The organism is Paenibacillus polymyxa (genome assembly GCF_018614975.1).
GTDB lineage: Bacteria > Bacillota > Bacilli > Paenibacillales > Paenibacillaceae > Paenibacillus > Paenibacillus polymyxa_E.
The window spans coordinates 288,356-346,026 of sequence record NZ_JAGGNR010000012.1; the positions used below are offsets into that span (position 1 = coordinate 288,356).

At 47.2% G+C, this 57,671-nt stretch carries 43 protein-coding genes and 1 other annotated feature (2 of these 44 running past the window's edge); of the genes, 34 read left to right on the forward strand and 9 right to left on the reverse strand.

Annotated elements, in window-relative coordinates; all coding sequences use genetic code 11:
• The 15 genes from J7E78_RS12160 to J7E78_RS12225 form a co-directional block, all read left to right on the forward strand.
• Positions 1-11,521 carry the 3' portion of a non-ribosomal peptide synthetase/type I polyketide synthase gene (locus tag J7E78_RS12160; RefSeq protein ID WP_251035000.1) on the forward strand. Its footprint begins 5,258 nt before the window's first position, so the window shows 11,521 of its 16,779 coding nt (coding positions 5,259-16,779); its start codon lies beyond the left edge, outside the window; its stop codon occupies positions 11,519-11,521.
• Positions 11,511-15,710 carry a beta-ketoacyl synthase N-terminal-like domain-containing protein gene (locus J7E78_RS12165; protein WP_215076436.1) on the forward strand — a complete coding sequence of 1,400 codons (4,200 nt, stop codon included), beginning with the start codon at positions 11,511-11,513 and terminating at the stop codon, positions 15,708-15,710. The genes J7E78_RS12160 and J7E78_RS12165 overlap by 11 nt, the downstream gene beginning before the upstream one ends.
• Complete coding sequence (locus J7E78_RS12170) at positions 15,707-15,964, forward strand: acyl carrier protein (RefSeq protein ID WP_017687150.1); 258 nt, start codon at positions 15,707-15,709, stop codon at positions 15,962-15,964. The genes J7E78_RS12165 and J7E78_RS12170 overlap by 4 nt, the downstream gene beginning before the upstream one ends.
• Complete coding sequence (locus J7E78_RS12175; protein ID WP_215076437.1) at positions 15,961-17,112, forward strand: acyl-CoA dehydrogenase family protein; 1,152 nt, start codon at positions 15,961-15,963, stop codon at positions 17,110-17,112. Before J7E78_RS12170 ends, J7E78_RS12175 begins: the two co-directional genes overlap by 4 nt.
• Entirely contained in the window at positions 17,109-18,089 is a 981-nt protein-coding gene (locus tag J7E78_RS12180) for an ACP S-malonyltransferase (RefSeq protein ID WP_215076438.1), read from the forward strand. The genes J7E78_RS12175 and J7E78_RS12180 overlap by 4 nt, the downstream gene beginning before the upstream one ends.
• The gene (locus J7E78_RS12185; protein WP_215076439.1) at positions 18,086-19,405 is read left to right on the forward strand and encodes an aspartate aminotransferase family protein; all 1,320 of its coding nucleotides are present in this window, start codon (positions 18,086-18,088) and stop codon (positions 19,403-19,405) included. Before J7E78_RS12180 ends, J7E78_RS12185 begins: the two co-directional genes overlap by 4 nt.
• Before the next feature lie 28 nt (positions 19,406-19,433).
• Complete coding sequence (locus J7E78_RS12190) at positions 19,434-20,285, forward strand: 3-hydroxyacyl-CoA dehydrogenase family protein (protein WP_215076440.1); 852 nt, start codon at positions 19,434-19,436, stop codon at positions 20,283-20,285.
• A 19-nt stretch (positions 20,286-20,304) separates the two neighbouring features.
• Entirely contained in the window at positions 20,305-20,436 is a 132-nt protein-coding gene (locus tag J7E78_RS29685; RefSeq protein ID WP_285229406.1) for a hypothetical protein, read from the forward strand.
• Positions 20,437-20,627: 191 nt separating this feature from the next.
• Positions 20,628-20,891, forward strand: coding sequence for an acyl carrier protein (locus tag J7E78_RS12195; protein ID WP_017687156.1), 264 nt, complete (start codon positions 20,628-20,630; stop codon positions 20,889-20,891).
• The gene (locus J7E78_RS12200; RefSeq protein ID WP_215076441.1) at positions 20,888-21,772 is read left to right on the forward strand and encodes a hypothetical protein; all 885 of its coding nucleotides are present in this window, start codon (positions 20,888-20,890) and stop codon (positions 21,770-21,772) included. Before J7E78_RS12195 ends, J7E78_RS12200 begins: the two co-directional genes overlap by 4 nt.
• A gap of 25 nt (positions 21,773-21,797) precedes the next feature.
• Complete coding sequence (locus tag J7E78_RS12205; protein WP_215076442.1) at positions 21,798-22,538, forward strand: thioesterase II family protein; 741 nt, start codon at positions 21,798-21,800, stop codon at positions 22,536-22,538.
• 35 nt (positions 22,539-22,573) lie between these two features.
• Positions 22,574-24,907, forward strand: coding sequence for an ABC transporter permease (locus J7E78_RS12210; protein WP_215076443.1), 2,334 nt, complete (start codon positions 22,574-22,576; stop codon positions 24,905-24,907).
• Between the two features lie 12 nt (positions 24,908-24,919).
• Positions 24,920-25,687 carry an ABC transporter ATP-binding protein gene (locus J7E78_RS12215; RefSeq protein ID WP_215076444.1) on the forward strand — a complete coding sequence of 256 codons (768 nt, stop codon included), beginning with the start codon at positions 24,920-24,922 and terminating at the stop codon, positions 25,685-25,687.
• A gap of 60 nt (positions 25,688-25,747) precedes the next feature.
• Positions 25,748-26,383: a TetR/AcrR family transcriptional regulator gene (locus J7E78_RS12220; protein WP_215076445.1), complete on the forward strand. Its 636-nt coding sequence runs from the start codon at positions 25,748-25,750 to the stop codon at positions 26,381-26,383.
• Positions 26,384-26,403: 20 nt separating this feature from the next.
• Entirely contained in the window at positions 26,404-27,732 is a 1,329-nt protein-coding gene (locus J7E78_RS12225) for an MFS transporter (RefSeq protein ID WP_215076446.1), read from the forward strand.
• Between the two features lie 162 nt (positions 27,733-27,894).
• On the opposite strand, the gene J7E78_RS12230 is transcribed toward J7E78_RS12225, so the two are convergent.
• From J7E78_RS12230 to J7E78_RS12240, 3 genes are all read right to left on the reverse strand, one after another.
• On the reverse strand, positions 27,895-28,719 hold the full coding sequence (locus J7E78_RS12230; RefSeq protein ID WP_036668529.1) for a carbohydrate ABC transporter permease: 825 nt from the start codon (positions 28,717-28,719) through the stop codon (positions 27,895-27,897).
• 1 nt (position 28,720) lies between these two features.
• A complete protein-coding gene (locus tag J7E78_RS12235; RefSeq protein ID WP_017687164.1) occupies positions 28,721-29,593 on the reverse strand; it encodes a carbohydrate ABC transporter permease in 873 nt (290 codons plus the stop codon).
• Positions 29,594-29,693: 100 nt separating this feature from the next.
• Complete coding sequence (locus J7E78_RS12240; RefSeq protein WP_251034983.1) at positions 29,694-30,998, reverse strand: ABC transporter substrate-binding protein; 1,305 nt, start codon at positions 30,996-30,998, stop codon at positions 29,694-29,696.
• Between the two features lie 177 nt (positions 30,999-31,175).
• Here J7E78_RS12240 and J7E78_RS12245 point away from each other — a divergent pair, with 177 nt between their 5' ends.
• Together J7E78_RS12245 and J7E78_RS12250 are read left to right on the forward strand one after the other, a co-directional pair.
• A complete protein-coding gene (locus J7E78_RS12245) occupies positions 31,176-33,053 on the forward strand; it encodes a cache domain-containing sensor histidine kinase (protein ID WP_215076447.1) in 1,878 nt (625 codons plus the stop codon).
• A 4-nt stretch (positions 33,054-33,057) separates the two neighbouring features.
• Positions 33,058-33,867: a response regulator transcription factor gene (locus tag J7E78_RS12250; RefSeq protein WP_215076448.1), complete on the forward strand. Its 810-nt coding sequence runs from the start codon at positions 33,058-33,060 to the stop codon at positions 33,865-33,867.
• Here J7E78_RS12250 and J7E78_RS12255 read toward each other — a convergent pair whose 3' ends face one another.
• The 4 genes from J7E78_RS12255 to nirB form a co-directional block, all read right to left on the reverse strand.
• Positions 33,868-34,497, reverse strand: coding sequence for a YfbR-like 5'-deoxynucleotidase (locus J7E78_RS12255; protein WP_215076449.1), 630 nt, complete (start codon positions 34,495-34,497; stop codon positions 33,868-33,870). It abuts the gene before it with no gap.
• Between the two features lie 274 nt (positions 34,498-34,771).
• The gene (locus J7E78_RS12260; RefSeq protein WP_215076450.1) at positions 34,772-35,554 is read right to left on the reverse strand and encodes a formate/nitrite transporter family protein; all 783 of its coding nucleotides are present in this window, start codon (positions 35,552-35,554) and stop codon (positions 34,772-34,774) included.
• Between the two features lie 49 nt (positions 35,555-35,603).
• Positions 35,604-35,930: a nitrite reductase small subunit NirD gene (gene nirD, locus J7E78_RS12265; RefSeq protein ID WP_215076451.1), complete on the reverse strand. Its 327-nt coding sequence runs from the start codon at positions 35,928-35,930 to the stop codon at positions 35,604-35,606.
• A gap of 58 nt (positions 35,931-35,988) precedes the next feature.
• The gene (gene nirB / locus J7E78_RS12270) at positions 35,989-38,418 is read right to left on the reverse strand and encodes a nitrite reductase large subunit NirB (protein ID WP_215076452.1); all 2,430 of its coding nucleotides are present in this window, start codon (positions 38,416-38,418) and stop codon (positions 35,989-35,991) included.
• 275 nt (positions 38,419-38,693) lie between these two features.
• On the opposite strand from nirB, the gene J7E78_RS12275 reads away from it, so the two are divergent.
• Complete coding sequence (locus tag J7E78_RS12275) at positions 38,694-39,401, forward strand: metal-dependent hydrolase (RefSeq protein WP_215076453.1); 708 nt, start codon at positions 38,694-38,696, stop codon at positions 39,399-39,401.
• A gap of 231 nt (positions 39,402-39,632) precedes the next feature.
• Here J7E78_RS12275 and J7E78_RS12280 read toward each other — a convergent pair whose 3' ends face one another.
• Both J7E78_RS12280 and J7E78_RS12285 read right to left on the reverse strand, forming a co-directional pair.
• Positions 39,633-39,953: a hypothetical protein gene (locus J7E78_RS12280; RefSeq protein WP_215076454.1), complete on the reverse strand. Its 321-nt coding sequence runs from the start codon at positions 39,951-39,953 to the stop codon at positions 39,633-39,635.
• A 352-nt stretch (positions 39,954-40,305) separates the two neighbouring features.
• Positions 40,306-41,379: a M42 family metallopeptidase gene (locus J7E78_RS12285; protein WP_215076455.1), complete on the reverse strand. Its 1,074-nt coding sequence runs from the start codon at positions 41,377-41,379 to the stop codon at positions 40,306-40,308.
• A 649-nt stretch (positions 41,380-42,028) separates the two neighbouring features.
• On the opposite strand from J7E78_RS12285, the gene spoVAC reads away from it, so the two are divergent.
• From spoVAC to leuS, 16 genes are all read left to right on the forward strand, one after another.
• Entirely contained in the window at positions 42,029-42,532 is a 504-nt protein-coding gene (gene spoVAC, locus J7E78_RS12290) for a stage V sporulation protein AC (protein ID WP_036615164.1), read from the forward strand.
• The gene (gene spoVAD / locus J7E78_RS12295) at positions 42,529-43,545 is read left to right on the forward strand and encodes a stage V sporulation protein AD (RefSeq protein WP_215076456.1); all 1,017 of its coding nucleotides are present in this window, start codon (positions 42,529-42,531) and stop codon (positions 43,543-43,545) included. The genes spoVAC and spoVAD overlap by 4 nt, the downstream gene beginning before the upstream one ends.
• Before the next feature lie 5 nt (positions 43,546-43,550).
• Complete coding sequence (gene spoVAE / locus J7E78_RS12300) at positions 43,551-43,901, forward strand: stage V sporulation protein AE (protein WP_215076457.1); 351 nt, start codon at positions 43,551-43,553, stop codon at positions 43,899-43,901.
• A gap of 207 nt (positions 43,902-44,108) precedes the next feature.
• Entirely contained in the window at positions 44,109-45,065 is a 957-nt protein-coding gene (locus tag J7E78_RS12305; protein ID WP_036615157.1) for an AAA family ATPase, read from the forward strand.
• Positions 45,066-45,068: 3 nt separating this feature from the next.
• Entirely contained in the window at positions 45,069-46,316 is a 1,248-nt protein-coding gene (locus J7E78_RS12310) for a DUF58 domain-containing protein (protein WP_215076458.1), read from the forward strand.
• On the forward strand, positions 46,313-48,526 hold the full coding sequence (locus J7E78_RS12315; protein WP_215076459.1) for a DUF4129 domain-containing transglutaminase family protein: 2,214 nt from the start codon (positions 46,313-46,315) through the stop codon (positions 48,524-48,526). Before J7E78_RS12310 ends, J7E78_RS12315 begins: the two co-directional genes overlap by 4 nt.
• A gap of 110 nt (positions 48,527-48,636) precedes the next feature.
• Positions 48,637-49,164, forward strand: coding sequence for a YqeG family HAD IIIA-type phosphatase (locus tag J7E78_RS12320; RefSeq protein ID WP_215076460.1), 528 nt, complete (start codon positions 48,637-48,639; stop codon positions 49,162-49,164).
• Positions 49,161-50,288 (forward strand): ribosome biogenesis GTPase YqeH, encoded by a 1,128-nt coding sequence (yqeH, locus tag J7E78_RS12325; protein ID WP_215076461.1) that lies wholly within the window; start codon positions 49,161-49,163, stop codon positions 50,286-50,288. The genes J7E78_RS12320 and yqeH overlap by 4 nt, the downstream gene beginning before the upstream one ends.
• A 44-nt stretch (positions 50,289-50,332) precedes the next feature.
• Positions 50,333-51,202 (forward strand): shikimate dehydrogenase, encoded by an 870-nt coding sequence (gene aroE / locus J7E78_RS12330; protein ID WP_215076462.1) that lies wholly within the window; start codon positions 50,333-50,335, stop codon positions 51,200-51,202.
• Positions 51,203-51,284: 82 nt separating this feature from the next.
• Positions 51,285-51,578, forward strand: a complete 294-nt coding sequence (gene yhbY, locus J7E78_RS12335) for a ribosome assembly RNA-binding protein YhbY (RefSeq protein ID WP_215076463.1) — start codon at positions 51,285-51,287, stop codon at positions 51,576-51,578.
• 15 nt (positions 51,579-51,593) lie between these two features.
• Positions 51,594-52,184 (forward strand): nicotinate-nucleotide adenylyltransferase, encoded by a 591-nt coding sequence (locus J7E78_RS12340; RefSeq protein ID WP_076328126.1) that lies wholly within the window; start codon positions 51,594-51,596, stop codon positions 52,182-52,184.
• A complete protein-coding gene (gene yqeK / locus J7E78_RS12345; RefSeq protein ID WP_215076464.1) occupies positions 52,168-52,734 on the forward strand; it encodes a bis(5'-nucleosyl)-tetraphosphatase (symmetrical) YqeK in 567 nt (188 codons plus the stop codon). The genes J7E78_RS12340 and yqeK overlap by 17 nt, the downstream gene beginning before the upstream one ends.
• Before the next feature lie 76 nt (positions 52,735-52,810).
• Positions 52,811-53,158 (forward strand): ribosome silencing factor, encoded by a 348-nt coding sequence (gene rsfS, locus J7E78_RS12350; RefSeq protein WP_036615136.1) that lies wholly within the window; start codon positions 52,811-52,813, stop codon positions 53,156-53,158.
• A complete protein-coding gene (locus J7E78_RS12355) occupies positions 53,155-54,060 on the forward strand; it encodes a CvfB family protein (protein WP_105599769.1) in 906 nt (301 codons plus the stop codon). Before rsfS ends, J7E78_RS12355 begins: the two co-directional genes overlap by 4 nt.
• 130 nt (positions 54,061-54,190) lie before the next feature.
• On the forward strand, positions 54,191-54,961 hold the full coding sequence (locus J7E78_RS12360; protein ID WP_215076465.1) for a class I SAM-dependent DNA methyltransferase: 771 nt from the start codon (positions 54,191-54,193) through the stop codon (positions 54,959-54,961).
• A 305-nt stretch (positions 54,962-55,266) separates the two neighbouring features.
• Positions 55,267-55,536 (forward strand) — a binding site (T-box leader).
• 78 nt (positions 55,537-55,614) lie between these two features.
• A protein-coding gene (gene leuS / locus J7E78_RS12365) for a leucine--tRNA ligase (protein WP_215076466.1) crosses the window boundary here: on the forward strand, positions 55,615-57,671 show its 5' portion. 388 nt of this gene lie beyond the right edge of the window; only the first 2,057 of its 2,445 coding nucleotides appear in the window; its start codon is at positions 55,615-55,617; its stop codon lies off the right edge, out of view.

The following is a 57,671-nucleotide window of genomic DNA, read 5'->3' on the forward strand; positions in this document are numbered from 1 at the left end:
TGGGACAGCTGAAGCCATTTCCCGGATGGAAGCCAAGGCTGAAGGACTGGGCTGGAAGTGCATTCGTGTGAAGACTTCCCATGCGTTCCATACGCCAATGATGAATCAGGCCGCCGAGGAATTTAGACGTTATTTAACAGAACATTCACTTCATACGCCACAGATCCCTTTACTGTCCAACACCAGTGGAACATGGGCGCTTGGAGATGAAATCACACAACCTGACTATTGGTCCCGTCATATTTTACAGCCGGTGTTGTTTGAATCAAACCTAGCTGAAGTGTTAAAGGATGAGCGGGCTGTATTGATTGAAGTAGGTGCAGGACGAACGCTAAGCTCCTTTGCCAGACAGCACAGTCAATCAAGAGATTCCCAGACGGTACTGAATATGCTGCGTCATGCAAGGGAAACGGAGCAGGATAGTATCTATGTGAACCGCAGACTTGCGGAGTTATGGTGCGAAGGCATTGAACCTGACTGGAAGGTGCTCAAAGGGCAGACGGTACGACGCAAATGCTCTCTGCCTACTTATGTTTTCAACAAACAATCCTATCCTGTCAGTGTTTCTCTTTCTGGCTCATCAGCAGCGGAAGGAATGGGTACCGGGGATGATACGGGGCATGCAGAGCAGGGTAAGGGAAGTGGCTCTACTCTAGTAAAAGGGACAGTTTATACAGGTGGTTCCGACCAACTGAAACAGATTGTCCTGGACGCATATCGAACAATTTTTGGCATCGATGATCTGGATGAAGAGGTTAATTTCTTTACGGTCGGAGGAGATTCTCTCAAAGCAGTCAGCTTGTCGGCATGGATCCGGTCTCATTTAGGAATTCAGCCTGAGGTAGCAGATATTTTCAATCATTCAACGCCTATTCAACTGGCGGAGCATCTCTATGTCATGGCCAAACCAAAAGTGGACCAGCAGACGATTCAATCTGCACCCCCTATGGATGCGTATCCAATCTCTTCTGCACAGATGCGTATGTTCACACAAGCGATGCTTGATCCAGGCAATACGGCATATAACCTGCCGTCTGCAACCATTATTGAAGGTGAATTGGACCGTATAAGAGTTGAGACTGCTTTGCAGAAGTTGATGCAGCATCATGAGACGCTCAGAACATCGTTTGAGATACGGGGCGGGCAGATCGTTCAGATCATCCAACCTTCGGTTCGCTTAAGTATGGGCTATGCAGAGCAGCATGTGGCAGATGACCAAGAGTTGCCTGCGATGATCGAGACATTGATTCGTCCTTTTGATCTGGGGAGTGCTCCGCTTATGCGGGTTGAACTGATTAAGATAGGCGAGCGCAAGCACCTGCTATTCTTTGATATTCACCATATTATCGCAGATGGTACATCTGTCGAAATCATCACCCGTGACTTCAATGATTTATATTTTGGCAAAGAGCATGCAGTTCGATTGCAGTACAAAGATTACGCGGTATGGCAGCAGCAGCGTCTCGCTTCACAGGAATACAATTCACATCAGACGTACTGGCTGGACCATCTTGGCCCTTCTTTACCTGTGCTGCAGCTTCCACTTGACCATGAGCGTCCATCACAGCGATCCATGCAAGGGGGCCGGCTCCATTTCACGTTGAGTCGTTCGTTGACACAACACTTGCACGAGCTGGCTTCCTCATCGGAAGCATCCATGTATATGGTAATGCTAAGTGTGTGGAATCTTCTTCTCGCACACCGCTCAGGTCAGCAGGACATTGTGGTGGGAACGCCTGTTGCAGGAAGGATGCAAGAGGAGTGGAAAGAGACGGTAGGCATGTTTGTCAATATGATTGCGATGCGGAATTTTCCAACGTTTGATCGTACGTACACTGATTTTTTACGCGAACTCAAACAACATACACTGGATGCTTTTGCGTATCAGGAGTATCCGTTTAATGAGCTTGTGGCACAACTGGGCGTGACACGTGAGTTGAACCGAAATCCGGTATTTGATGTTTGTTTCGATTATCAGAACATGGATTTGCATGGACTTGAACTTCATGGTTTGCAATTCAGTTCTTTTCCGGTGGAGACGGGTACGTCTACTTATGATCTGTTAATGACCTGTCAAGAAAACAGGGAGAAGCAGGTCATTGAAGGATATATCGAATACTCGCTGGATCTGTTCCGCCCGGACACAGTTGAAGGTATGATGCAGGAGTTTATCGGACTCTGCCAAGAGGTTGTACAACAGCCCAATCTGTCTCTGAGCGAACTGTTTGAGAGAAACGAATGTTCTCATGAGCACTCAGTCCATCATCTTGCTGGTCCACGTCTGGATTACAATCCTGCGGTGGGTCTGCATCGGTTGTTCGAGCTGCAGGCAGAGCATACGCCAGACAAGAAAGCCCTTCTTGTATCATCCGGAGCCGCTTTTACCTACAGGGAGCTTAATGAAAAAGCTAATACGCTGGCTTGGAAGCTGATTGATCAAGGTGTACGCCGGGATGAACCTGTGGGCATATTATCCAGACGAGATGAATCGTTGATCATTATGCTATTGGCAGTGCTGAAAGCTGGGGCGGCTTATGTACCTCTGGACCCTGCTTTTCCGCCGCAGCGTATCCTGAATATGATCGAAGACAGCCGAATGAACGTATTGCTGTGTACGCCTGATGAAGAAGGCACAGTGACTTTTAGCGGAGAGCGATTCGTGTATGATCCAACTGCCCAGGATGTGCGCTCATCCGTTAACCCGGACGTAAGCTTGCTGTCTTCGGACCTGTCCTGTGTGATTTTTACATCAGGATCGACGGGTCGTCCCAAAGGGGTCATGATTACTCATGAGGCGATGGTCAATTTTGTTGAGGACATCAGGCACCGACATATTTTTGCACATGAGACAGATCGCATCATCAGTGTAACGACTATATCTTTTGATATTTTCGGATTTGAAGTGTGGACACCATTATGCACCGGATATTCGCTGTATCTGGCCAATGAGCAGGAGCAGCTTGACCCGGCTCTTGCTTCACGTCGAATACGTGAACATGGTATTACACACATTCTTAGCACGGTCTCACGCATTAAGGCATTTGTCGAAAATCCAGAATTCGCTCAGGCACTGGGCAATCTGCGGTGTGTGCTTACCGGAGGGGAAAATGTCCCTGTGGGACTCCTCACCGATCTGAAGCGGCTTACGCCTGCTCGAGTCTTTAATATGTATGGACCAACGGAAACTACAATCTGGTCAACGACCAAAGAATTGAATGACACAGCCGCGATTACCATTGGCAAGCCTATTACCAATACAGAGATTTATATTCTGAATGATGAAGGTGAAATACTGCCACCTGGCAGTTATGGAGAGCTGTGCATTGCAGGAAAAGGATTATCCCGCGGTTATCTGCACAATGCAGCTGAGACGGATGCCCGATTCATTGCAAACTCCAATGTTTTGGGAGGCCGTTTATACCGAACTGGCGATCTGGCATGTATACTGCCGGATGGGGATGTTGAGTTAATGGGACGGTTAGATCAGCAGGTGAAGATTCGTGGCTACCGGATTGAACTGAACGAGATTGAGCAGGCAGCGATGAATTATGAACGTGTAAGGGAGGCTGTCGTTAAGGTAGAAGGGGCCGAGCCACACTCACTGCAATTAATCCTTTTCTACAGTCTGAAGCCTGGGATTGGACCGTCCGTTATGGAAGATGAAGACGTACAGCTTCGGACCTGGTTAAAGCAGCGGCTTCCACAGTACATGATGCCTTCTCGCATGATTCGTCTGGAAAATCTGCCTGTGCTGCCTAATGGCAAACTGAATCGCAATGCCCTTTGTCTGGCTGATTTTGAAACGGGAGAGCGGGATAATCCGGCTCTGGTTTATGGCTCATCGATTCAAGGAATCGAGCGGGCAAAAGTTGATCTGGAGCAGATGCTCATTGCAACGTGGAAGGAAATATTGAATCTGGATACGGTTAATATCCATGATCACTTTTTTGACATCGGAGGCAACTCGCTGGGGCTTATCTTGATCAATAATCGGCTGAATGCCTATCTGGATAAAAGCGTTCCGCTGGTGCAATTGTTTGAGCATTCCTCTATTGCATCACTGGTCAATCATCTGGTGGCTGAGCAGATGCTGCCAACAGTTACACAACAGGTGCAAGAGGAAAGCGGGCATATCACTTCGGCCGGATATCCTGTTACGAACTCGGACCCGACAACAGCTCCCAAAGAGTATGTGATGAGCACAGTTGAACACAGCAAAGTGGAACAGAGCAGACCGGAACAGAGTATCCCGTTTGCTTCAGAACATAGTAGCAGAATTTCTTCTTCGACGGATATCGCAGTCATTGGCATGGCAGGGCATTTTCCCGGCTCAAGAAATATTGAGGAGTTCTGGGATAACCTAATGGCAGGTAAGGACGGTATCACCCGTCTGAATGAGGAGGATCTAACCGCTGCGGGTGTACGACCGGAAGACTTCAAACATCCTGATTATGTACGGGCCAAAGGTGTACTGCATGATACTGAGTACTTTGACTCCGGATTTTTCGAATATCCACATCAGGAATCCAACATGATGGATCCGCAAATACGGCTGCTGCATCAGTGCTCATGGGAGGCACTTGAGCATGCCGGGTGTGATCCTTACAGTTATGAGGGATCTATAGGATTGTTTGCCGGAAGTGGACTGAGCTTACCATGGATGGTGCAATTTCTTGGTCGTTCTGGTAATTTGCTACAGTCTTTTGAAGCCATGACTTTAAATGAAAAGGACTATATAACAACCCGAGTATCTCACAAATTAAATCTGAGAGGGCCGAGTATGGCCGTACAGACCGCATGTTCGACTTCTTTGGTCGCTATCCATCAAGCTGCTGAATCGCTGATCCGGGGAGAGTGTGATGTGGCACTTGCGGGAGGTGTCTCTATCTCCTATCCGCTCAAAGAAGGTTATCACTGGCATGAAGGCATGATTTATTCAAAAGATGGTCATTGCAGACCGTTTGATGAGCAGGCATCTGGTACTGTGTCTGGTAATGGATGCGGAATGGTTGTGCTCAAGTCACTCCGCGACGCACAGCGAGATGGAGATCATATCTATGCAGTCATTAAAGGTTCAGCGATTAATAATGATGGCATGGACAAGATTGGATATACGGCACCGAGTGTGGCCGGGCAGGTCAAGGTTATTCAATCAGCCCTTCATCGTTCGGGCGTGTCTCCAAAAGAGATCTCCTATCTGGAGGCGCATGGAACAGGAACCAAACTGGGGGACCCGATTGAAATCGAAGCGCTCAGGCAGTCATGGGGAACAGATCGTAGAAATTATTGTGCTCTAGGTTCTGTGAAAGCCAATATTGGGCATCTTGATGCGGCAGCAGGTGTCGCCGGTTTTATTAAAACCGTACTGACGCTTTACCACCGGGTGGTTCCGCCACAGATTCACATGAATCGGACGAATCCGATGTTGGAGCTGGAGCATAGTCCCTTCTATATCAACAAGGAGCCACAGCCATTAGAAGACGCGAAGCGTATCCTGCGGGCAGGTGTCAGTTCGTTTGGGATCGGGGGTACCAATGCTCACGTCATTCTGGAGCAACCGCCCGTCCAAGAGAGCCAAGCCAATTATGAATCATTGCTTCTGCTGCCCTTCTCGGCCAAAAGTGAATCTGCGCTGGAACGCACGTACGATTCGGTTCTACAGGCGATTCATGCATTGCCAGAGCAGTTGCCCAATGCTGCGTGGACGCTACAGAAGGGAAGAAGCAGATTCATTCATCGTAAAGCGCTAATCGTTGTAGACGGTTATATTCCGCCAAGCGAGCAGTCTGTAGAGTTTGAGACACAGGCAAGTGTGATGAATGGGAAGCCTAAGGTTATGTTTTATCTCAGCGGAAATGCAAATTGGGAAGCGCGCAAGATACGGGAACTATATGCTTCTGTATATCGCAGTCAGGTCTCAGAGATATTCAAACAGCACTTTGAAGAGATACTGAACCTCTTTGAGTCCAAGGAACAGTATGCCATTCGTCAGGGCATGGGGCGATCGTTAACCAATTCAAGGCTTGAGCGCATGCAGTGCTTTGTTATGCAATATGCTCTTTATAAAACCGTGATGCAGCTTGGTATCAAGCCAGATGCTGTCTGTGGACAAGGCGTTGGCGAACTCGTGGGGTTGGTCATTAGTGATGCACTTGATCCAGTACATGCCGTGGGGCTTTTATACAATCTGGAGCATTGGTCACTAGAAGAAGGAGCATTGTCAGATGCTTTGACAGGAAGGGCGACAGATGCAACTGTAACGGACCATGCATCGAGTATTGCACCACTTTTGTCTCCAAATTTCCTGTTTACGCTGCTAAATCGCAAGAATCTTTCTGAATCTGCTGAGCATACGCTGTGGATCGTTTCGAATCAGCAGCAGGATACAGACCAAATAGCCCCGGATTCATGTTCAGAGCCAAACATCATTGCTCTTACTGGAGATCGTCAGAGCTTGCTTGAGGCAGATGTGTATTTAATGAAAGTACTTGCTTTTTGCTGGTGCTCTGGCATGGAGTTGGATTGGGAACAGTTAAACGGAACGGGGCGTAGGCAAAAAATCTCCCTGCCGACGTATTCCTTTGATCCCATTGTTCATCAACATGATGTTGCGTTGTATCAGCTTGCAGGTATGTCGCAGGTTGTAGCGGGTTCTATCGCAGCATCAGACCAATCTCCATCTGGGAAAGTCAGGGTTCAACGGAATGTTGATGAGATAAGGCATGTATTGTCGCAATTGTGGCAGGAGTTGCTTGGCAATGGGGAAGTCAGCCTTGAAGATGATTTCTTTGAGCTTGGGGGTCATTCATTAAAAGCGATTTCCCTGGCGTCGAGGATTAAAGAAATGTTTGGATTAAATTTGGGGCTGGAAGAGGTTTTTGATCATTCTGTGTTTGAACACATGGTTCAATGGATTGCTGAACATCAGGCTACAAGTGACTCTGATTCTGTGAACCCAATCTTGCCTGTACCTAAGAAAGAGAAATACAAGACCACTTCTGCACAGCGAAGAATGTATGTGGTGCATGAGTGGATGAAAGGTGAGAGTACGGCGTACAATCTCGCCAGCTCCTATATGGTAAGGGGAAAACTTGACCCTGCCCAATTCAGAGTAATCATGGATGCACTGGTTGAGAGACATGAAGCATTCCGTACCAGGTTTGAAATGATTGACGGTGAGCTTTTCCAGGTTGTGGAGGATCAGGTTCCAAGCGTTGTGGAGTTGCTGGAATTGGAAACCGCAGGGTTAGAGCAGGTTATGGAATGGATACAGCCCTTTGATCTGACCAGCGCACCATTGGTTCGTGTTAAGCTTATCCACCTTTCACAAGAGGAACACATCTTATTCATCGACATGCACCATATCATTTCGGATCAGAGTTCCATTGCGATCCTGATGCAGGATTTTGCACGCATGTACAGAGGAGAAACATTGCAATCTCTTGACATTCAGTATAAGGATTATGCGGAATGGCGTGATGAAGCTGCCCCACATGGACGATCTGTTGAAGACGCCGAGTTTTGGATACAGGAATTCGAGGACATGCCTGCACCGGTTGAATGGCTTACAGACTTCCCAAGACATGGCGCGTCATCCTACAGAGGAGACAGACTTTCCATTGAACTTGGTGAGTCGTTAAGCACACAGGTCAATGATTTCTGTACTCAACAAGGGCTTACACCCTACATGTTGTTCATGGCAACTTTGAATCTATTAATCTGGAAGTATACGGGTCAAGACGACTTGGTCGTTGGTACAGCGGTTGCGGGACGTGAAAAGCCAGAACTTGATAACGTTATGGGTATGTTTGTGAACATGCTCGCCATTCGTACAACTATGGACCGCGAATGGTCGGTTGAGGCGTATTTGAATGCGATACGTAGCAAGCTTCTATCCTGTTATCAGCATCAGCATTATCCTTATGAAGCACTGGTGGAACAACTTGGTCTATTCGGTGATTTAAGCCGCAACCCCCTATTTGATGTGGTGTTAAATTACATTAATATGGGAACCGATGATCCTGAAGCCGGGGAACTGATACTTGAACCATGGGTGGAAGGTAAGGTGGATGCCAAATTTGATCTGACTTGGACACTGGTCGAGCATAAACAATGTTACACGGTTGAACTTGACTATCGCTCAGATTTGTTTAAAGCGGAGTCCATGGAACTGATGCTGGATAAATTCCGGTATATCCTGTCTCAGATCACAACAGGAGATAATGAACGAATTGCTCAGATTAAGCTCACTACACCGGAGGAAGAGGAATGGCTGCTGTATGGAGTCAACGATAATGCCGCTCAGTATCCGCGAGATGCGACCATTTCCCAATTATTCGAGGAACAAGTTCATGTGCATGCACAGAAGACAGCATTGGTCTGGGAAGATGGTGAATGGAGCTATGCGGATCTGTATGAACGTGTTCAGTGGCTGGCGTTCAGGTTACTTGGACAAGGGGTAAAATCAGGCTCCAGTATTGCTCTCATTCTGGACCGTGGACCGATCCAGATGATCAGTATTCTTGCTACACTCAAAGTGGGGTGCAGTTATGTCCCGATCGACCCGGCTTCGCCGCCATCGAGAATTGAATTTATTTTGCAAGATTGCGATGCGGCTGTGTTATTGACTGAAACGGCGTATGCCTCTACATGGCAATCTGTAGTTCCTTGTATCGTACCGGCAGATGAACTGGCAGCATTTGATTCAGGAGACATGCCGGAGCCCGTTGAACATATGAACAAGACTGCTCTTGACCCGGCTTATATCATTTATACATCAGGGTCAACAGGAACCCCGAAAGGGACTGCGATGAGTCATCGCAATGTGACCAAAGTCATGAAAAATAGTAATTTTGTCACCGTCGTGCCAGAGGATCGTATCCTGCAAATTTCTAACTATGCGTTTGACGGTTCCATTTTCGATATTTTTGCTTCATTAATGAATGGAGCTACTCTTGTATTAACCTCAAAAGAGACCATTTTGGATATGGCTCGTTTGGCTGATGTCATCCGACAGCAACGGATTTCAGTATTTTATATTCCGACATCCTTGTTTAATATGCTGGTGGATTGGGATGCTGAATGTTTGAAGAATGTGCGTAGAGTGATGTTTGGTGGTGAAGCTGCATCGGTGAGTCATGCCAACAAAGCGCTTGCATGCGTGGGGCCGGGCAGGTTGTTAAATGGATATGGGCCAACGGAAGCAACCTTTTTTGCCTCCTACCACTTATTACAGCAAACAGAGCCTTATACTGGCTCACTGCCTATAGGTTATCCCCTGTCCAACACAGCCTTGTATGTTCTGGATAATGAGCTGAAACCTGTGCCACCCAACGTTCCAGGTGAACTGTATATCAGTGGGGATGCGGTGGGTATTGGATATCTTAACCGTGAGGATCTTACCCGAAAACACTTTCTTGATGATCCCTTCCGCAAGGGAGAACGAATGTATCGGACAGGTGACATCGTCAAACGTCTGATTGACGGCAGTCTGATTTTTATTGAACGTTCGGATTTCCAGGTCAAGATCAGAGGTTTTCGCATTGAGTTATCAGAGATAGGCAATTGCATGGAGCATCTTTCGGGAGTTCGTGATGCCTTTGTCATGACAGCTACAGAACCATCAGGAAGTCTATACATTGCCGCTTTTTATACAAGCGACACTGGGGCAGATGCTGAGTATATTCGAAGAGAACTTCACCAGCAGCTGCCAGAGTACATGGTGCCTGCACGAATTATTCGAATGGATCATCTTCCGATTAATGCCAACGGCAAAGTGGACCGAAGAGCATTGTCAGAGAATTTGGTTGAAGAGCAGCAGAGGTCTCTGGAAGGGAGTTCACCTCAGACAAAAACGGAGCGTGTCATTCTTGCCGCCATGCGACAGATACTCGGTAATCCAAGCATTGGTGTGGAAGATCACTTCTTTCAAAATGGGGGGCATTCGCTTAAAGCAATTGCATTCACTCAAATTTTGTCAAAAGAAGGAATTGCCATCAGTGTGAACGAATTATTCCAATATCCGACAGTTAGAGGACTTGCCAAATTGGTAGACATTAATCCTCCTGCGTCAGTTTGGTCAGAAGATAGCCTGCATATTCAGTCCCCGATAGTCATACCACAGGACATAACACTTCATGAGAAACAACTGGACAGCCTGGTCCTGCATGTCTTAAATAGCTGCAATCAGGTTTCATCCTTCATGGCGGGCATGAGCCCTATGGGTCAATTCCCACTATCTCCAATTCAACAAGCACATGCTTCTACGACTTCACGAGCAAGCGGATTTACAACAACGCTGGAAGGCGAATTGAATGAACAAGCTGTAAAAAACCTGATTCTTGGGGTTATATCCCGGCATCAGTTGCTGCACAGCATGATATATGAGGAAGAACAATTGTATTGGCATTCATGTGATATGTCCTTAGCGGCGGACATGCTGCAACAGCTTATCCCATATCTTGATATTCGTCATTATGCTTCGGCTACAATGGAGCAGCTGGAGTACAAACTGGTTCAGTCTCTGTTACACAAAACGTATAAGCTGAAGGAACTACCATGGCGTCTGTGTATTTTGCGTACAGGAGCCACAGAGCATAAGCTGATTTGGAGTTTTGATCACCTTGCGTTTGATGGTATGAGTGCCCAAATCATCAAACAGCAACTTGAGTCGAAGGCATTATATAGACCACAAGGTGTAGAGATCGAGAGTGATCTTCTGTACCAAGTACGAAATTATGAGGATTATGTAAATTTTCTGTCTCAAGGCCCCATTGGGGTATCTGAAGATGAAATGAAGAAACAATACTCGCTTCAGGCATGGCATAGATGTAACACCATCGTCATGAACAAGTTGAAAGAAATAGAAACATTGTCGCCTTCAGCGATGACTGTCGAGTTGTCCCTTGCAGGGAAGGAGCCTGCAGATGTTTGGTGGACATGCTTTGAAACTTTTGCCAACATCATTGCGGATTATCTGAATATAAGCCAACTGCCAATAGCCCTGGTTCATTATGGAAGGGAGTATGGCGAAGAATCCTACTACGATTATGTGGGAGAATTCCTTGACCTGATTCCAGTACTTGTAGACAGTGAATTCATAGAGGAAGATCTGTTGAAACGTCTGGAATTTACGAAGCGACACAGCATTAACTTTATGGCACTTACCCATGATTCTTCCCTCTCGGCAAAATATGATGGCATACAGGAACAATTGGGAACTGCCTACAGGCAAGCAGAACAGGAGCCGCGTCAGATGATTCTGTTTAATTATCAAGGCTTCATCTCCAGCAGCGAGGCGATCCCAATTTCGTCTCACTCGTCGGATGACCAAGATTCGAATTCGGGACTCGCCCAATTCGAATGGGTTATTCGCTACGACGAAGAGTGTCTGTACGTACATCTGGCCTGTCAGGCTGGTCTGGATATCAAACGTATGAAACAGCTGATTGATGACAAGCTTGGTAGCGATGTGAAAGTGGTAGTTCACAATGAGGCAATGGAGGTGCAACATGTCCAGTAAATCCATACAGCGAGGACCCGAGCTGATTGTGCCAGAGCATTATTCAACAGTGGCTGAGATGTTAATCTACATTGCAGATACTCATCCAGAAAAGGGAATGACCTATATCAGCTCTTCAGGTGACGAACAGTTTGAATCATATCCTGAACTACTGATGCAGGCGCGCAAGTACCTGCAGTCTCTTCAGGAGCAAGGCATTCAACAAGGACAGGTCGTTATTTTGGAAATTGACCAGTCACAGGAATTTTACCGTACCTTTTGGGCTTGTATGCTGGGGGGCATTATTGTCGCCCCGGTTAGTCCTCCGGCTGCCTGGGAACCAGGCTCAGCCGGTCTGGAGAAATTCACGAAAGTGTGGGAGGTACTCGGGCGTCCGGTAGTGATCGTCGAGGAAGCCTACATGCGCAAGTATAAGCAGCTTGCGGAAAGTCCGGTATTCAAAGGTCTTATGTTGATTAGCGTGAACCAGCTTCAAGCAGGCCAACAGATGGCTGATCTATGCCCAACCTCTCCTGATGACATTGTGTTTCTGCAATTCTCATCAGGAAGCACGGGAATTCCCAAAGGTGTGCAGTTAACAAATCACAATATTATCGCCAACAGTATTGCATGCAAGACATTTCTTGGAGCCGAAGAAGGAGATAATGTGTTTACCTGGTTGCCGCATACGCATGATATGGGGATATTTGGACAGCACCTGACACCCGTCCTGAGTGGAGCCAACATCATGGTGATGTCACCTTATACCTTCGTACGGTCGCCTTATCTGTTCTTGCGCAAGATTACGGAGCATCAGGGAAAATGGTTTTGCTGTACCAATTTCGGTTTCGAATGGATGGTTCAGAAGATCCCGGATTCCAAGCTCTCAACGCTTGATCTGTCTTCACTGCGTATGACCTTGAATGGTGCAGAGCCTATATCAACGTCTGTTATCGAGCGATTTGTCAAAAAATTCAGCTCTTGTGGCTATCGTCCCAATATGATGTTTCCTGCGTATGGCATGGCCGAAGCGACAGTAGGTGTATGTACCTCCAGACTGGGGGAAGAGCCGCGAATTGAACGTATTTCGCGTTCACGGCTGGTGCAGGAAGGACTGGCTGTGCCAGTCCAGCTATCTGGCAGTGATAGTCATACTTCGGATGTGATCGAATTTGTCCATGAAGGATATCCCATGACAGGGATTCAAATCCGGATTGCGGATGAACAGGGTGAAGTGCTGGATGAGCGGGTCGTTGGCGAAATCCAGATCCGTGGGGAATCGGTAACCTCCGGATATTACAGTCTCCCGGAGATCAATCGTGAAATGTATGTGGATGGGTGGCTTCGCACTGGAGATTTGGGTTATATGGCTGATGGCTCCCTGGTTGTAAGCGGACGAATCAAGGACATTGTGTTTATTCGGGGACAGAACCATTATGCGCATGATCTTGAAGAAATTTTGTACCAGAATAGCAGCATTCCGAGAGGGAATCTGACGGTAGTCGGGCACTTTAACAGCCTCAAACAAGTAGAGGAGCTGCTTGTATTTGTTAAATACAAATCGGGCACTCCACAGTTTCTGGATGTACGACAGGATCTGATCCAACGTATGAGGGCTGGATTGGGTATTGAGATCACCCATGTTCTCCCAATCAAGGTTATTCCCAAAACCACGAGTGGCAAGGTACAGCGCTTCATGCTGAGAAACGAATATGAGTGTGGAGTATTTAACAAAGACATCGAGGCCATTGAAGAGCTGATTCGCGAAAACACACAACAGCAACAACACGAGACGGCTTCCGCATCGTCTTTGGAGTATACCGTCCGTAAAGCCTGTGCCGAAATTCTTCAATTGCCTGTAGGAAAGATTGAGATGGATACTTCTTTTCTCGCACTTGGAGGCAATTCCATCCTCTCCTATCAATTACTTGACAAGCTGTCTGCACATATGGGCCGTGAATTGGGACAAGAACTGCTTGTTTTTTGCAGTACAGTGCGTGAGATGGTGGAATATCTGCAGGAACTTCCAGCAGAGACGAAGCACTTTGAACAAGCTGAAACAACAGATAATCACCTGAATGTACATCGTGCTATTGCTATTACCGGACTGTCTCTGCGTCTGCCTGATGCCGACACCCAAGAGCAGTTCTGGAGCAATTTGGTTAACGGACTAGATAGTGTTGACCGGGTTAGCTTAGAGCGTGCAACACGTTCCAAGCAACCCGATTGGGATGACTGGATTGGGGAACTGAAGCAACCGGATACGTTTGATCATGAGTTCTTTGAAATCCCGTCTGAACAAGCTGCATTTATGGATCCGCAGCATCGCAAGCTGCTGGAAGTTGCTCATGAGGCGCTGGAGGATGCGGGTATGCTCGTCGACCATGAGGATAAGCGTGATGTGGGTGTGTATGTAGGGATCAACCCAAGCACTTACTTCGATCTGGTTGTTGATTATATGAACCGGAGTCTTGGAAAGGCTGTTCATTCTCACGCTATGGTAGGCAATATGTCCAATATAGCAGCGGCCTCCATTTCACACATGTACAATTTTACAGGGCCGGCACTGTCCATAGATACGGCATGTTCTTCCTTTCTGGTAGCACTGACACAAGCTGTGGCGGCGATTCAGGACAAGCGTATCTCTGGGGCAGTTGTAGGTGGGGCGAACATTTTGGCTACACCTCATGTTCATCAACTATCACGCAATGCTGGAATCTGTTCTTCTACTCAACATACGAAGGTATTTGACCGGGAAGCAGATGGTTCAGTCCTGGGGGAAGGTGCTGTTGTTGTATATTTGGAGCCGCTAACAGAGGCAGTTCGCAACAATAAACATATTTATGGTGTGATTCGCGGGACAGCGGTGAATAACGACGGATATTCCCTGGGCATTATGGCACCCAACCCTCAGGGGCAATATGAGGTACTCCGTGCCGCTTATCGCGATGCCAACCTAAACCCGAGCGAGATTTCTTATATTGAAGCACATGGATCGGGGACAAGGATTGGAGATCCAATTGAGGTGAATGCCTTGCTGCGACTGTTCCGGGAAAAGGGATATACAAGCGACAATTCAATTGGATTAGGTTCAGTCAAAACCAATATTGGACATTTATTTGCAGCCTCCAGTGGAGCCAGTCTTGCCAAGGTTCTGCTCAGTATGCAGCATGGGGAACTGGCACCAAGTTTGCATATGGATAATCCGAATCCTGCCCTCCGACTGGACCAATCGCCGTTCCATATCGTTAGCGAGCATAGAACGTGGGATGTACCTGAAGGAAAAACGCGGAAGGCAGGCATCAGTTCATTTGGCCTGGGAGGAACGAATGCCCACATTGTGCTGGAAGAATGGAAAGCCCCTGTCCGTGCAGATGCCCCGGCACGCGGCCAGTTGTTAACGTTCTCTGCCAAATCAGAGCAGGCCTTAAAAAAGCTGATTGATAACACGGAGCAATATGTGAAGCAGCATGCGGACCTGGCACCAGAGGATCTTTGTTTTACCCGGAACAGATATAGAAAACATTATCGGTATCGTGCAGCAGTAACTGTCAGCTCAACCGGAGAGTGGAACATTGAAGAGATGGAATTTGGCTTCAAGCCTAGAAACCGAGCTGCTCGTGTCAATATTGTGGTTGGGGGGCATGAGATTCGCGGAGAAGATGAAGCGGAGGCTCGTCAAGTAATCAGGCCAGACGATTCTAATGAAGATACGGTATCTACCTTGAACTACTGGGTGACCTTGCTTGAGACACTTGTACGTCTGGTCCCTTCCATTCAGGAGATTCGAGGAATAGCTGCAGGAGAGGAGCTTGTATCCAGTTTACATCTGGATGGCGAGGAACATCACAGCGCTCATGCAAGTCAATCCATTCCAGTGAACAACAGAGTGACGTTAGACAGTCTGCAAGACACACCTGGCAAGATGGCAAGTGCCGACATTGTAATTATGATTGCTGCAGATCATACAATGCAGCAGCTTGAATACGGTGGCAAGGAGAGCTTCATCCGCCTGTCTGCCGAGCCGACACTTACCATGGAGGATCAGCTTGCTTTATTGCTGGGACAGCTTTATATACGTGGTGCTGCGCTGGATTGGGAACAGTTACATCCGAATGGCTCTGGCCAGATTGTACATCTGCCAGCACATCCATTCGAGCCTTATGTGCATTGGATAGATGTGAATCAGGGAACGGAGGTCATGATATGACAAAAGAAGAAATTGAGCTTTTTATCAAAAGCGAGATTGCTGCAGCGTTGAATCAGGAGCCAGAGGACATCGATGAAGAGATGAATTTTTTGAAAATAGGTGTCTCATCTGTACAGGCGCTCAAGATCATTAACCGTGCGCGTAAGCATCTTCAAGTTGACATCAGTCCGGTTGCGTTGTTTGAATACAAAACAATTGCCGAGTTCGCCGCTTATCTCAATGAATCTCTTCTTCAAGAGGGGGTTGCCGAATGATTGACGTGGATATGGAGCAAGAGATCATTCATGAAGCTGAATTGTTTGCTGCCCGTGAAATTCGTCCTTATGCTCAACAGATTCAAGAGCAGCAAGCCATTCCCAGAACATTGATCCGTGCCATGGCTGAAAAAGGTTACTTGGCTGCCTCAATCCCGGCTGAATATGGTGGCATGGGTCTCGGACCTAAGGCGTACGGGCTGTTGACTGAAGTATTTGGCAAGGCTCTTCCAGCCGTTCGCAGCTTGTTAACGGTGCATACCTCACTTGTAAGTGAAACTTTGGTACGTTTCGGAACGCCTGAGCAAAAATCGTCCTGGCTGCCCAAGTTGGTGAAGGGAGAATGGATTGCTGCCTTTGGTCTGACTGAACCGGAAGTTGGTTCGGATGCCAAAAGTGTAAAGACCGAGTGGAGAGAAGAAACGGACTGTTATGTTTTGAATGGAAAAAAGAAGTGGATTACGTTTGGACATTTGGCAGATGTATTTATCATTATTGCCTCGAAGCAGGGACGAAGCACTGCTTTTTGGGTCGAACGCCAGTTTGAGGGTGTACAGACCAAACCGATTAAAGGTGTCATGGTTGCGGGAGAGACAGGTATCGCTGAGATTGATCTCCATGAGGTGCGTGTGCCCAAGAATCACATTATTGGACGTCTGAATGAAGGGTTTGAGTACATCGTAGCCGGGGCGCTGGACCAGGGCAGATATAGCATAGCCTGGGCAGGGCTGGCGATTGCGCAGGAAGCGCTGGATGCCATGGTGACTTACTCAAGGAAGCGGAAGCAATTTGATCAGAAGCTGAGTCATTTTCAGCTGATTCGCGGCATGATTGGAGATGCGGTGACAAAAGTCCATGCAGCACGAGCATTATGTTTACGGGCAGCCGAGCTGAGAGAGGCCAAGGACCCGCAGGCCGCCATGGAGACAACGATCGCCAAATATTTTACGTCCAAAGTTGCTGTTGAAGTTGCAAGCGATGCGCTACAGGTGCATGGTGCGAACGGAATTAGTAACCAATATCCTGTTGCCAGGCTGTATAAGGAAGCCAAAATTCTGGAGATTATTGAAGGCTCTTCTCAGATGCAGCAGGAGATGATCTCGCATTACGGATTAAAAGCCTATTACAAGCGTGGCGGTAGCGTATGACGTTCTGTGCGCTATTTCCCGGCCAGGGAAGTCAGTATATCGGAATGTGCAGCGAGTTGTTGGACAGTGAGCCGGAGGCGAATCAGATCTTTGCAGAAGCGAGCGAGGTGACCGGATTTGATTTGAAGGCACTGGTTATGGAAGGGACCCTGAATCAATTGACGGTCTCTGAATATGCTCAGCCTGCTGTACTGACGGCAAGCTACGTTCTATTTGACTCATTTGTTCGTCGGACAGGAATGACTCCAGATTATGCGGTAGGTCACAGTTTGGGGGAGATTTCGGCTTTAGTAGCGGCGGGAGCATTGCGATTTGCGGATGGAATCCGTTTTACAGCTCAGCGTGGTGCGTTGATGCATCGCTCCATTCAGGAGCAAAAAGGAAGAGCGGGTATTGTTGTTGATATAACCCAAGAAGCGCTTGAAGAATTAGTCGAGAATATTCGTCAGAACGAGTATGTGACGATCTCCGGTTATAATTCACCGGGACAGTTTGTCGTCGCAGGTACTGCGAAGGGGCTTCAACTGCTGGATGATAAGGTGGATGGCTACGGTGGGGAATTCATTCCTTTTCGCATGATGCCCATGAAGGCAGATGCACCTTATCATAGCGAGTTGATGCAGTTCATCCAGCCTGAGCTTGAAGAGATGCTTGCAGGGATTTCCTTCTCTGCACCGGTGTTTCCCATATGCTCTACAGTACATGGTGAGTTCATTCGCGGAGCCGAGGACATTCCTAAGCTGCTGAGCAGCCAGCTTTTGCAACCCATTCGCTGGAATCAGGCATTGGCACGCGTTCAAAATCTGGGAGCGACAGTATGGATCGATATCGGTCCAGGCCAGAGCGTAAGAAATATGCTGGCTGAGAATAAGACCATGCCTGCAGCCTATTCGCTGGATGATCCGCAAGATCGGTCCAGGTTACTGGAGCGATATGAAGCAGTAAACCAGACAAGTGGGGGAGGCGATACGGAATGATCACGGAGATGATGCAGTACAATCAGCGGGTGAAACAATGGCTGCCTGGAGGTGTGCACTATAATTTTCACCTTCCTTGGGAAGAGACGCCGCTCCATTTCAAGCATGCTTCCCGAAGCAGAGTGACGGACATGAACGGCAACGAGTATTTGGATCTATATGCCCGCTTTGGTGCCCTAATTGTTGGCCACGGCAACGAGGAGTATAACGAGTGTCTGAAGGAGACCATTGACCGTGTTCTTTCCGTAAGTCATTGCGATCTGGATGCAGAGGCTCTGGAACTGATCCATCAATATGTACCCTCAGCAGAGATGATTCGTTTTGGGTTATCAGGTACGGAGATTGTCCAGAATGCACTTCGTCTTGCCCGGGCGTGGACAGGTAAAAATCGCTTTGTACGTTTTGAAGGCCACTATCATGGCAATGCGGACAATATTATGGGTGGCAAGACTGCACGTACAGGTCTTCCTGTACCTTCGGACTATCCTGGTGACATGAAAGGAACAAAGGGGAGGGCAAGGGATGCCATGGAATCTCAATCCTACCTCTTGCCATGGAATGACGCCGCCCGTCTGGAGGAACTATTTCGCCAGCATGGAGACGACATTGCAGCAGTAATCATGGAGCCGGTTTGTGTAAATGGAGGCGGGGTCATGCCTGCTCCGGGTTATCTGCAAAGAGTCAGACAGTTATGTGATCAGTACCAGGTCGTGCTCATTTTCGATGAGATTATAACAGGATTCCGTATGGGACTCGGTGGTGCCCAACAGTTGTTCGGTGTAACGCCCGATCTGACTACACTTGGGAAGGCAATCGCCGGTGGCGGAGTTCCAGTATCAGCCCTGGTTGGCCGAGCGGATATCATGAAGTTGCTTGTAGACAAAAAAGTAATTCATGCGGGTACGTTTAATGGCTATCCATTAGGTACAGCTGCTGTAAAAGCTACACTGGAAATGTTGGGCCGCAATGGAGGACAGGCGATGAACAGCATGAACCTCCACGCTGAGATGATGCATGACGTACTCTGTCAGGAAGCAGTGAAGGTAGGTCTGCCTTTAATTGTTCAGGGGCCGTCTGGCTGTGCTTCTTATCACTGCTGCACGGAGCCGCTTACGGATACGGCTGATTATACGTTTGAATTGATGTCTTTTGATATTTTGTTAAATAACAAGCTTGCTGAGCACGGTGTTCTGGTATCTACGCTCTCGCGGATGTATCCGAATATCCTGCTCGATATGCAGGATGTTGCCTGGTTCAGTGAGCGTGTCCCTGCGGCACTTGCAGAAATGAAAGAACTCTACGACGAGCTGATCTAATGGTAGCTCAATAAGGAGGTGATTAAGTATGCATAATCGACTCATTGCAATCATTGGCGCAGGGGTGATGGGATGCGCCACAGCACTGGATGTCGCGAGGGCTGGCTATCGTGTAATTTTGCAGGATATTTCGGCGTCCGTCATCGAACACGCCCCTGATGTTATACGTCGTGAATATCGTTCAGCTTGCTTTTTGAAGCAAGGGTACGGTCAGGTGCCCCTGGATCAGATCATGGAACGAATCTCGTTCCAGACACAAGATGAAGGTGTGGAAGAGGCAAGTATCATTATTGAAAATGTAACCGAGAACCTGGAATTGAAAAAGGAAGTTTACGCACGACTATACCACAAGGCTCGTCCTGATGCTTTATTTGCGCTAAATACAAGCTGTATTTCCGTGACAAAGCTCGCTTCATTTTTGCCTGACCCAGGTCGAGCCATTGGGGTGCATCTGATGAATCCGGTTCCCGTTAAATCCATGGTGGAGGTGATCAAAGGACATCATACAACGGAGGATACGGAACATGAGATGGTAGCGTTTTTGGAAACTCTTGATAAAAGTCCAGTTGTCATAGAGGATCTGCCCGGGTTTGTCTCTAATCGTCTCTCGCACTTGTTAATGAATGAAGCGGCGTACATTGTACAGGATGGAATCGCTACACCCGAGCAGGTGGACGCCATTATGAAGAAGGGCTTCAATTATCAGATGGGACCGCTGGAGACGGCGGATCTGATTGGTCTGGATACGGTCGTACATTCATTAAAAGTATTGTACGACAGCTATCAGGACCCCAAATTCCGATGCTGTCCGATGTTGCAGAAAATGGTTGATGCAGGACAGTGGGGGCGGAAGACAGGTCAAGGATTCTATGCCTACTAAGATGAAGGGTGGCATGACCATGGAAAAGCTCAAGGATATCAAATGCATCGTTTGGGATCTGGACCACACCATATGGGATGGGGTTTTGCTTGAATCTGCAGGTGTGCAACTGAAGCCGGGCTTAAAGGAGGTGATTGAAAAACTGGACTAGCGAGGTATTTTGCATTCTGTTGCCAGTAAAAACTGATGCAGAGCTATCGCTTTGCCGGTTTCAAGCAGCAATCTGCAGATCAGGAAGCAAGAGTACTGTTTTATCATGATTTGCAGCAAGCTGTAGATTTTCCAGATTACATTGAGGTTTTTGTGCCCGAGGGGCAACATCAATAACAAGGGGGAAGGGCAGTGGATTATCGTCAGGAAATTCGGGAGTTTATCGGGAACAACCTCACCATGGATCATGAGGACACTCAAATTAATGATAATGACAATTATTTTGAGCAGCGGTTCGTCAATTCGCTCTTTGCTATGCGTTTGGTGGACTTTGTAGAGCGTAGATTCCAGATTGAGATAGCAAATGAAGATCTGGATTTGGCTAATTTCTGCACGATTAACCGTTTGCATGATCTTATTGAGAGAAAGTTGACTGAGAAGGAGGCGGCACTATGATTACAGCTAATCAGGCATCCATTCGTCCAGTCACAAGTCCGGAAACCAGCCCGTCCAACAAATATATGTATTTGTTTTTGGGAATTTCCTTTGGCACATGTTATGGAATCGCAAGTTTGTTCATGTTCTTTGCGGATTTTATTGTACCCATAACAGGTGAGTTAACCTTGATGCATCCACTTGCGATCGTTGCTCTGTATTCACCTTCCATTGCCGGATTAATTACATGTTATGTGATGGGCGGCACGGAAGCATTAAAAGGAATGTTTATGAAGCTGGTTCCGCGCAGACAGGATCTGTTCTGGATACCGCTCATTATTGGTATTTCCATCATCTTTGCATCAACAATGCACTTTGGTTCCTTGTTATTCGGCATACCGGTCCCTGAGTTGACATATAGTGTACCTGAAATGATCTGGTTGGGGATTGTGAATCTGATCAAGGAGACGGGGCTGATCGGTGGGCTGTTTGGCTGGATCGGATTTTTGCTTCCATTCTTGCAAGGGAAGTTAAAAAATAATATAACAAGTGGTCTGCTTACCGGCCTGTTGTTCGGATTATGGGTGCTTCCGGGATACTTGATTTCCTCTTTTGGCACCTCAACCACTTACATATACTACGTTGTTCAGCTTATGGCATTTATCGTGTTCCAAAGTTATATCTTCAATGCAACCAAAGGTACACTTCTGTTTTATCTGCTTGCATTCTGGCTTGTAGCCACAGGAAGTCAAATTGATTTGTACTACTTTAATCCGCAAGTTCAAATTATGCAATTCTTCTTTTTTGTAATATCGGCTATTGTCATACATGTCATCTTCAAGCGTAAAAATGTGGATACTTCACTTCAGACATTCCCTGCATATGTTCTGGAAAGAAAGTAAGCCTGGTTATGGTGGTGGATAAGTGATGGAACCGATCTATTTGGAGCAGCTACAAAAGGGGGAGGGGAACAGACAAATGGTCTGTTTTCCTTATCTCGGTGGCAACTCCAACAGTTTTCAGCCCCTAGTGCCGTACCTTCCTGACACGGAAATTTGGGCGTTTACGCCCCCCGGTCATGGTCTGAACACCGAAACACCCCTGGAGCATATGCAGCAACTCGTAGAACTGTATACCAGCAAGCTGCTGGATGTTGTACAGCCCGGCAGCCTGTTATTTGGACATAGTCTGGGAGGGATTACAGCCTACTTCGTTGCGCAGCGCTTATGTCAGGAACGTCCAGATGTAGCTAAAACGCTACGACTTGTGTTATCTGCCTGCAACACACCTGACGAATGCGGGATGCAGAATTATGATCGAATGTCAGACGAAAATCTGATTGATCATCTGTTTTCCTATGAAGCTCTTCCGCAAGAACTGATACATGAAAAAGAATTGTTGAATTATTTTCTGCCCGTCATCCGGGCGGATTTCAGAATGCTGGAATCTGCAGCAACGCTTGAATATGAGCCGCTCTCATTGCCGGTATTGTATCTGTGGGGAGAACGGGATCGTACCGTTACCCTTCAATCAGCGTTGAGATGGGGCCGATATTTTGACACATCCATGAAGCTTCAAACCATCAAAGAGGGTGCTCACATGTTCATGATGCATCAACCTTCAACGGTGGCGCATTGTCTGACAAGCTTTATGACTCCAGATAAATAGGAACAACTTGTAGATGAGAGGAGCCATGTTCGTTTATGCTGCTACGAATGCTGAGAAACGATATAACGAGAAAAAAAGGGATTACGGCTGCGTTATTTATTTTTGTACTGCTGGCCGCCTTGCTGGTATCTTCGGGGTCACGAATGATTATGGAACTGACGAGTTCTATCCAATATCTATTTTCTGAATCCAAAACACCACACTTTGTGCAAATGCATGCCGGAGAACTCGATCAGGCCAAAGTGAACACGTGGGCTGAAGAAAATGCCATGGTCCAGCAGCATCAGATTGTGGAAATGGTCAACATTGACGGCTCTAATCTGTTTCTCGGAGCAGAGTCCGAGAAGAACAGCGTTATGGACATTGACTTTGTTACACAGAATCAGGGTTTCGACTACTTGTTGAATCTGGACAGTGAGATTATTCAGGTGAACGATGGCGAGATCGCGGTTCCGGTATATTACATGCAGCAAAAAAAATTGAGCGTGGGCGACCAGGTTCGGATCGATAATGGTCAATTTGAGCGTTCTTACACCATCGTTGATTTTGTCCGTGATGCTCAGATGAATCCATCGGTTGTGCACTCCAAACGTTTTATTGTGAGTGATGGGAATTTGCAGGAACTGAAGCAGAGCATCGGAGAGATGGAGTATCTCATTGAATTCCGGTTGACGGATCCCGGACTGACGAGTGAATTTACCCAGGCGTACCAAAATGCCGGACTTCCCAACGCGGGTCCAGTCGTAACCTATGGGCTGTTCCAGGTATTGAATGCCATGACCGACGGAGTTATTGCAGCCGTTATTATTTTGGTCAGTCTTGTGCTGATTCTGATCGCGATGCTCTGCATCCGATTCACGATGCTTGCGACCATCGAAGAGGATTATCGTGAGATTAGTGTCATGAAAGCGATAGGGATCGCAGAGAAGGATATTAAGAGACTGTATCTGATGAAGTATGTATTTATGGCCGGATTCGCATCCGTGCTTGGTTACATTGCATCACTTGGCGTTAACAGACTATTCGTTTCTAACATCATGTTGTATATGGGAAAAGCACCTGCAACCCTGTTGCATTTCGCGATTCCGTTATTAGCCGCTGGAATAATATTTGCCATGGTTGTTCTGTTCTGTCGAACGGTACTGCGGCGCTTTCGTTCCATCTCCGCGGTGGATGCTCTCCGTACCGGGAGCCTGGGGGATACACAGATCATTCGAAACCGGCTTAGTTTGTCCCGCAATCGCTGGTCTTCCGTACCTGTCTTTCTTGGTCTGAAGGAAGTCATACAGCGAATCAAGATGTTCCGATTATTGTTGTTCGTCTTTGTAGTCAGTTCATTTATCATGATTGTGCCGGTCAATTTCCTGAACACCTTGCAGGCGCCAAGTTTTATCTCTTATATGGGTGTTGGACAAAGTGATATTCGCATTGACTTGAGGCACACAGACGATGTGGAGCAGCGTTATGACAATCTGGTTGCCCAGATCCAAAATGATAAAGACATCAAAGCGTATTCCCCATTGGTAACAAGCCAGTTCAAGATTAAAAATGCGGAAGGAAGTTACGACAATCTGAGTGTAGAAACTGGAGATTTCAGTATTTTCCCATTGTCTTATGTTAGCGGTAATGCGCCAACAACCGAGAATGAAATTGCGTTATCGGATGCGAACAGTAGCGAGCTGCGCCTGAAGACGGGTGAGCAACTTACTTTGCTGGTTAATGGCAAGGACCAGATGATGAAGGTCAGCGGAATATACCAGGACGTTACGAATGGTGGCAAAACGGCGAAGGCCTTATTGCCCTACAACAAGGATAGTGTGTTGTGGTACGTGGTCAGTTTGGATCTGAATAATCGCGGGGAAATGGCTACCAAAATTGCTGAATATGAGGCGGCTTTCTCGCCAGCCAAAGTAACCGATCTTCAAGGTTATCTGGATCAGACGTTAGGCGGAACCATCGAACAATTGAAATTGGTGACGATGCTGGCCTTGGTCATCGGTGTCTTCATATCTATTTTAATTACAGCACTGTTCCTTCAGATGTTAGTAGCCAAGGACAACAACGACATTGCTGTACTAAGAAGTCTTGGGTTTGCCTTGTCTAAAATCAAGTTCAAGTATGTCGTGATGTCACTTGTCATATTAATCTTAGGGGTTGTTACTGGAACGATATTGTCCAATACGTTGGGTCCGTTGCTGGTTAGTGCCATTATGTCGACGTTTGGTGCTTCCAATATTGTTTTTGTTGTTAACCCGTTACAGGCATATATTTTGTGTCCATTGTTACTTGCGGGCACGATTGTACTGACGGCATGGATTAGCATCCAATCGATCAAGGAATCGAGCATATCCAAAATGATTGTCGAATAGGGAGGATCAACGATGACAACTATACTTGAGGCTAAAGACGTGAATAAATCCGTAGCGATCGGTGAGAATGAAGAACATAACATCTTAAAAGATATCAACCTTCAATTAAAAAAGGGAGAATTTGTTTCCATCATGGGGCCATCTGGCTCAGGCAAGTCTACCTTACTGTACAACATAAGTGGTATGGATCAGATTAGTGCTGGAAGTGTCTATTTTAATGGCAAAAAAATATCGGCATTTCAGGAGAGGGATCTGGCAAGTCTACGTTTGACCAAGATGGGATTCATCTTTCAAAATATTCATCTGCTCAAGAACCTGAATCTGTTAGACAATATCGTACTTTCCGCGTATCTCGCCAAGAATAGCAGCAGAGAAACGATTAATACAAGGGCAATGTCATTAATGAAAAAAATGGGGATTGATGAGCTGGCTGAGCATAATATCACCCAAGCCTCAGGCGGACAGCTTCAACGGATTGCCATCTGCCGTGCGCTAATTAATAATCCAGATATTTTATTCGGCGATGAACCAACGGGGGCGCTGAATTCCAAGTCAACGTATGAGATCATGGATATTCTGGGCGATATTAATAGAGCGGGTACAACCATTCTGCTGGTGACCCATGATGTGAAAGTTGCTGCCAGATCGGAACGTGTACTGTTTATGATGGACGGTAAGCTGGTTGCAGACAAAAATATTGGAAAATATGCAAGTGAGCGTCAGGATCTAAAAACAAGGGAAAGCCATTTAACGCAATGGTTGACTGAAATGGGGTTCTAAACAAAGAACTTCATGACTACAATAGACCGACAGTCGGTCGAACGTATCGGAGGCCAGGATATGAGACTGATAAAAAACCCGGAAGAACGCAGGAACGAGATTTTGGATGCCGCCGAGATTCTGTTCATAACAAAGGGGTACACCAAAGCTACGGTCATGGATATCCTTCAGGCGTGCAACATTGCCAAGGGTACATTTTATTATTATTTTCAGTCCAAGGAAGAGGTTATGAACGCCATCGTTATGCGTTTTATTCTGAGCGGGGAGGCATCGGCCAGGCACGTGGTGTCCGACCCTAAACTGAACGCCCATGACAAAATCTTTCGCATCATGATGGCGCAGAATCAGCCAGACGGCAGAAAACATGATCTCATCGAGCAATTACACAGTGTTCATAATGTGGAGATGCACCAAAAGAGTCTGGTAGAGACGGTAATTCGATTAAGTCCCATCTTGGCCGAGGTGGTAGAGCAGGGCATTCAGGAGGGGGTATTTCATACGCCTAACCCAAAGGAATCCATCGAATTCCTGCTCGTATCGTCACAATTTTTACTCGATCGAGGCATCTTTCAATGGGAGGAGGAAGAACTCCAAAAAAAGGTTGAAGCATTCACACATATTTTGGAACGTGTGCTGGGAGCAGAAAAAGGAAGCTTCGCCTACGTCACTCGTCTTTATTTTCCGAATCAAGCTTAGCCGAGAAAGGAGTATCATCCATGGAACATACCGTTCAAAAATCATTTAGAAAGTTTCTGGTAGTATGGTTCGGTCAGCTCATCTCCATGATTGGGATTGGACTTACAGCCTTCTCCCTGGGGGTGTATGCCTTCGAAAAAACGAATACGGCAACAAGTGTTGCATTGATCACCTTATTCACGTTTCTGCCGAATATCCTGCTTCGACCTATTGGAGGTGTAATGGCCGACCGATTCGATCGGCGGACGATGATGATTATCGGCGACCTGGGGTCGGCAGCCGGTTTGATTTTCATTCTCTCCATTATGCTCACAGGTGATATCCAATTATGGCATATCTATGTGGGAGTGGCCTTTAGTTCCGTGTTTTCCGCGCTGCAGAGCCCGGCATATAAGGCCTCTGCTACGGACCTGCTGGATAAGGATCAATTCTCGAAAGGCAGCGGTCTTGTACAACTGGCTGAATCCTCGAAGTTTCTGTTTTCACCCATCATTGCGGGCATTCTGCTTAGTATAACAACCATTGAAGTCATTCTGGTCATTAATATTCTGACATTCCTGGTTGCTATTCTGGCTGTGCTGGTTATTCGGAAGAGCATGAAGGTGGAGCGAGACGATCAAGAAGACAGAAACTGGATCACCGATATTCAAGAGGGCTGGAGGGAAGTTGTAACCAACAAGGGAGTACTGTTGCTGGTGGTGATTATTTCGCTGGTCACCTTTTATCTAGGATTCCTGGAGACACTCATTGGTCCGATGCTTCTATCATTCACGGATGCAAAGACACTTGGAACGTTTCAGTCTGTTAGCGCCATCGGCATGCTGATTAGCAGCTTGTGCATCGGCATATTTACAATAACAAAGAGATACGCAAGTGTACTTGTGATGGGTCTGATTTTGTGCGGCTTGTCCTTCTCGCTTCTGGGGATATCCACTAACATTTATTTTATTATCTTCGCAGGTTTTCTGTTCCTGTCATCACTGCCATTTGTCAACATGAGCGCAGATGTGCTGGTGCGAAACAATATCGCCAACGAGAAGCAGGGCAGGGTATGGGGCATCATCGGTATTTTGTCCCAGCTCGGGTTCATTATAGCTTACAGTCTGGCTGGATTCCTGGCCGACCATGTGTTTAATCCGTTGCTGATGGAGGGGGGAGCACTGGCTTCGTCTGTTGGTCAAATTATTGGAACCGGGCCAGGCAGAGGTATTGCCTTTCTGTTTATCATCGCGGGTCTGTTTGTTATTCTGATCGCAATAATCACATCCCGTTTGAAAATGATCAAATCTCTGGAGCAGAGCCCAGATATAAAGGCTCCATCCGATGTTGGCGGGTTGGCGCACGATTAATTCGAATCTAACAGCGTAAGCCCTTGTTCGCAGCAGCGTGCGATACTTCTTCTGTACGAAGAAGTTATTTACACGATGAGCAGACAAGGGCTTTTTTGTGCTGAGGAGTCAGCAGATGTACTTATACAAGAGGCGTTTGTGAATTTGGATTATCGGTGGAGCTTACCCTTTAACAGCCCCTGAAGTTAGTCCTCCTACAATATACTTTTGCCCAATGAGGAACACAATCAACACAGGCAATGACGTGAGCACGATATCGGCACTGACCAGATTCCATTGGGCACTGAATTGTCCGAAGAAGTTATATACAGCCAGCGTCATCGGCCACATCTCCACTGTATTCAGCATATAGAGTGGGGCAGTAAACTCATTCCAGACACTCAGGAAATTAAGAACAAATACCGTTACCAGCACCGAGGTTAACAAAGGTACAATGATTCTCAGGAACAGCTTGATCCCGTTACATCCGTCCATAATGGCAGCTTCGTCCAGTTCCTTTGGAATATTGGATACAAATGCATACGTAATGAACAGCGAGATCGGAATCCCCATGGCTGTATAGAGCAGAATCATGCCGACATGTGAATTGATCATACCCATCGACTTCATGACTTCCATCAGCGGAATGTAGTTAAGCGGTAAGGTAATGCCAAGAATCAGGAAGAAGTACAGAAACTTGCTGAGCCTCGAATGGTTGCGGGATAACGTGAAGGCCGAGAAGGCCACAACAAACACCAATAGCAGGGAAGAGGCCCCGGAATGCAGCAGACTGTTGAAAAAAGAACCGCCCAAGTGTCCCTGTTCATAGACGATTTTGTAATTTTCAAAGATAAACTTCTCGGGCAACGTCAGTTTCAGCACTTTGGCCTCGGCGTCCGACTTGAATGAATTCAGTACAATGACGACAAAAGGAATCAGGACCACCAGGCTAAGCAGCCAGGCGAGCGCATTTAACCCGATGGAAGCCAGTCTTTTTCTCAATCGCATGTCAGTATTCCACCTTTCGGTTCATCAAACGAATGATGAAAAAGGAGATGATCGCCATGATGACAAACAGAATGGTAGATAGCGCACTCCCCAGTCCCCAATATCCTTTGGCAAAAGAGGAATAGACCGCCGTGTTAATCACATCCGTGGCGTTACCGGGTCCACCGTTCGTCAGCACGTATACGGCATCGAATACTCTCAGCCCGTACGTAATATTGAGCACCGTGGCGATGGTGATCGTAGGCATCAGCATCGGAATCGTAATTCGGAACAACTTCTGCCCGAACCCGGCGCCGTCAATGGAAGCTGCCTCGTAGTAATCGCGGGGAATCGCGAGCAGTCCGGCGATGAACAGCACCATGATGTAGCCCATGCCTTTCCACGTGTCCACTGCCATAATGGATGGCATGGCCCAGGTCAGGGAGCCCAGCCAGTTCTGGGCGAGAACGTCCAGTCCCATCGAACGCAGGGTCACGTTAACGAACCCGTTGTTGGGGTCAAGCAGACTTTTGAACACAAGCCCAACAATCAGGAACGACAGCACCTGCGGGGAGAAGATGATCATCCGGTGCAGATTGGCGGCCTTTACACCGCTAACCAGGAGTAGAGCCAGAAATAAGCCCAGAACGGTCTTGGCGATGGACGTAACCAGGGTGAAGAGGACTGTATTTTTGATAAAAAGAAGATAGGTCGGATCACCCGCCAATATGGTACGGAAATGCTCCAGACCGATAAAGTTCTTCTCCGAACTATAGCTGTTCCAGTCGGTGAACGAATAATAGATGCCCAGCAGGGCGGGAGCAACGATGAACAGCAGATATAACACAATCGCTCCAGATGAGAAATACCAGGGATAGATTTTGTTTGCATTCATAACCGGTAACACCTTTCCTTCCTGCCAAAATACACAAGCGGGCAAGTGCCCGCTGCATGTAACGTTGTTCAGCGTTTATGTTTATCTGCAATATGCGCTGTTACTGCCACTTCTCATCTTTCAGCACTTTGGCTTGTTCAGCACGACGTTTATCAATATTTTGCAGAATCTGATCCGGTGTCATTGCGCCAGCGAACATGCCTGACAAGTCCTTGCCGATATCCATCCATTGTGGATCAATGTATTTCACAGCGGCCTGCATGACCGTACCTTTTTCATGATTTTTCTCATAATCAATATAGTCCTTTGTCAGCTTTGGTTCGATTTCTGGCCAGCAGATCGTCAAGTTGCCTTCACCTTCATCAAACACACGTTGCAGATGATCATGCTCGGTAATCCAACGGAAGAATTTCAGCACTTCTTCGGGATGTTTACTGTTTTTGTTACCAAACATCGCAGCCGATCCGCCCGGATTCACACCAATCGTCTGATTATCTCCCCACGGCATGACGAAGAACCCCATATTGTCTTTCATTGCCGGATACGCTTCGGAGACTTCCTTTTCCGTCCCTGGCACCCGCAGCAGCATAGCCGCTTTCTCCTGACCAAACGCTTCAATTCCCGCTTCAACCGTATTGGACAAGAAGTCTTTGCCGAAATAACCGAGATCCGCAAATTCCTTCAACTGCTCAATGACCGTCTTAAGCTGTGTCATATCAGCTACTTTCATCTCATTATTGTTCAGCTTCTCGTAGGTTCCCGCTGTCGTTTGCTCATAGTTAGGCCCCGTTTCGAACAGTGGCAGAACCTGATACCACCCGCTGGCAGGTGCCTGATAGAACGGAATAATGTCTTTATCCTTAATTTTCTGGCTGATCGCCTTGAATTCGGCATAGGATGTAGGAGGCTCAATGCCGAGCTCTTGGAAGATACGTTTGTTATAGTACACATACCAGATTTTCGTTGGCGCAAAAGAAACCCCGTACACCTTGTCATTGTGACTGACGGTTGGCAAAATCTCTTCAGACATCCGACCTGTGAATTCCTCATTGGTCAGGTCAATGGCATTTTCCTCCGGTCTTACGTTAGCCGGCATGCTCAGTGGGTCCACATCGACATTGAAAATGTCCGGTGCTTCGCCAGAGGCCAGCTTCACCTTGATCAGGTCACGCCACTGTGCGTCAGGGACGACCTGGAAGTCAATTTTGACACCCGTCTCCTGCTCATATTCCTTGGCCATCGTCTGCATGATGCCTGTACGCGGAATACCCGATTGGCTCGTTCCAAACGTGAGTGTCACCTTACCCGAACCTTCTGTACTTTTACCTGAGTTGCACCCGGCAAGCAGCAGCGTGGAGAGCAGGAGCACACTTGCAAGTGAAAATAGAAATCGTTTTCTCATCATTAAACCTCCCGGAATATAAAGAAAATTGTCACTTGCCGAAACGCTTGGTGTAAGCGTATTCTTATGTGGATAACTTTACTGTGAACAGCGGATGTGCTCAATAGACAAAAGCGTTCTGTTGGGTGGACATTTTCGAATGGTGTGACAGATATCATCATAGGACGAGGTGTATGGGGATTGCGATATCGATTTGGAACGCTTCAGCAAAGTCTGTTTGCCTATTACTCTGCGGTATTCATTATTTTTTCGCTCATCGTGGCGGGGCTTCTCTATGTTTTTCTCGCGAGTGACATCCGTCATCGAAGTGAAGAACAGCAGAGACAACTGGGGGTATCAATCGTCAGTAACCTGGATCAGGAAGTGGTGAAAATGAATAACTTCTCCATGAATATTGTGTATTCCAATCTGGTCAAAGAACACTTCAGTCACTACTTGGCACCAGCGGAGGATAGCGAGCAGACAATGACGAGTGATCCGGCATTGTATAAGGATACAACCACACTGATTGATGTCATTCTCGCAATCATCAGCAGCTCCAATACAGCCAAGCAAGCCAACATCTATGATGTGAATGGCAAGATGCTGGGAGCGGGTGCATTCAATGGTCAACTGTCGGTAGACCTGACTCAGCGACCGTGGTACAAGGAAACCTGGGAGCGGAGCGGATGGCGAGTGATCCAATTGTTAGACGGGGGAGCTTTGCCCATGCCAACAGGCGAGGGTAAATCAGATCAACCTTACATTTCGCTTACCCGTGTATACAAAGATGGCAATTATGTTAGCCAGGGTGTCGTTGAGATTTTGCAGGATGCCGGAACCCTGTTCCAGCATTTGAATGATCTGCAGGCAAGTAACGAGGATCTTCGGATCTATGTAGTGGATGAACAAAATACACGGTTGTATCCACTTTCTTGGGATGCCGATGCTTCTCAAGCAGGCCATTTTGATGATGTGGACTTGATTCAAAATCTTTCATTTCCGCCTGATACGATGCAGGAGATTACTGATCCTTTGAGTCAGTCCAAACAAATGATGACGTACATGACGTCACAGGAGACGGGATGGACCGTTATTGTCATGCAATCCAAACAGTCCCTTTTCGCGAGTCTCAACCGGATGGCTGTGATGTTTATTGGTGCCACGTTAGCTACTCTCATGCTGATTCTGGTTCTCTCGTATCTGATCTCCAAACGGGTTACTTTGCCGCTGCATCGTTTGCAGCGCATTATTCAGAAAACGGGTGAGAATGATCTCGTATCGGGTCAGGATTCCGGTCAGTTGTTCAAGCTGGAGCATCCCGGTTCTATCCGGGAGATGGATGAGCTGAATGATACGTTTATCCGGCTGAATCAACAGCTTGTACAATCGTTTCAGGACAGGCTGGCGATGAAATCTCAGGAGACAGAAGCGAGATTACTCGCGCTGCAATCTCAGATGAACCCGCATTTTCTCTATAACAACATCACAAATATTAGCATCATGGCGGAAGAAGGCATGAATGAGCAGATTGTCGCGTTCTGCGGCAATATTGCGTCTATGCTGCGTTATATTTCTACTCCGGGAAAGAATGGAGTTCCACTGTCTCAAGAATTGGATTATTGTGAGCGATATCTGGAGTGTATGAAGATTAGGTTTGAGGATGACATGCATTACGAGTTCCATATTCCGGCTGAGATGCAACATATTCAGGTTCCAATGTTAATGGTACAACCACTACTCGAAAATGCTATGAAATATGGACTGGGTGATACCCCTCCATGGAAACTGAATATTACTGGAGCTATGGATGCGGTACAGCAGACCTGGCAGATCCACGTAGAAGACAACGGGCCTGGCATGGAACCCGAGGCACTTGCCAAAATCCTGCATTATATCGAACAGTCCCAGGAGTGGGAGCGTATGCCTGAGCTTGAGATTAACGGCATGGGACTCAAAAATATATGGGTCCGATTGAAATTATGGTACGGCACGGCAGCCCACATGCAGATTACGAACAAGCCTTCCGGCGGTGTCCAGATTACCATAGGTGGTTCCATTCGAAAGGAGCATGACTGAACCCATGACAATTAAATACAGAACGATTATTGTGGAAGATGAAGCCCTGATTCGCCGGAATGTCTCGCGCAAGTTCAGAGAGCTGGGCACCCGGTTCGAGGTGATTGGTGAAGCGCGGAACGGTCAGGAAGCGATACAGCTCATTGAACATTCCGTACCTGATCTGGTTGTAACGGATATACAGATGCCGGTAATGAATGGATTGGAACTCGCCAAACATCTGTATTTTGCCTATCCGCATGTGAAGATTGTTATTCTGAGTGGTTATCATGAATTCGAATATGCACGGCAGGCGATCAGTTACAAGGTGGAGGATTATCTGCTCAAACCATTATCGGAAGAACAGCTTCGTACACTACTGGATGCGATGGAGCTGAAGCTTGGGAGCGCTGTGGATTCGCTTGCCCATGTCAGTGCCGTGCTGGACGAGCAGGTGAAGCCGGAGGATATCGCAGAGGCTGTTAAGCTGTATTTGAAGCAGAATTACATGCATGAGGTAACACTTCAGGACATGGCGGGACAGATGCATTTTAGTGTGGACTATCTGGGAAAGTGTTTTAAGAAAGTAACGGGCGAGACTCCGCTGAAATATATGACAGGTCTGCGGATTAATGAAGCAAAACGCATGCTCGTTACTCATGAGAATATGGATATCAAGACCATTGGTGGAGCGGTAGGGTATAGTGATTCTCACTATTTCAGCCGGGTCTTCAAAAACAAAACGGGCATGTACCCTAGCGAGTACCGACTGCAATTGCAGGAACGAAAAAAAGCCCTGTCCATGGATGATGAGTCCCATGTTGACTTGAGCTGATTACTGGGCCAGAGCTTCTTCGGTTATTTTGCGAATATCAAACGGGGAGCGGATACCTTCTTCGATCATGTCGGGGAGAATCTGTTCCAGGAAATACTGCACACAGTGGAGGTCGATATTTTTGATTTTGACCAAGGCATAACGGTACATAACGATAAATTCTTTCTCCGTATTGCCACGTTGGAGCTCAGCAAAGGCTTCATATACCTGATCCATCTTGTCTGCGACTTCGAGAATCAGTCCTTCAACCGATTGGTCTTTGCCCTCACGCAGCTGTCTGCGGAAAATAGGCTGGAACTCTTCAGGAATAATTTCATTAATAAAATGTTCAACCATGCCTTCTTCCACCTTTTGCAGCATCGAACGCAGCTCCAGTGAATAATGTTTGACGGGTGTTTTGATATCACCGATGAAGATTTCGCCATAATCATGACTGCTTGTGATCTCATATAACTTCTTCCAATCGATGGTGACTCCATGTTGCTCCTCAATATCTGCGAGCGTTTTGGCGTATTGTACCACTTTCCAGGAATGAGCGGATACGCTGTGTTCTTCGAATTTGAATTTGCCAGGTGTACGAATAATGCGTTCAAGATCATTCAATGATCTGAAGTACGTATGAATTCCCATATAGGCGATCATCCTTTGCTGAGATATAAATGTGAGTATCCATCGACTATACATCAGTTATGTCAACTGTGGATTAACGCAGATAGCAACGAAGGTAAAATGAAGCTATAAAAGGACGAGAGGATGAAAGGGAGACGTAGGAGAAAGTAGGCAGGTTATCGACAAACAATAAAAAAACACGATGTGTGACTGAACGTGAGTTCAGCATCCATCGTGGCTTTAGTGTGCAGCTGTTGTCTTACTTAACGCTACATAAGTGCAGTTGAACCAATAATTATGATTTTTTACGTACCGGCGAAGTATACCAATACGCCATACCAACAAACAGTACACCGCCGATGATATTACCAAGCGTCACCGGGATCATGTTATGAAACCAGCCTGCCAGAGTAATGGTATCCGGGTGGTTTGGCAACAGCCAGGACAAGGACAGCAAAGTCATATTGGCAACACTGTGCTCATACCCACTTGCAATAAAGGCGTACAGACACCACCAGATGAGAGCAATTTTGGCGATATCCTCTTTCGTGCGAGCAGCCATCCAGATCGCCAGACAGACAAGCCAGTTACAAAGAATGCCGCGGAAGAACAACTCCGATACGGGAGCAGCCATCTTTTTGGCAGAAGCAACGAATAAAAGATGTTCGGGAGCAGCCGTTTTGAACAGGCCGCTGCCTACAATAAGCAGGCTGAGCAGGATCGCACCTAACAAGTTGCCGAGGAAGACGAGTCCCCAGTTTTTCAGTGTATCTTTAACTGTGGTCCGGCCTGCGAGCGTGCTCATGGTGAAAAACATGTTGTTGCCTGTAAATAGTTCCGATCCGGCAAAGATGACCAGTGTAAGGGCGAGTCCGAAGGACATGCCCATCAACATGGTTTGCAGTGGTGACTGTGCCGCTAGGAGCGGGGCACCGATACTGAAGATCAGTACGATGCCAAGCCCTACATAGGCACCCGCCATTAAGGCGGCAACCATGTAGCGTGAAAGATTTGAGTTCATCTGATCCCGTTTTTTAACCGCAGCTTCAATAATTCCCTCAACACTTGGTGTATACATCACGGTTTCCCCCATTATTTTGCATCAATCTATGAACGTTTCAATGGAGCTATATTTCAATCCAGACTTGGCCATTCTCTACCTTCACCGGATACATCTGCACTTGCCCATTGTCCGGTGCTTGCACAACACCAGTAGTCAAGTCAATTTTCCAATCATACAGCGGATCGTACAGATAATGCCCGGACACGATACCTTCTGCCAGGGGCCCACCCTTGGGGTGGGGGTTGTGATTATCAGCGGCAAAGATGGTGCCATCTGATGCCAGAAAGACAGCAAGCTGATGTTCCTTAATTTCAACTACTCTTCCGATTCGTGGCAGGAATTCTTCAACTACTCCGGCAGGGAAGTAGGTGCCTGATTGTTTTGTCGTCATCTTAAACCACTCCTTCTCTATATTTAACATTCCAGCAGTATTAATCTTGTAAGCTTACTTATGGACGAGCTGATACTTCGATGCCATGGAACATTTTACTCTGGCCTTCTTCATTGCGAATCGCTTTTTGCCAAGGTTCTTCAACATGCTCAAGTGCAAATTCAATCCGCTGCATCAACGCTTTACGTTCCTCAAGGTTATCCACGACAACCGAACGAATATGCACCAGACCCATGCGTTCCACCCACTCGGACGTCCGTTCCAGATAGTTACCTGTCTCGCGGTAATATTGCATGATGGCTCCGCAAAGTTCAATCAACTCTTCATCCGTTTTCACTTTGCATAAGGAATCAGCCAGTCTTGCTTTAATACCGCCGTTACCACCGATGAAGATTTCCCAGCCTCCGTCGTTACCTACGATACCGATATCTTTGGTACATGCCTCTGCACAGTTTCGCGGACAACCGTTGACAGCATATTTAAACTTGGCTGGCAGATCCAGACGTTCGAATTTACGTTCAATGCGAGCGCCCATGGCCATGGAATCCTGTGTACCGAATCGGCAGAATTGGGAGCCAACACATGTTTTGACCGTACGCAGCGATTTGGCGTATGCATACCCTGAAGGCATATCCAGTTCAGCCCAGACTTTAGTCAGATCTTCTTTTTTGACACCAATCAAGTCGAGACGCTGACCCCCGGTAACTTTGACTGCTTTCACATCATATTTGACTGAAACGTCAGCGATCCGTTTGAGGTCTGCCGGTGTAGTCACCCCGCCATACATCCGAGGTACAACCGTATACGTTCCATCTTTTTGAATATTCGCGTTCATACGTTCGTTAACAAAACGGGATTCCTTCTCATCTTCGTGCGTGTCCGGTGCAATCATACCAAGGTAATAGTTGATTGCCGGACGACATTTGGAACAACCTTCTGGCTGACTCCATCCCAGTACGTTCATGACCTCTTTGGTCGTTTGTAATCCTTTTGCACGAATCTCGGCTACGATCTCATCCCGTCCCATGGAAGTACATCCACAGATGCCCTGTTTGGCTCCAGTACTGAAGTTGTCTCCAAGTACATATTGCAGAATCTGTTCCACAACCGGTTTACACCCACCACAAGAGCGTGTTGCACCGGTACAGGCTTTGATTTCATCTACAGTGGTAAGGCCCTGGTTTGTAATTACATCAACAATGGTTCCTTTAGTTACACCGTTACATCCACAGACGATCTCGTCCTCGGGCATCGTTTCAACAGAGGTTGCTTTCTTATGATCGCCGCAGCCTGTACCCATCAGTGAACCATACAATTCTTCGGTCATTTCGGTCTGTTGTTTGATCAGTTTCTGCAATTCGGCAGAATCCGTAATGTCACCGAAGAGAACGGCCCCGACCATTTTATTATCACGAAGCAGAATTTTTTTGTAAGTCCGTTTCCAGTCATCTTTGTGGGAAATGACGGTGTGCTCTGGACTATCGATGAATTCACCGGTTGAAAAGACGTCTACACCCGAAATTTTTAATTTCGTAGATACTACAGAACCTTCATATGGAGCGGTCTCCACACCGCAGATATGTTTCGCGAGAATCATACCTTGCTCGAACAATGGGGCAACGAGGCCGTAACACACCCCGCGGTGCTCTGTACATTCCCCGACCGAATACACATTCTCAAGTGAAGTCTGCATATAGTCATCCACGACAATACCCCGGTTCACTTCCATACCGCTTTCGCGGGCTACAGCTGTATTGGGTTTAATGCCTACAGCCATGACCACAAAATCAACATTCAGAACCGTATCATCTGCAAAACGTATCCCTTCAACGCGTTCGCCGCCCAGCAGTTCGGAAGTCTGCGCACCCATCTTGAACCGGATACCCTGACGTTCCAATTCAGCTTTCAACATGGCTGAAGCTTGCGGATCAAGCTGACGCTCCATCAGATCTTCCATCAGATGCACTACGGTAACTTCCATGCCGAGTTGTACCAAACCTTTGGCAGCTTCAAGCCCCAGTAGTCCGCCCCCGATGACGGCCGCTCTTTTGTACTGTTTAGCAGCGTCGAGCATCACATTACAATCAGCGATATCGCGGAAACCGACAACACCCTCTTTGTCATGTCCCGGTACGGGGAGAATGAAGGAGTTGGAGCCTGTTGCAATGATAATTTTGTCATAAGGAACGCGGGTTCCATCTTCAGTCACAACTTCGTGTTTCTCGGCATCGATTCTTGTAACCGTTGTGCCTGTGTGCAGCGTAATGCCGTAATCTTCATACCAGTGAAGGTCGTTCAGCACGATGTCATCCAGTGTTTTGCTTCCTTCCAATACATAGGACAACATAATGCGGTTGTAGTTAGGGTAGGGCTCTGTGCCAAAAACAGTAATATCAAATCGCGATGTTAATTTCAAAATTTGTTCTACAGTACTGATTCCTGCCATTCCGTTACCTATGATAACGAGTTTCTCTTTTTTTCCGTTCATGTGTGTATGCCTCCTTGGATAGACGCTGTACATTACCTGCAATTTTAGTGGTTTATATTTGAAATTATACGAGGTGTTGACGACAGTTTATGTGATTTAATTCACTATTAAAGATAGAAGAGTCATAAATATAATAGTGTGAGCCCCATCACAGAAAGTGATATTTATTTTCATACAAATAAGAAATGCGAACTATTGTTCTTATTTTGTTTTCGTTGTAAAATCGGAACTGGGCCGTATTGTTCCCGATTTCTTTGAAAGGACGTTTTTGCATCATGATGGGAAGATCCCACCTTATTATCGGGACAGGCGTGTCGCTCTCTGTTCTGCAGTTGGCCGGTATGCCAGTGACAGCGCCGGCAGTTACGGTTGCACTGATTGGTTCGTTATTGCCTGACATTGATGAGCCAAATTCGCTGCTGGTATCCAGAGCCTTGCCTAACAGTCTGATCAGGTTGTTACAGACGATTCTGTTGCCCACAGCTGTATTTGTGTATTTCTATGTTCATGCCAAACCATGGAACCTGTTGCTTGCGATCCTCATTGCGCTCGTGTCATTCCTGCCTTCACGTTCGCTTCGCAAAGTGTTGATGTTTGCGATTGGACTCGGACTGGTCTTCTATGGTCACGCGTTCGCACCGTGGAACTTGATTGCAGGCAGTTTGTTAATGCTCTGCACCACTCTGACTCATAGGGGACTGACACATACCCTGTACGGAACCGCAATATGGACGGGCTTGTTGTACAGCACGACCCAGCAGCAGGGACCGGAGATCTGGGTAGCGGGAGGCACGGCATACGCGATGCATCTGTTGGCCGATTCACTCACCAATCGGGGGATTCGTCCGTTGCCACCGCTCAAGTGGCGCATACGGGTGAATCTGATGAGTACAGGGACCAAGCGTGGGGCCGTTGTAGAGAATGTCTGCATTGTGCTTACTCTTATTTTGGCCTGGATTGCATTCTCACCGCTATTTCTATAGCCATCCAAAAACGCCAGCCCGTATATTGTGGGCTGGCGTTTACAGGTATGCATTTCATAATGAATGGATCGTAATAACCTAGCCAATTCAGGATTGAGAAGGAGAATCAGTCAGGTCGTCAATATCGGAAGAACCAAATACAAATAAAACAACAAGAATGACAATGATCAGTAGCTCAGCGAACCCATTTCCGTCAAAGTCAGACATCACTTCAACCTCATTTCTTGGCGTTTAGGAATTGATTCTCTCTTGGAAAGCCCCTATAACGTCATTCAACGTCATATCGCCACCGATCTCATCGAGGAATTGCACCAGTTTGTCTTGATTCGATGGTGTAATATTTTGTAACGTTTTATACTGCCCGACCAGTTCAACGACCAGAGTAGCTTCTCGAAACAACGTGACCGCATCCACTCTTAACTTCCCGCTTACCAGTAATGCTGCAACAATAAGTTCCAGATTTCTTCTTTTAAGGTTGCCATTGAGAAGGGTGTTTGCGGCATTTGTTTTTTTGGAACCTTTATTCGATTTTCCATTCCTTCTCACTGCCATAACAGGTCCCCCGCTGCTTGGTGTTTTATTCATCTTCCGTTATTGTATCTTATGTGTAATTCCCTATAATGTTCGGCCTATTAATCTACGTACGTTGAACTAAAGAATATTTACACCTACCACTCCGATGACAGAACAACCTTCCGATCGCTGTTATACTCAGATTTTCTGATTCCCTTTCTCAAAGGTAAAAATCGGAGTATAAAGGCGAACGCTTCGCTTCTCCAGCTTATTTCTGTCCTCTACGTTCTTGTGTAAATGTATAGTTCAACTGATATAGTTGTGGTAATGGACAAGAGACCTCCCTATATAGTCAGGAGGTCTCTTGTCCATTTGAAAATCAAGTCAACTTTTACGCGTTATTAATTATGGTATTCATCGTTGTCCGATCAAGACCTTTGACAAGCTTCACAATCAGTTCCTTGGCCGCCTCGTAGTCATCCGTATGAATGATGGAAGAAGAGGTGTGGATATAACGGGCACAGATACCAATCACCGTTGATGGTACACCAATGCCACTCAGGTGAACTTGACCTGCATCCGTACCACCTGGCGAGATGAAATACTGCATTTTGATCTGATTGGATGAAGCTGTATCTTGAACATATTCCACCATTCCGCGATGGGTGAACATACCCGGGTCAAAAATACGAAGCAATGCACCTTCTCCGATATGTCCAAATGACTGTTTGTCACCTGTCATATCATTCGCCGCGCTACAGTCGAGTGCAAAGAAGATATCAGGCTGAATCAGATTGGCCGCCGTACGTGCACCGCGAAGCCCCAGTTCTTCCTGAACTGTTGCACCAGCGTAAAGCGTGTTAGGCAGTTTTTCCTTGTGCAGCGCTTCAACCAGTTCAAGTGCAAGTCCAACGCCGTAACGATTATCCCACGCTTTGGCCATGATTTTTTTCGGGTTCGCCATAGGTGTGAATTCACAGATTGGCACGATCTGCATCCCTGGATGAATGCCCCAGGATTCTGCTTCTGCACGGTTGTCTGCTCCAATATCGAGATACATGGAATTCAGATCAACAGGTTTGTTCCGCTGGGATTCGTCCAGCAAGTGTGTAGGTGTAGAACCTACAACTCCGGTAATCCGACGATCAGGTGTGATGATCTCCAGTCGCTGAGACAGTACAGCCTGACTCCACCATCCACCCAGTGGACGGAATTTGATCATACCTGTTTCCGTAATGCCTGTAGTCATGAAACCAACTTCATCAAAGTGTCCGGCTACCATAACTTTAGGACCGGATTCCTCCCCGCGTAATACACCAAATAGACTCCCCAGGCGATCCTGGACGAACTCATCGGTATAAGCGGAAAGCTTATCTTTCATCCAGCCGCGAAGCTCACGTTCAAAACCGGATGCCGAAGGAAATTCCGTCAACGTACGAAACATATCCATCGTTTTTTCATTCATGTGTCAACAACTCCTCTGTTGGTATGTAAATCAGGTCACAGTAGAACGGCTACCCGCCTGTTGTCCTTCAAATGTAGTTCAAAAAGTCTTTTATCTTTTTTGAACACGCACTCTAATATGCTGAGGACTTGTTATTTAACCACTGGTCACATTACAGTATGAACCTTGCGCAAGTGATTGTCCATGTTTATGTCACGTATTTAAGGCATGTTTTGGGCGCTTACCGTGTCCAAGTTTCATGATTCTATCCGCTGTAGTCGTAGTCCTGATGCCACTTCAATGAATATGAATATATGGAGGAGATGTCATCATTTTGTGATGTTCTTTATGTTCAATATTTTTTTGTCTGTCTACAGGAAGGAGCTAAATATCCAATGAAGCCTCCAGAAGAAGGCACGGAAAAAGTACTGTTTATCGTTCTTTTTATCTTGCTCGTGATTGTTCTTCTTTATTTATAGAACGTATCTAAAAGTCCTCAAATCCGGCGTATTCCCATCTTGCTTCCACAACATGATCTTGTTGGAAACATATGCTGTCTGTCGCCGGATACATAACCTTCCGATTATTAACAAACAATGAATACAGGATTACACACATTGGCATTCAGCCGTAGCTTTGAACCATTTTCACATAGAGGAGGTCTTGTATCTTGCCAGCTCAATCTGCATCCGGAAGCGAAAAAAAATCATCGTCCCTGTCCATGGATGAAAAGGAGTACAAAAAAGTTGCAAAAAAACATGAGCCGCCTCGTCCAATCCTGAAAAATTGCCTCAAAGCATTTCTAGTTGGGGGTACCGTCTGTTTGATTGGACAGGCCATTCAAGAGGCTTTTATGGCCGGTTTCGACATGACATCGAAGGAAGCTTCCAGTCCTACGGTGGCGGTCATGATTCTCATATCAGTTATTCTAACGTGTCTCGGCGTTTACGATAAAATGGCTCAATGGGCAGGAGCGGGAACTGCTGTACCGGTTACCGGATTTGCCAATTCCATGTGTTCTGCTGCACTGGAACATCGTGCTGAAGGACTGGTGCTAGGTGTAGGGGCCAATATGTTTAAACTTGCTGGTTCCGTTATCGTGTTTGGTGTCGTGGCAGCATTTGTCGTAGGAATCGTTTACGCCTTTTTGGGATTTGGAGGTGGGCACCTGTGAAGCGATTGGGTCGCCAGACATGGCAGTTTGAAAATCGTCCGCGAATTATCGGTAAAGCTGCAGTTGTAGGACCAGAAGAAGGAGAGGGTCCACTGTCATCTGATTTCGATTATGTCTATGACAACCTCGAGATCGGCGAGAAAACGTGGGAAAAGGGAGAACGCAAACTGCTCGAACAGGCCTCTCAACTGGCTTTGGTTAATGCAAATATCACCAAGGAAGAGCTTCAATTTTTTGTGGGTGGAGATCTGATGAACCAGATTATCAGCAGTTCCTTTTCAGCGCGAAAACTGGGTGTGCCTTACCTGGGTGTCTTTGGTGCCTGCTCTACTTCCATGGAAACGTTAGCGCTAGCGTCCATGATTGTTGACTCCGGAGCTGGCGATTATGTACTTGCAGGAACGGTTAGCCACAATTGTACGGTTGAGAAACAATTTCGGTATCCGACGGAATATGGCTCCCAAAAGCCGCCTTATGCGCAATATACCGTCACTGGATCAGGGTGTGGTGTGGTCTCCCGTACTGGTGATGGTCCCGTTGTTACCAAAGCCACTATTGGACGCATTATGGATTTGGGCATTAAAGATCCCTTTAATATGGGTTCAGCCATGGCGCCAGCAGCAGCCGACACTATAATCTCTCATTTCAGGGATACGGGATTGGAACCCGGCTATTATGATCTCATTGTGACCGGGGATCTGGCTTCCGTCGGTCTGCCCATTACGAAAGAACTTTTGCAAAAAGAAGGCATTCCCATGGATCAGACGGTTTTTAATGACTGCGGCCTGATGATCTATGATCGGGAGAAACAGCCTTATGTGGTTGCCGGGGGAAGCGGCTGCGGATGTTCTGCCACCGTCACCTATGGTCACATTTTGAACCGAATGCAGAAGGGTGATCTTAAGCGTGTGCTTGTCGTTGCTACCGGGGCACTGTTGTCTCCGATTTCGTACCAGCAGGGTGAAAGTATTCCCTGTATTGCACATGCCGTAGCTATAGAAATGGAGGGATAAAGGTAATGCAATTCTTGTGGGCATTTATCGTTGGCGGTTTGATATGTGTTGTAGGACAGCTTCTAATGGATGGTATCAAACTGACACCGGCACATACCATGAGTACACTTGTTGTGACAGGTGCGCTTGCGGATGCATTTGGCGTGTATGACCCCTTGGTTAAATTTGCAGGTGCGGGTGCTACCATCCCCATCACAAGTTTCGGTAATTCCTTGGTGCACGGGGCATTGACAGAGCTGGAAAAAGAGGGATGGCTGGGTGTGATTACAGGGATTTTTGACCTGACTGCGGCGGGGATTTCGTCAGCGATCATCTTTTCTTTTCTCGCGGCATTAGTCGTTAGACCCAAAGGCTAACATAGAATGAGAAATCTACTTAAACATATTGCGATTCAGCAGAGGCTTCGGATAACTTCTATCCGGGCCTTTTTGTCGTATTCATGCGAGAACTGCGGTGAATCTGACGGGCTGGAAACAAATTGTGAGTTCCTTCGAGTGTACTCGTGACTCTGGATCATGTACAATAAAAGGAAATCTGTATGCTTTTTTAGGAGGTTAGACCACATGCCTGTGCGCAAAGAGTCGATCCAAATCATATCCGCAGTTCGTTCAAATCTGGAATCCTGCATTATGGGGAAATCCTTTGAAATTCAACTTTTACTTACAGCTTTGCTTGCAGGCGGGCACGTTCTGATTGAAGACGTACCAGGAACTGGCAAAACGCAATTAATCAAGGCATTATCGAAATCCATGCGTGGTGAGTACCGACGTATTCAATGTAATCCTGATATTTTACCTAGTGATATTACGGGCGTATCTGTGTTCCATCCGAAGGATGAGCGTTTTTATTTCCGGCCAGGTCCTGTTATGACCAACATTTTGCTAGCTGATGAGATTAACCGGGCCACAACAAAAACCCAATCGGCTCTGCTCGAAGTGATGGAGGAGCGCAGCGTAACCGTTGATGGTGATACGTATGATCTGCCACATCCATTCATGCTCTGTGCAACTCAGAATCCAATTGATTTTGAAGGTACGTATACATTGCCGGAAGCACAACTCGACCGGTTTATGTTGAAAATAAGTCTTGGTTATCCCGATAAGGAAATTGAGAAAATCCTACTGAAACAGCATCAGCTCGGTCAGCCTGTAGATCGTCTTGAATCCGTGACTCATATGGACCAGATCTCGGCAATCCAGCAGGAGATTAAAGAGGTCTTTATCGGTGATCCGGTCATGGACTATCTGCTGGATGTTGTTCGTCAAACCCGCTCCCACCCATCTGTATTGCTGGGTGCCAGCCCACGGGCAGCCATATCGTTCATGATGGCCGTAAAAGCCTTTGCTTTCTTGCAGGAACGTGATTATGTGCTTCCGGATGATGTGAAAACGATGGCCCCTTATGTGATCTCTCATCGTATTGTGCTTCGTCCCGAATCGAGACTGGACAGTATGAGTTCCGAGGCCGTTTTGAATGCCGTACTCCAGCAAGTACGCGTGCCCGTCTCCATGGGGCAATAGTTCATGAAGCCGCTTTTGAGAACAGTCAATAGAGGGTTACGCCACCCACGCGTATGGAGCATCGCAATGGTGTGGATGTGCTGTCTGGCTTATGTTTTGTTTCAGGGCGGGAAGACATCCCTTATGCTGCTGTCGATGGTGACCCTGCTCTGTGTGTATCTTGCCATTGCTGGATTTAGCGGGGTAAGGCGTGCTCAAGGAGTTCGTAGGTTATCTTCTGGTCCAGACCACGAAGAGTTGCTGCATGCGGGTGACCAGGTTCAAGTACAGCTGAGTCTGACAATTCCGGGATTCCTTCCGCTTCCCTATGTTGTTGTGCGTGAAATGCTGCATCGGCATAATGGAGAGTCGTGGTCGTTCAAGGAAAGTTTGATTCCCAATATGCGAGGTAATGGCGAGTTGTCTTTTCAGACACCGCCACTTGAGCGGGGGAAGTATGTTTTTTCAGAAACGGAATGTGCCAGCGAGGACATATTTGGACTGATTGAACATCGAGGAACATTTAAGGCCAAAGGTGAGTTTCGCGTACTGCCAAGAACGGTATTTATTCCATATTGGCAGCTCTACGACCGCAAATCACGGTTATCCGGTCCTCAGACGGCGTTAACCCGTTCACGTAGAGAGACCACTCAGATCAATGGTGTACGTGACTACGTATACGGAGATCGACTTTCCCGCATTCATTGGAATGCAACGGCAAAGACAGGGAACTGGAAATCCAAGGAGTTTGAACATGAGTCTGTGCCCAAAACCATTCTGGTTCTGGATGCGCTGGCATCAAGTTACGAACATGGGGATGCATTCGAAATTGCCGTTTCCACGGCTGCCTCTCTGCTGGAGTATGGTGTCAGAGAACGAATGGGGATGGGGTTGTTGACATTGTCAGACCAGACATCCTTCATGGCCCCCAGTGAAAGTCTGATGGAACGACAGAAGATGATGCATCATCTGGTGGATATTCAATATAACGGTCAGGATACCCATCTGTTGCCCGGCGTGGAAAGAATCGCACGTCAACTGCCTCAGGGAGCTTACTTTGTCGTGATTTCTCCCCAGAAGGATGAACAAATAATGGAACTGTTGCGCTGGGCCGATACGCGGGGCATGACTCCATGTCATATTCTGATCGATACCAGTGAATCCCGCCGGAGTGCCGAGTGGAATGCCATGTTGCGTGGAAGAGGCACGAGGTCATTCACTGTTTCTCACTTGCAGGAGCTTCCAACGGTGATGGGGGGAGGTTCTGTATGAGTACAAAAGGAAATGAAAGTGTTACAGGTAAACGATCCTGGTATCATGCAGCGTCATTGCTCTGGATTTTCCTGATTGGAATGCAGTGGATTTCATTTACGCAGGAAACGTGGTACACGGAGACAACTTCTCTGGTGTTATGGACACTTGCAGCGGTCAGTGTGCTGGAGGTCATTCTGCCCTTCAAAACGATGTATCGCGCGATCATCAAGGCGGTCGTTGTTGGTTACATTTTGCATAAAACGCTGATTGATTATACGGTCTACATCCCTTATGGCTCTTTAACGGACCGAGCGGAGCAATTCATATTACACATAACGCCGTACATCTGGTTCTCCCTGTGTGCATGGGTGATGCTTGAGGCTGCCCTTCGCCTTGTGACCACAACACGTCGCATTCTTGTTTTTCTGGGGATCAACATCATTTCGATGGGGATTCTCGATTCTTTCACCCAGATTCCACTCTGGATTGAAATCGCGTGGGTGATGTTTGCGGGGATGGGATGGCTCGTATGTCAGCATTTCCGTAACTATCAGTTACAGTATCCACAAGGTTGGAAACGAATTATCCGTTATCCTTATAAAGTCCTGGCCAATATTGCCATTATCTTTTCTTTGATTATTGTAGCCAGCGTCAATATGCCGGAAATTCCACCTACCTTGACGGACCCATACACAGCTTGGCGTAACTATACCGGAACTTCCACAAGTCAGGCTGGTAACGGAAACCTTGATATTCCGGCGGCTACCGAATCGGGATACAGCAGGGAAGACAATCAGCTTGGTGGAGGATTTAACTTCGACTATACCCCTGTTATGTCTGTAACCACCAATGAGCGCAGTTACTGGCGCGGTGAGACACGTGCAGAGTATACAGGAACAGGCTGGGATGACCGTGGACGGAGTGCGACAGAGAATGTTGAAGCCGGACAGCCTCTCGAGAACCAAGAATCCGGTAATGTGAATACCAAACAAGTGACTCAGAACGTAACGATGCTGAATGACAATGTCTATCCGATTCTCTTTGGTGCTTATTCGATCTCGGAAGTGAGCTCGATTAATGGTGAAGACAGAACGGAACGGATGTTATGGAATGCCGAACAGGCTGAACTGCATGTGGTGACAGACCGTCAGCAACCACAGTATCCCAAGACATATACTATCGTATCGGAAGCCCCTGTGATTGTGGAAGATGAGCTTCGTACGAAGTCATTTGAAGATCTGTATAACAGTAATCCGGCAGATGATATGTACTTGCAGTTACCATCCCGTTTCCCTGACCGGGTTTCGGATCTGGCAGCCGAGATAACGGCATCTGCAAATACCCCGTATGAAAAAGTGGCATTACTGCAAAACTATTTACAAACTAATTTTGAATACACGAACAATCCGGATTTATCTCGAAAAGTAAGCAGTGACTTTGTGGAAGGTTTCCTGTTCGATATTATGGAAGGCTACTGTGACTACTTCTCCACTGCGCTGGTGATGATGGCGCGCTCGGAGGGCATTCCTGCAAGATGGGTTAAAGGTTATGCGCCTGGACAACTGTCCCTGAATTCGGACATGCAGGCTCCACGTCAACCTGGCGCGGAGATTGAGACGACCTACACCGTTACCAATGCAGATGCACACTCCTGGGCAGAGGTCTACTTTGGTGAGTATGGCTGGATTCCTGTTGAAGCAACGCCGGGCTTTGATATGCCGCTGCTGACGGAACAGCCTGATGTACAACCTGTAGATGAGCCAGAAGAAGAGCCAGAAGAGGAGCCGGTACAAGAGAAAGAGCAGACCCCTGCACCTGAGCAGAGATCGTCTGCCATCCCGACTTTTGTTATCTGGACTGCAGGAGCCATTATTGTATTGTGGGTAGCATATATGTTCTGGCGTAATCGTTTCTCCATGCGATTCTTCCTGCTTCGTCTACGGACAGGTGGACCGCTCACCCCTGAACAGAAGGTAGTGGCAGAGACCGAGCGTTGGATTCAGTATGTGAAACGCAAAGGGTTGACCCGGAGCGCAGACGAGACACTTCGTGAATCGGTAGCCCGCTGGAGCCAGGCAAAACCTGCTGCAGAAGCAACATTGTATGAGCTTCTCACGAAGTTTGAACAGACTCGTTACAGTCCGGCGTCCGTAACTGCCGACGACTGGAAGGGCGTCTATCAGACCGCCTTGAAGCTGCGGAAGGAACTGAAAGCGGAACGGGCATAGTTGTTGCCCGTCCCGTTTTTCCTTTTTTCCTATGCCATCAGGCGCTGTATGCATTTTCAGGAAAGACGGATTTGTGATATAGTGTGTCGTATGAAACTGAGGTGACTTCTTTGTTTAAAATGTTAATGCCCAAGCTGCGTGTAGACACGGTTTTTGACATTAATCTGGAAGAGCTGTACGCTCAAGGCTACCGTGGAATTATAACTGATCTGGATAACACACTCGTTGGAGCCAAAGCCCCTGACGCTACGCCCGAACTGATTGAATGGTTTGCACGTGTGAAAGAGGCCGGTTTCAAGCTGATGATTGTGTCCAATAACAATTTGAATCGTGTATCCCTGTTTGCGACCCCGCTGGATATCCAGTTTGTGCATAGTGCACGCAAACCATCGAATGCACCGTTTCGTAGAGCAATGAAAATGATGGAGTTATCTCCTGAAAAAACGATTGTAGTAGGCGATCAGATGCTTACAGATGTCTATGGAGGGAACCGAATGGGGCTATATACCGTTTTGGTACTGCCAATCTCCATTGGGGACGAAGGTTTTATGACCCGCTTCAATCGACGCGTGGAACGGATTGCTCTAACGAGTTTACGCAGGAAAGGCTTATGGCTTGAGGAGGAAAAGAAGAAATGACAGAACCGCATAACGGCAATCTTGCCGTAAGGTGCAGCGGATGCGGCGTGCATCTGCAAACAGAAAATTCGGAATTACCAGGGTTTATCCCCGAGAAGGCACTGGATCGTGAACCGGTTATATGCCAGCGCTGTTTCCGCATCAAAAACTACAATGAGTCATCATCCGTTACGGTGGATCAGGACGAATTCCTGGCGCTGCTTAGCAAAATCGGGGATAAGGATGCACTTGTCATCCATATCGTTGATTTGTTTGACTTTGATGGCAGCATTATCTCCGGTCTGCAGCGTTTTGTAGGCAACAATCCGGTACTGCTTGCTGTGAACAAAACGGACTTGCTTCCCAAAGTAACGAACTGGAACAAGATCCGTAACTGGGTGCAGAAGCAGGCCAAAGAACAGGGTTTGCGAACGGTGGATGTAGTCCTGTGCAGTGCAAAGCAGAATCAGGGCTTTGATCGACTGCTTGAGCTTGTTGAAATGTATCGCGAAGATCGTGATGTGTACGTGGTTGGCGGTACCAATGTGGGTAAATCCACACTGATTAACCGTCTGATCCGCGATTACAGCGATCTGGAGCAGGAACTGACCACATCCCGTTATCCGGGAACAACGCTGGATATGGTGAACATTCCGTTGGATGATGGAAAATATATTATTGATACGCCTGGAATCATGTATCCATGGCGTTTCAGCGAGATTGTCTCACGCAAGGATCTCGCTGCCATCATGCCGGAAAAACCGCTTAAACCGGCTGTGTATCAGTTGAATTCTGGTCAGACGCTGTTCTTCGGCGGCATGGCTCGATTTGACTTTGTGGAAGGTGATCGCCAGTCGTTCACTTGTTTTATCAGCACTGCGCTTGATATTCACCGGACGAAGCTGGAGCGTGCAGATGATCTGTACCGCGACCACCTGGGAGAATTGTTGTCTCCGCCAACCCGTGAGAATGCAGCAGAGATGGCTGAATGGACCCGACATGAATTCCGCATCAAACGCGGCAGTCAATCCGATGTATTCATCTCTGGCTTGGGCTGGATTAAGGTCAATGGCGATATTGGAGCGCTGGTTGCTGTTCATGCTCCAAAAGGCATTCGTGTACAGATCCGTCCATCATTGATTTAACAAATTCTCAGAATCTGTACATCAGATGGATCGGAGGCTTACCTATGTCTGAGCAGAAAAAGTTCAACCCTTCACTTCCCGTGTTGCTTGGCGTTATGGGTGATCCTATTGCTCACTCCAAGTCTCCGGCAATGCACAATGCGGCTCTGCTGGCTGCAGGAGTGAATGGAATGTATATGCCACTGCATGTTCATCCGGATCAACTGGAAGCGGCAGTTCGGGGTATTGTGGCACTGAACTATCGTGGTGTCAATGTCACCATCCCGCACAAAGAGCAGGTGATGCAGTATCTGGATGTGATTGATGAAAGTGCTCGCCTGATTGGTGCGGTGAATACCATCATCAATGAAGGTGGAACACTGACAGGGTACAATACGGATGGTATTGGCTATGTTCGATCGCTGAAGGAAGAGGCTGTGCCTGAGCTTGCGGGTAAACGTATTGCTGTACTGGGAGCAGGTGGAGCAGCGAGAGGTGTCATATATGCACTTGCACTGGAGAAGCCTGAACGCATCCATATCCTAAACCGTACAGCAGACAGGGCTATTGCACTTGCTTCGGATTTACGAGGCCATGGCTTGGGAGAAATCTCGGGCAGTGGCATGGAAGACGCTGCAACGATACTGGATACGGCTGATATTGTGATTAACACAACGGCTGCCGGAATGCATCCTCATGTTGATGACCTACCGGTTGATCCTGCACTGATCCGTGAAGGAGCAGCGGTGAGTGATCTGATCTATAATCCGCTGGAGACCCGTCTGCTTCGTGAGTCGCGGATGCGAGGATGCACGGTGCACGGTGGTCTGGGGATGTTTGTATACCAGGGCGCAGTGGCCTTTGAACATTGGCTCGGCATTCCGGCTCCTGTGGAGACGATGAGACGAGCTGTACTAAACAGTTTTGAAGTGTGAAAATAATAATTGAATGGTCAGGTCCGGACAGTTTTTGCATTGTCGATCAGGGCCTGCTCAACATAAGGAGTATGGAGTATTCATGTTAAACGGTAAACAAAAGCGCTTTTTGCGGTCACAGGCACATCACCTGACCCCTGTATTTCAGATTGGTAAAGGTGGAACCAATGAGCACCTGTTCCGTCACATCGAAGATGCGATTGAGAAGCGCGAATTGATGAAAGTGCAAGTATTGAACAATAATGATGAGGACAGAAAAGAGATGGCAGAAGAAGTTGCCCGTGAAACGGGAAGTGAGCTTGTACAACTCATCGGTAACACAATCATCCTGTACAAAGAATCTCGCGATAACAAACAAATCGAACTACCTAAGTAAGGGAGCGTGACGCAGGTGAAGATCGGCATCATGGGTGGTACGTTTGATCCGATCCACATGGGACACCTCCTGGCAGCTGAAGCGGCAAGGGATTCGCATGCACTGGATGAGATCTGGTTCATGCCTTCCCATGTTCCACCTCACAAACGTGGCGCCGGAGCTTCGGGACAGCAACGTCTCGATATGACGGAAGCGGCTGTGAAGGGTGTGCAGCAATATGAGGTGCTGGATATCGAGATGGAACTGGGCGGAGTGTCTTATACCATCGATACGATGAAGGAACTGTGGCGTCGCCATCCTGAACATGAGTTTTATTTCATTATCGGGGCGGATATGGTGAACTATCTTCCCAAATGGGAGCAGATTGAAGAGCTTGCAGAACGTTTAACCTTTATCGGAGTTGGTCGGCCGGGCTTCCAGTTACATCTGGATGATCTACCAGACGAGTTACAGGATCGGGTTCTGCTGGCTGAGATGCCCTTGGTCGATATTTCATCGACAGCTGTACGCAGACGTCTGGCCAAAGGTCATTCGGTACGCTTCATGATTCCTGATGAGGTACACCAATACATTGTAAGGAGCGGTTTATATGGCACTAAGCCGTGATGAACTGATTCAAGCCGTATCCGGACAAATGCCGGAAAAACGCTGGAAGCATACACTGGGTGTAATGGAATCGTCAGTGATCTTGGCTGAAAAATATGGTGCTGATCCTGTGAAAGCAGATCTGGCAGCGATATTGCATGATGTGGCGAAGTACTGGCCCGTAGCGGAGATGGAAGCGGTCATCCGCGATAACGGATTAAATCAGGAACTTCTGCAGCATGACAAGCAGCTCTGGCATTCCGAAGTCGGTGCTTTTGTAGCCAAGCGTGATTACGGTGTAGCGGATTCCGAAGTTATTAATGCCATCCGGTGGCATACCTCGGGTCGGGTAGGCATGAGCCTGCTGGACAAAGTGGTATGTCTTGCCGATTACATTGAGCCGGGACGAGATTTCCCGGGAGTGGATCACATTCGCGAACAGGCTGAACATAGTCTGGAGGAAGGTTTAATTGCCGGATTCGATTCGACAATCAGCTTGCTGATCTCGCAGCGCCGTGTCATTTATCCTTTGACTATGCTGTCGCGGAATGACTTGATTGCACAATTATAGAGGTTGTTCAAAAAGTCCACTTTTGATTACGAAGGATCTTTTTGAACACACAAATATAGATTATGGAGGTTGGTTCATGACAGTATCATCGAAAGAACTTATGAATATGGCGGTTGCTGCCGCTGACGACAAAAAGGCATCCAACATTGTAGCGTTGGACCTGATTAATGTTTCTCTGGTGGCAGATTATTTTGTTATTTGTCACGGGAATTCCGATACACAGGTACAAGCCATTGCCACTGAAATTCGCAAACAGGCTCATGCAGCCGGAGCGACGATCAAAGGTATCGAAGGTATGGATTCCGCACGTTGGGTACTGATGGACATGGGCGATGTTGTTGTTCATATCTTCCACCGCGACGAGCGTGAATATTACAACATTGAACGACTCTGGTCTGATGCCAAAGTGGTGGAAACTGTATGAGTTTGATTGCTGGAACAGTCGTCTCTTTGCCGGTTTCACGTGAAGTGTCTCCGTTTGGCTTCTTTTTGACGACAGGATCGGAAGATGTACTGCTTCACTATACCGAGTTAACGCGGGATATTAAGATTGGTGAGACACTTGAGGTATTTGTATTTTTTGATACAGAAGATCGTCTGGCCGTAACGATGAAGAAGCCTTATCTCATGCTTGGCGAAATGGCACGACTGGTTGTGGCTGATGTTCACCCACGACTGGGCTGTTTCCTGGAAATGGGACTTGGACGGCAATTGCTGCTTCCTATTCGTGAACTGCCTGAACTGGAAGAACTGCGTCCCAAAGTAGGGGATGAAGTCTTTGTAATCATGGAACATGACAAGCAGGGACGTCTACGTGCCAAATTGGCCGGGGAACGTGAACTTTCACCATTGGCTTTCCATGCGCCAACTTCATGGTTAAACGAGTGGGTTGAAGCGACAGTATACAAGCCACTACAGATGGGGACTTTTGTACTTGTAGAGGGCGGTGTACTGGGCTTTGGCGCGATTGGTATGATTCATTCATCCGAACGTAGTCATATGCTGCGTCTTGGTGAGAAAGTTAAATGTCGGGTGACACTGGTACGTGAAGACGGACGTGTGAATCTGGCTATGACTCAACTCAAACAAGTTGGACGTAACGAAGATGCAGACAAGCTGCTCGCCTTTATGAAAGAGCGTCCTATGGGCGGCATGCCTTACTCGGATGCAACTCCGCCGGATATCATCAAGCAGCGCTTTGGCATCAGTAAGTCTGCGTTCAAGCGTGCCTTGGGCAAATTGATGAAGGATGGACTGGTGGTCCAAAAGGAAAGCTGGACGTATCTGTCCGAATCTGCTCCTGCGGACCAAAGTGAAAACAAGTAATCTTCCTGATTAAATAGTTGTAATATGGAACTCGGATAAGGCAGGGATAGGCTGGGTAAACACCGGATACCCCTGCTTTTTCTTTTGTTAGCCAGGATTGGAAAATGAAATTGAAAGTGCGGTGCCTGACATGTCTTACCGGAAATTTGCCTATGTGTATGATGAATTAATGGAAGATATGCCTTATCCGGACTGGATAAGGTTTGCAAGAACAGCCTGGGAAAAGCATGGAATGCCCAAAAGTGTGGCTGAACTGGGCTGTGGAACGGGCTCGATTACAATCCCGCTCGTGAACTCCGGTTTCGAAGTTACAGGCATTGACCTCTCAGCAGATATGCTGTCGGTTGCGCGCAGCAAGATGGAGGCTACGCCTCAGGGTCATCGCTTGTATCGCGAGGGCAGTGTTCGTTGGGTGCAGCAGGATATGCGGGAATGGCGAGTTCTGGAGCCTGTGGATTCGGTGATATCTTTCTGTGATTGTGTCAATTATTTGCTTGAACAAGAAGATGTCGTTCGTACTTTCCAGCGGACATACGAGATGCTGAAGCCTGGTGGAACGTTCCTGTTTGATGTGCATCATCCCAATACCCTTATTCGTTATGATGAGGAGCAGCCCTTTGTACTGGATGAGCGCTCTGTATCTTATATTTGGACTTGTGATCTGGACCAGGATCGCTGTGAGATTGAGCATCATCTCAGTATTTTTTCGCGTGTGGATGATGGTAACAAGGATATGTACCAGCGGTTTGAAGAAGTTCATGTCCAGCGCGCATATAATCCGGACTGGATGAAGCTGGAGTTATCCAAGGCAGGTTTTAGAGACGTGAAAGTATATGCGGATTTTGAATGGATAGAGGCCGGAGACAGCGCAGAGCGCTTGTTCTACGTTGCTGTGAAGTAAACTCGAAAGATGAGAACTGTCCTTATGTGTATAAGGGCAGTTTTTTGTTTGATTTTTTAATGAGAATGAATAGCAATATTCTTAAATAGGGTAAAGGAATGCAAGAAAAGACATAACGACGTTACAAAAAGTATTGCCTGTTATAATAAACGAGGCGATAATGGTCGGATAGAGAGCGTTTTCGTTTATCCTGAACAGCAACCAGCGTTATGAACGGTACGAACCGTAGACTTCAAGATAGCGATTATAACGTGTAATATTGACTTGGGGCTTGCTTTTTTGTATAATTGTCCCGATATTGTATACATATTTCGATGATAAGGATCAGTAGTAATTCCTGTACATAACAGAGAGCCGGCGGTTGGTGCAAGCCGGTTGACAGTGATTTGCGAACTCGCCTTGGAGAAATGCGGTGATTACACCATTCTGTTTAACCTGCTTGTATAAAGCTTGGGTTCAGGAATGGAAATCCGCATCGGTTAACCGCCGTTACAGGTCCAAAGGGAGTGGATGACGAAGTACGTTCGTCCGCTAACTAGGGTGGTACCACGGGAATTCAACCTCTCGTCCCTAGCGCTGCAAACGCTACGGGATGCTGAGGTTTTTTTGTTGCAATTAAAGCTAAAGCGAATAACCTGAAGGAGGAACAATAGATGAGTGAGAATAACAAGCCGAAACACGGCTATCAGCCACAAGTCATGGAAAAAAGTTGGCAGCAATACTGGGATGCAAATAAAACGTTTAAAACGGGTGAGGACCCTGCTAAACCGAAATTTTATGCACTGGATATGTTCCCTTATCCATCCGGTTCAGGTCTGCACGTAGGACATCCGGAAGGATATACGGCAACAGATATCGTTTCCCGATACAAACGTATGCGCGGTTACAATGTATTGCACCCAATGGGTTGGGACGCTTTCGGTTTGCCTGCTGAGCAGCATGCACTGGATACAGGTGAACATCCACGAGATATCACATTCCGTAATATTGACAATTTCCGTCGCCAGATCAAATCGCTTGGTTTCTCCTATGACTGGGATCGTGAGATCAGCACAACGGACCCTGAATACTATAAATGGACACAATGGATCTTTATCCAGCTGTACAATAAAGGCCTGGCTTATGTAGATGAAGTTGCAGTTAACTGGTGTGAAGCCCTTGGAACGGTACTTGCTAATGAAGAGGTTATTGATGGCAAGAGTGAACGTGGTGGACATCCGGTTGTACGCAAACCGATGCGTCAATGGGTTCTGAGAATTACCGAGTATGCAGAACGTCTGTTGGAAGACCTGGAAGAGCTGGATTGGTCTGAAAGCATCAAGGATATGCAGCGCAACTGGATCGGTAAATCGACAGGTGCGGAAGTTGTATTTGCCATTGAGGGTCGCGAGGAACTCATCAAGGTGTTCACTACCCGTGCAGACACATTGTTTGGTGCGAGCTTTGCAGTACTTGCTCCGGAACATGAACTGGTAGAAGCAATTACAACCGATGACCAACGTGAAGCGATTCAGGCTTATCAGGAGCAGGCTTCTCGTAAGAGTGATCTGGAACGTACGGATTTGGCCAAAGACAAAACAGGTGTATTCACTGGCGCTTATGCTATCAACCCTGTTAATGGTGCAAAACTGCCAATCTGGATTGCTGATTACGTTCTTGCAGGTTACGGTACAGGTGCGGTTATGGCTGTTCCGGGTCATGATGCACGTGACTGGGAATTTGCGAAGCAGTTCGGTCTGGATATCATCGAGGTTATTCAAGGTGGAGACGTTACACAAGAGGCTTATTCCGGTGATGGCGCGCATGTGAATTCCGATTTCTTGAACGGACTGAACAATGAAGAAGCGGTTGCCAAAATGATTGCTTGGCTGGAAGAGAACGGGAAAGGGCAAGGGAAAGTGACCTATCGTCTGCGCGATTGGCTGTTCAGCCGTCAGCGCTACTGGGGTGAGCCAATCCCGATTCTGCATCTGGAAGACGGAACGATGAAGACAGTACCTGAGGATCAACTTCCATTGCTGCTGCCTGATATCGATCAGATCAAACCTTCGGGTACTGGAGAATCACCACTGGCGAATGTTACGGAGTGGGTGAATACGATAGATCCGGAAACGGGAATGAAGGCACGTCGTGAGACCAACACCATGCCACAATGGGCGGGTAGCTGCTGGTATTACCTGCGCTTTATCGATCCGCACAATGACAAAGAACTGATCTCCAAGGAGAAACAGCAGCAGTGGTTGCCAGTTGATCTGTACATTGGCGGAGCAGAGCACGCAGTGCTTCACTTGCTGTACGCTCGTTTCTGGCACAAAGTACTGTATGATCTGGGTGTTGTGGAGACCAAAGAACCTTTCCACAAACTCGTGAACCAAGGTATGATCCTGGGTACCAATAATGAGAAAATGAGTAAATCCCGTGGTAATGTCATTAACCCGGATGAAATCGTGAATGAATTCGGTGCAGATACATTGCGTCTGTACGAGATGTTCATGGGACCATTGGAAGCGACAAAACCGTGGAATGCAAACGGGGTTGAAGGCATGCACCGTTTCCTGTCACGTGTATGGCGTCTCTTCATTAACGAAGACACAGGAGCCATCAATGACAAGATTACGGTGGACGGTGGAACGGATGAGTTCAAACGGACTGCTCACAAAACGATCAAAAAAGTTACGGAAGATCTGGAACATCTGCGCTTCAACACATC

Bases quoted from the DNA above. Each gene is read 5' to 3' on its own strand.
- J7E78_RS12215 (WP_215076444.1), top strand. From the start codon at position 24,920: ATGACAACTATACTTGAGGCTAAAGACGTGAATAAATCCGTAGCGATC.
- aroE (WP_215076462.1), top strand. From the start codon at position 50,333: ATGTCTGAGCAGAAAAAGTTCAACCCTTCACTTCCCGTGTTGCTTGGC.
- nirD (WP_215076451.1), bottom strand. From the start codon at position 35,930: ATGACGACAAAACAATCAGGCACCTACTTCCCTGCCGGAGTAGTTGAA.
- yqeK (WP_215076464.1), top strand. From the start codon at position 52,168: ATGGCACTAAGCCGTGATGAACTGATTCAAGCCGTATCCGGACAAATG.
- J7E78_RS12250 (WP_215076448.1), top strand. From the start codon at position 33,058: ATGACAATTAAATACAGAACGATTATTGTGGAAGATGAAGCCCTGATT.
- J7E78_RS12175 (WP_215076437.1), top strand. From the start codon at position 15,961: ATGATTGACGTGGATATGGAGCAAGAGATCATTCATGAAGCTGAATTG.
- nirB (WP_215076452.1), bottom strand. From the start codon at position 38,418: ATGAACGGAAAAAAAGAGAAACTCGTTATCATAGGTAACGGAATGGCA.
- J7E78_RS12235 (WP_017687164.1), bottom strand. From the start codon at position 29,593: ATGAATGCAAACAAAATCTATCCCTGGTATTTCTCATCTGGAGCGATT.
- J7E78_RS12230 (WP_036668529.1), bottom strand. From the start codon at position 28,719: ATGCGATTGAGAAAAAGACTGGCTTCCATCGGGTTAAATGCGCTCGCC.
- J7E78_RS12360 (WP_215076465.1), top strand. From the start codon at position 54,191: ATGTCTTACCGGAAATTTGCCTATGTGTATGATGAATTAATGGAAGAT.
- J7E78_RS12185 (WP_215076439.1), top strand. From the start codon at position 18,086: ATGATCACGGAGATGATGCAGTACAATCAGCGGGTGAAACAATGGCTG.
- J7E78_RS12170 (WP_017687150.1), top strand. From the start codon at position 15,707: ATGACAAAAGAAGAAATTGAGCTTTTTATCAAAAGCGAGATTGCTGCA.
- J7E78_RS12355 (WP_105599769.1), top strand. From the start codon at position 53,155: ATGAGTTTGATTGCTGGAACAGTCGTCTCTTTGCCGGTTTCACGTGAA.
- J7E78_RS12225 (WP_215076446.1), top strand. From the start codon at position 26,404: ATGGAACATACCGTTCAAAAATCATTTAGAAAGTTTCTGGTAGTATGG.
- J7E78_RS12240 (WP_251034983.1), bottom strand. From the start codon at position 30,998: ATGATGAGAAAACGATTTCTATTTTCACTTGCAAGTGTGCTCCTGCTC.
- J7E78_RS29685 (WP_285229406.1), top strand. From the start codon at position 20,305: ATGGAAAAGCTCAAGGATATCAAATGCATCGTTTGGGATCTGGACCAC.
- J7E78_RS12315 (WP_215076459.1), top strand. From the start codon at position 46,313: ATGAGTACAAAAGGAAATGAAAGTGTTACAGGTAAACGATCCTGGTAT.
- J7E78_RS12165 (WP_215076436.1), top strand. From the start codon at position 11,511: ATGTCCAGTAAATCCATACAGCGAGGACCCGAGCTGATTGTGCCAGAG.
- J7E78_RS12220 (WP_215076445.1), top strand. From the start codon at position 25,748: ATGAGACTGATAAAAAACCCGGAAGAACGCAGGAACGAGATTTTGGAT.
- spoVAE (WP_215076457.1), top strand. From the start codon at position 43,551: ATGCAATTCTTGTGGGCATTTATCGTTGGCGGTTTGATATGTGTTGTA.
- J7E78_RS12210 (WP_215076443.1), top strand. From the start codon at position 22,574: ATGCTGCTACGAATGCTGAGAAACGATATAACGAGAAAAAAAGGGATT.
- yhbY (WP_215076463.1), top strand. From the start codon at position 51,285: ATGTTAAACGGTAAACAAAAGCGCTTTTTGCGGTCACAGGCACATCAC.
- J7E78_RS12260 (WP_215076450.1), bottom strand. From the start codon at position 35,554: ATGTATACACCAAGTGTTGAGGGAATTATTGAAGCTGCGGTTAAAAAA.
- J7E78_RS12305 (WP_036615157.1), top strand. From the start codon at position 44,109: ATGCCTGTGCGCAAAGAGTCGATCCAAATCATATCCGCAGTTCGTTCA.
- J7E78_RS12285 (WP_215076455.1), bottom strand. From the start codon at position 41,379: ATGAATGAAAAAACGATGGATATGTTTCGTACGTTGACGGAATTTCCT.
- J7E78_RS12280 (WP_215076454.1), bottom strand. From the start codon at position 39,953: ATGGCAGTGAGAAGGAATGGAAAATCGAATAAAGGTTCCAAAAAAACA.
- J7E78_RS12255 (WP_215076449.1), bottom strand. From the start codon at position 34,497: ATGGGAATTCATACGTACTTCAGATCATTGAATGATCTTGAACGCATT.
- J7E78_RS12200 (WP_215076441.1), top strand. From the start codon at position 20,888: ATGATTACAGCTAATCAGGCATCCATTCGTCCAGTCACAAGTCCGGAA.
- J7E78_RS12275 (WP_215076453.1), top strand. From the start codon at position 38,694: ATGATGGGAAGATCCCACCTTATTATCGGGACAGGCGTGTCGCTCTCT.
- J7E78_RS12180 (WP_215076438.1), top strand. From the start codon at position 17,109: ATGACGTTCTGTGCGCTATTTCCCGGCCAGGGAAGTCAGTATATCGGA.
- J7E78_RS12310 (WP_215076458.1), top strand. From the start codon at position 45,069: ATGAAGCCGCTTTTGAGAACAGTCAATAGAGGGTTACGCCACCCACGC.
- yqeH (WP_215076461.1), top strand. From the start codon at position 49,161: ATGACAGAACCGCATAACGGCAATCTTGCCGTAAGGTGCAGCGGATGC.
- J7E78_RS12190 (WP_215076440.1), top strand. From the start codon at position 19,434: ATGCATAATCGACTCATTGCAATCATTGGCGCAGGGGTGATGGGATGC.
- rsfS (WP_036615136.1), top strand. From the start codon at position 52,811: ATGACAGTATCATCGAAAGAACTTATGAATATGGCGGTTGCTGCCGCT.
- J7E78_RS12205 (WP_215076442.1), top strand. From the start codon at position 21,798: ATGGAACCGATCTATTTGGAGCAGCTACAAAAGGGGGAGGGGAACAGA.